Raw genomic sequence first — 57671 nt, 5'->3', positions numbered from 1 at the left:
AGCGGCATTAAGAAGAAAACAATTAAGCCTAGTTTTAGCTGGAAAAATGAAACCTAGTGATGCAACGGAATTAAAAGCGTTGTTTATGGAATAAATTGAGAACCTTCGGGTTCTTTTTTTTATTTTTGTAAAAAATTAAATCAAATGTCATCATTTTATAAATTAAGCATTAAAGAAATCATCAAAGAAACTACAGATGCGGTTTCGATTCTTTTTAATGTTCCAGACGAATTAAAATCATACTACTCTTTTGTTGCCGGTCAATATGTAAACTTAAAAGTTACGTTGGACGGACAAGAAATTAGAAGAGCCTATTCGATTTGTTCTTCTCCAAAAAGTGGCGAATTGCGAATTGCCGTTAAAGCCATCAAAACAGGTTTCTTCTCTAAATTTGCCAATGAAAAATTAGCCGTTGGAAACGTAATCGAAGTAGGAACTCCAGAAGGAAAATTCACCTTTGAACCAAAAGCAGAGCGTCAGAAAAATTATGCTGCGTTTGTAGCTGGAAGCGGAATTACACCTGTTTATTCCATTCTAAAATCGGTTTTAGAAGAAGAACCTAACAGTACTTTTGTATTGGTTTACGGAAATAAATCGGAAAAAGACACGATTTTCCACAACCAATTACACGATTTACAATTGCAATATGTAGGACGTTTATTTGTGCAATATGTATACAGTCAATCTACGGCAGACAATGCTTTGTTTGGCAGAATTGACAAATCGGCTGTGAATTTTGTTTTAAAAAATAAACATGCTGAAATGGAGTTTTCAAAATTCTATTTGTGCGGGCCAGAAGAAATGATTAATCTGGTTTCAGACACTTTAAAAGAAAACAATGTTTCAACTACTGATATAAAATTCGAATTGTTTTCTACCTCATCTTTTGGAGAAACTGCTTCATCAGAAGGATTAGAAGGTCACACTAAAATTTCAATTTTAGTAGATGACGAAGAAACAACTTTCGAAATGAGTCAGAAACAAACTTTATTAGAAGCGGCTTTAAAACAAGGTTTAGATGTTCCCTATTCTTGTCAAGGAGGCATTTGCAGTAGTTGTATTTGCAGAATTACGGAGGGTGCTGCTGACATGAAGAAAAATCAAATTTTAACGGATTCAGAAGTAGCCGAAGGATTAACATTGGCTTGTCAAGCGCATCCAACAACCGCAACAATAAAAATTGATTTTGACGATGTTTAATCGCTAAAAGTCCAAAGAATGAATTCCAATTTTATCTAGGTAAGATTGGAATTTATTTTTTCAATGACCTGAGAAGGCAAAATCGTCCTCATTACCTTATCATAACCTTCCACTTTTTTGTTTCCATAAATAGAGGTTGGTAATAATGGATATTGTGCGCTGTCCGAAGTCAAACAAAAATCATCTGGTTGGTTAAATGGTTTGAAACCTGCAAAAGGATGCGTTGCGCCCCAAAGCGTAATGACTTTCACGCCCAACATAGCAGCAATATGCGCATTTCCTGAATCCATAGAAAGCATAATGTCTAAATTGGAAATCACGTCTAATTCTTGTTTAAATTGTGTTTTTCCAGCTAAAACAACTACATTTTCATGTTGATTTTGCAATTGATTCAACAATTGAATTTCTTTCTCGCCTCCACCAAATAAAAAGATTTTATAACTTTTATTTTGAGCCAAACCATCTATTACTTTTTGCATTAAATCGATTGGATAGACTTTGCTTTCATATTGTGCAAAAGGTGCAATACCAATCCAATTTTGATTTTTTGTTCCTGTGATTGTTAGGATTTCTTCTGATAAAGTAGCTTTTTCAGGAAATTGAGCATTCGACAAATCAATAGAAAATCCAAGTTGCTTGAACGTATCCACATGTCTTTCGATCATTGGTTTTACTTGAGAAAAAACTTTGTTAGTTAAACTAGTCAAGGCTTTCTTTTCTGCTCTTCCTTTATCCGTTGCGGCTACTTTTTTTCCGCTTAACGCGAATAAAGTTCGAACGACTTTGGAACGAAGTACATTATGTAAATCAGCAACAACATCAATTTTTAATTTTCGTAAATCGGAAAATAAACGCACTAAACCAATAAACCCTTTGTGACGTTTATTCAAATCCACACCAAAGAAATTCACATTCGGAATTCCATCAAAAAAAGGTTGAAAAAATGGTCGAGAAACTACCGTGATTTTTACTTCAGGATGCTGTAAAAATAAGGCTCTCAACACAGGAACGATCATTGCGACATCACCCATGGCTGAGAGCCTTATTACCAATATGTGTTTTGGTTTAGACATCAAATGATGACTATTTTTTATTTTGATACAACACCGGATTTAACTCCTCGTCGTTGTACATTTTCATTTGTTTGTACACTTTCATGTATTTGTCACCCGCTTCAATATCTTCAATTAATTGACTGATTGAAGTAAACATATCGTTTTTTTGGTCTAACAAAACATTTAGTTTTTCTTGACATTTTGCTCTGTGCTCTGGCGTAGCTTCTGCACGAGTAGCCTCTTCGTTCATATGGTAAATTTTCAATGCTAAAATCGACAAACGATCAATAGCCCAAGCTGGACTTTCCGTGTTGATTTTTGCATCTGGTTTTACCTGAACATCTTTGTATTTATCCAAGAAATAGCTATCAATATATTCCACCATATCGGTACGAACTTGGTTAGATGCATCAATTTTACGTTTTAAATCCAAAGCCGCAACAGGATCAATATTTGGATCACGAACGATATCTTCATAATGCCATTGTACTGTATCTACCCAATTTTTTGCAAATAACAAATATTCAATAGTTCCTTTTTCAAAAGGATTTACAACTGGTTGATACACATCGTCTACAATGTGATATGTTTTGATACTTTGTTCAAAAATGGGAAATGCAAATTCAGCAAACATAATTATAGCTTTAAAATTGATACAAAAATAGCGATTTTTTGTACTTTTATCCTGAAAATAAAAAATAAATCCAATGCACATTCATTATATTTCAGAGCAAAATAGTATTCTCAATCATTTTTTGGCTCAAATTCGTGATGTTCACATTCAAAAAGACAGCATGCGTTTTAGAAAAAATATTGAGCGTATTGGAGAAATAATGGCATACGAATTAAGTAAAACCCTTGATTATAAGAATATTGATGTACAAACGCCACTTGGCATTAAGCACACCACAACGGTTGCTGAACCTGTAGTTTTATGCTCGATTCTAAGAGCTGGATTAGCTTTGCACCAAGGTTTTATGAACTTTTTTGATGATGCGGAAAATGGATTTGTTTCGGCATACCGCCATCATTATAACAACGATGATCAATTTGAAATTTTGGTAGAATATCAAGCAGCACCCTCTTTTGAAGGAAAAAATTTGATTTTAATTGACCCAATGTTGGCTACAGGACAATCGTTAGTAGCTGTTTTACATAAATTACATTTGGAACATCAACCTAAAGAAATTCACATTGCAGTAGTTATTGCAACACCTGAAGGAATTGAATATTTAGAAAAAAATGTCCCTTCAACTTGTCATTTGTGGGTGGCGGCTTTGGATGAAAAGTTAAACGAACACAATTATATAGTTCCCGGTTTAGGTGATGCTGGTGATTTAGCTTACGGAAGCAAACTATAATTGCATCACAAAGAAGAAAAGGCCAAAAGCCACTAAAGAATATACAACGATTTCTTTGATCCAATTGTTTTCTATTTTTTCGATAAAATTAGCCCCAATAATTGCTAGTGGAGCGAAGCAGAAGGCTAAACTTCCGTTATTCTTATTTGCAGAAAGGACATAAATTCCTACGCCCAAAATAAAGGAAAATAAAATGGTTTTGTGTGAGGATTGCAAATTCAATGCTTTATTTGGAATATCAAAAACATGCAAAACAAAAGCAAACAAACTAATGGATGTAAAAACCGCCAAAGCAATTCGTTGATAAATATTATCAAAATAATAAAAGTCAAAACTTACATACGTTTTACTCATTAATGTACTTAGCAAGCTGTTGTCTAGAAGGCTATTTGCAAGAAAAAATAAAATTGTAACAGCAAATAGAGCAATAAAAGGAATAATCCAGTTTCGGTAATCTTTAGAAACATGAAGAATAACCGCAATAAAAACCAATACAATATAAAAAATGCTCCAAAAATGAAACAATGCGGCTAAGAAAATCCAAAAAGAAGCATCAAAAATTTTTTCTTTTGTAGCGATAAGCGATTTTAATGAAATTAACCTTCTTAATGCCAATAACAACAATAAATTTGAAATAATAATATTCTTGTTTTGAAAAAAGGAGGAGAAAAAAAGTAAAAAAATGAAGAACAATAACAACGCATAATTGTTACTCTTGGTCAATCCATTCTTTAGTGCAATAAAATTTGTAATAAAAATAGAAGCAAAAACCAAAAGAAATAAACCAAGTTCTTCAACATAAAATAACCAAGTAGCACCTGCAGAAGCTGTCATAATGGTCTTCCAAATAAAGAACACTAACGACAAAATTCCGATAAGTAAATAATTAAATGGTCTTGTTTTACTAAAAACACTTGCTATCATGCGAATATTTTATATTTTTGTGGTGTAAATATAATACTTTATCAAAATGAAATCATTTTTTGAAGGAATACAATCACTTTTTGTAGATTTTTTATTCTTACCAATGGATTGGTTAAGAGAACTTGAATTAAGTAACTGGTGGGTTGCAAATAGTATCAACTGGGTATTTATTCTTATCTGTTGTGGTGCAATGACCTATTGGATTAAACAATTGAACATCTTCAAAGCAAATAATGAAGATGTGCAAGATACTACTGCACACTCTTTTTTAAAATAATCTAAGACATTAGTAAGGATTATAAATCCTTACCAATATCTGTTCTAAAATACATCTTATCAAATTGTAGCTTTGCTATACTTTGATAAGATTTTTTTATAGCTTCTTGAAAGTCATTTCCGTAAGAAGTAACAGCAATAACACGTCCTCCATTACTTACAATTTTTCCGTTTTCTAATTTTGTTCCTGCATGAAATGGAATAGAATCGGTAATGTTTTCTAGTCCAAAAATCTCTTTTCCTTTCTCATAATCTTCAGGATAGCCACCTGAAACTACCATAATAGTTGTAGCTGCTCTTTCGTCGATTTCTAAGGTAATTTTCTCTAATTCTTGATGAGCAATTGCTTCAAAAATTTCAACTAAATCACTTTTTAATCTTGGCATAACCACTTCTGTTTCTGGATCACCCATACGAACATTGTATTCGATAACCATTGGCTCACCTTTCACGTTGATTAATCCGATGAAAACAAATCCTTTATATTCAATTCCGTCTTTTTGCAAACCAGCAATTGTTGGTTGAACTATTCGGGTTTCTATTTTTTCTAATAAGACTGCATCCGCAAATGGAACTGGAGATACCGCACCCATTCCGCCTGTATTCAATCCGGTATCGCCTTCCCCGATTCGTTTGTAATCTTTTGCTGTTGGCAATACTTTATATGATTTTCCATCAGTTAAAACAAAACAACTTAGTTCGATGCCATCTAAAAATTCTTCAATGACCACTTTTGAACTCGCTGCTCCAAATTTAGCTTCCACCAACATGTTTCGCAATTCTGTTTTAGCTTCTTCCAAATCCGATAAGATTAAAACGCCTTTTCCGGCCGCTAATCCATCTGCTTTTAAAACGTAAGGTGCTTCTAATGTTTCTAAAAATTGGCATCCTTGCTCCACTGTTTCTCTCGTAAAACTTTCGTATCGAGCTGTCGGAATGTTGTGTTTTACTAAAAACTCTTTTGCAAATTCTTTACTTCCTTCTAATTGTGCTCCCACTTTTGATGGACCTATTACGGGAATATGATTGATTTGGACATCATTTTTAAAGAAATCGTAAATTCCTAACACCAATGGATCTTCTGGTCCTACCACAACCATAGCTACTTTTTCTTGTAAAACAAAAGCTTTAACGGCATCAAAATCATTCGGATTCAAATCCACGTTTTTGGCAATTGATGCTGTTCCTGCGTTTCCAGGGGCAACAAAAAGAGCAGTACATTTTGAAGATTGAAGCATTTTCCAAGCCAGTGCATGTTCACGACCGCCAGAACCAAGTAGTAAAATAGTCATTTTGTGTGTTGTTATGTTGTGTGGCAAAAGTACTATTTCTTAAGAAGAAAGAAAAAAGAAAAAAGAAGAAAGATTATTTTCAGATTTATTACTTTTGGATAAATTCCAACGAATGTTCAATCTGTTTCATCTTTCTTTAAAATTAAGCGGTTTTCCTATTGCGAAGGCTCAAGCTGATTTTGAGAAAATTCTTCAAATTTCGGAAGCAGATTATCCTGATTATCTCGAAAACAAAAAAAGAGAAATAGTCGAATTTCACCTGAAAAATAATCCTTTTTATCAAACTTTAGTTGGAAAAGAAACTTTTGATAATTGGAACGATTTACCTGTTCTCACTAAAAAAGATTTACAAAAACCATTAAAAGATCGACTTTCAAAAGGCTATTCAGAAAATAGTGTTTTCGTAAATAAAACTTCGGGTTCGAGTGGCGATCCGTTTGTTTTTGCGAAAGATAAAGAAGCACATGCAATTACTTGGGCATCGATTATTTATCGTTTTGGATGGTTTGACGTTGACTTCAATTCGTCGTATCAAGCACGATTTTATGGTATTCCGTTGGATTTTATTGGGTATAGAAAAGAACGTTTAAAGGACTTTTTGAGTAAAAGATACCGTTTCCCGATTTTTGATTTATCGGATAACATTTTGGATGGCGTATTAAAACATTTTGAAACCAAAAAGTTTAATTACATTAATGGCTATACGAGTTCAATTGTGCTTTTTGGAAAATATTTACAAGCTCGAAACATCGTTTTAACTGATATTTGTCCAACGCTGAAAGTTTGTATGGTGACTTCTGAAATGTTATTTGAGGAAGATAAAATTTTGTTGGAAAAACATTTGGGAATTCCTGTTGTGAATGAATATGGTGCTTCAGAATTAGACTTAATTGCTTTTCAAAATCCAAATAACGAATGGCAAGTGAATTCAGAAACCTTGTTTGTGGAGATCTTAGACGAAAATAATCAACCCGTTCCGCACGGAACAGAAGGAAAAGTAGTAATTACTTCGTTATACAACAAAGCGCATCCGTTTATTCGTTATGAAATTGGTGATGTAGGAATTTTAGATGAAAAAAGCACATTGAAAAAACCAATCCTAAAAAAATTAATTGGCAGAACCAGTGATGTAGCGCTTTTACCAAGCGGAAAAAAATCTCCTGGGTTAACCTTTTACTATGTAACCAAAAGCATTATTGAAGACGATGGTAATGTAAAAGAATTCATTGTTCGTCAAACAAAACTAGATAGCTTTGAAATTGATTATGTGAGTTCGGTGGAATTAACTTTGAAACAAATTCAAGAAATTGAAAAAGCAATTGCTAAATATTTAGAACCTGGATTGCAGTTTACTTACAACCGAAAAGCCGTTTTGGAACGCACAAAAAGAGGAAAATTGAAGCAATTTCAATCGATGCTTTAATTTCTGTACTTCATAAAACCACGATACATCCAATGCGACATATAGTAAAGGGATTGAAAAATATTTAGTTTTTCAACATTTCTATAAAACTGCCATTGGTATTTAATTAAATCTGATTTTTTTCTAGAAAGCGAATTTTCTCTGATTCTGTAAATTGCTTGTGTTTCTTGAATTCCGTGTGCAAATGGAACTACTTTTAAATAATTCAACCACAACCCCATATCTTGTCTTTTTCGAATGAGTGGCATATACTTTTTACCTAACTTTTGAATCTCGACAAATGCGGTCAAACAGCTAATAGAGTTAGATTTTAAAATATCGGAATAAGAAACTTTATGCGGCACAATAAAATCAGAGTACACAAATTCTAATTGTTCATTGGCTCTTTTGTAAGACGAAAAAACAAACGGAATTCCGGTTTCATCAATGGTTGTAATGCTGTTTTCAATGAAGGTTGGAAACCAGATATCATCGGCATCAATAAATGTCATGTATTTTCCTGAAGCTTTCTCAATTCCGTTATTTCGAGCTACTGCAGGACCAGAATTTTGAGTTAATTTATAAAATTGAATGCGCTTGTCTTTTTCAATGATTGAACGGACAATGTGTTCTGTTTCGTCAAACGAACCATCATCTACAATAATCATTTCCCAATTTTGATGGGTTTGATGTTGCACTGATTGTATCGTTTCAGCAATAAATTTTGCCGAATTAAAAGAAGGTGTAATTATGGAAACTAATGCACTCATTAGTACGCTTTTTTATCGCCTTTTATCGCATTTACTATGGTGGCAAAAATAATTTTAAAATCTAGCAATAATGACCAGTTTTCCAAATAGAAAATATCATATTTTACTCTGTTAATAATGTCTTTTTCCGTTTCTACTTCACCTCTAAATCCGTTTGTTTGGGCTAATCCTGTAATTCCGGGCTTTATAAAATGTCTTACCATAAATTTATCCACACTCTTAGCATACATTTCGGTATGACTAACCATGTGTGGTCTAGGACCAACCACAGACATGTCTCCTAATAACACGTTGAAAAACTGCGGCAGTTCGTCAACACTAGTTTTACGAATAAATCTTCCTACTCGGGTAATTCTAGGGTCATTTTTTTGAACTTGCTCTAAATCTGCAATTGGATTTAAATGCATGGAACGAAATTTATAACAATAAAATTCTTCATAGTTTAACCCATTTCTTTTTTGTTTGAAAAAAATTGGACCTTTAGATTCCAATAAAATTAAAATGGCAATTAACGGTGTTAACCATGAAAGAAAACAAAGAATAATAAACAATGAAAAAACAACATCAAAAACACGCTTTAATCGTTTATTTACTTCTTTATCTAATGGAATGGTTCTTAGAGAAATAATCGGAATATAATCGTAGTATTCTACAGCTAAATTTCTTAAGAAGGTGTTTTTATTATCGGGTAAAAATTTAATTGTTTTTAAATTATTGTCGGCAAAATGAATTAAATTATTAATTTCTCGATTGGTTAGAGTACTTATTGAAGCATAAATTTCATCTATTTTGCATTCTTTAACATAATTTCTACACGCTAATAATTCACTTTTTTTGTTTGCTTTTAAGTCAAAAATATGAACAAGATTATATCCATAATCTGGATTATTTGTAAAAAAATCTTTTAACTCATCTACACTTTTTCCGTTGCCAACTATGATTACATTTCTATAATTTCCCCCGTATAAAAGACGGTATTTTTTAAGTAAAATAAAAATAGAAAATTTCAGTAAACCAACTAAAATAAAAGACCAAAAAATATAAAATCCAACCTCCTCTGTGGTAACATATTTATATTTATAGCCAACGTAGGCAAATGTGATTAAACTTACGTAGAAAAACTGTTTTAATAACTTCCCAAAAATCTCGATGCCCTTACTGTATCGATATACTTCATAATATCCAGAATAATACGATATAATCAACCAAAATAAGGTTAAAATAGAGTGATAGCCAAAATTACTCATAGCAGACCTCATGCACAATAACACTAATAAATTTACAATTAATAAATCTAAAAATATTATTATGGGTCTAATATAAACTGAGTATCTTCCGGTTTTATTTTTCAATTAGTGAATGTATTTTGTAAAATCTTTGTGCTCTTCTTTCAATAATTCTTCTGAAGAAAGCGTCTTAAAATAATCATACGTAATTTTCATGCCTTCGGATCTTGAAACCTTTGCTTCCCAGCCCAAAATCTCTTTTGCCTTTGTTGTATCAGGTTGTCTTTGCATAGGATCATTAATCGGTAGTGGATGATATACTACTTTTTGATTTGTTCCTGTTAGTTTGATGATTTCTTCTGCAAAATCTTTAATTGTAATTTCATCTGGGTTTCCAATATTTACAGGCAAATGGTAATCTGAATGCAATAACCTGAAAATGCCTTCCACTTGATCATCTACATAACAAAACGAACGCGTTTGACTTCCATCGCCAAAAATAGTTAAGTCTTCTCCACGAAGCGCTTGTCCAATAAACGCTGGAATTACACGGCCATCATTGAGTCGCATTCTTGGTCCGTACGTATTAAAAATACGAACAATTCTAGTTTCTACTCCATGAAAAGTATGATACGCCATAGTTATAGATTCTTGAAAGCGCTTTGCCTCATCATAAACTCCACGAGGTCCTATAGTATTAACATTTCCATAATATTCTTCTGTCTGTGGGTGTACCAAAGGATCTCCATACACTTCAGAAGTAGAAGCAATTAATATTCGAGCTTTTTTTACGCGGGCTAAACCTAATAAATTATGTGTTCCTAATGAACCTACTTTCAAAGTTTGAATCGGAATTTTTAAATAATCTATTGGACTTGCAGGTGATGCAAAATGTAATATATAATCTAAATTCCCAGGAACATGAACAAATTTTGTAATGTCATGATGATAAAATTCAAAGTTTTTATCCTTAAAAAGATGTTCTATGTTTTTTAAATCCCCTGTAATTAAATTATCCATACCAATTACAAAATAACCCTCTTTTATAAACCTATCGCAAAGATGGGAGCCAAGAAAACCTGCTGCTCCTGTAATTAATATTCTTTTCATTTTTTATTTTTTTTCTAATTTTAAAACCTTTTCCCCATTAAACAAACAGTATAATAGCATAAAAAACAATACGCCTCTTTGTCTCCACAGAAAAGATTCTGTCAAAAATAAGCTTAACATTAAGACTGCAAAAGCAATATGTATAAAATCTTTTGTCATAAATGCTTTTTTTGTGTTCATGTACAAAATAACAATTAATAATAAAAACCCTATTGCGCCAAGTTCAGCGAAATTTTGCACATATTGGTTATGAAAATTAAACGTGCCGTAACCGGGATATAAATTATATTGCTTTTCTTTTTCTAATAATTTGCTTAGAGATGCATTTAATCCAAAACCCGTCCAAAATATTGGTTCTTCATTTAAAAATTCTGTAAACATTCTAAATTGATATACCCGAAAAGCCGTTCCTGGAAAATAATCTGAAGGATGAAATGTATCTTTCGTCCAAGCATCTGCAATGCTTATGTTGTTTATTCCTTTTTCTTTATTTAAAGCAACATTATGTGAAATGCTTTTATCGGTATTGGTTCTAAATTCAACTAAAAAACGTTCTTTTATTTTTCCAAAAGAAACGACTAAGCCTAATAAAAGCAACATAATTGTTAAATTTCTTAATCGAAGTCTGTTTGCAACTTTAGAGTAGAAAAAAACTTGTATTAAGAGCAATAAAACAACTATTAAAATAATGTTTTTTGAAGATAATAAAATAACAAACACGAAAAGAAAAACTGAAATTATCAGTTCGATTTTTGTTTTGTGCTCTTTGATAAAAAAGTAAAAGAAAGCAATCGCTACATACACTGAAAAATGAATAGCATTTAACAATCTTGGCACTAAACCAGTATCGGTATCATTATCTGGTCCATGATAAAAGAAAACACTGGTATCCTTCGCAATCAAAAATCGAATAAAAGCCCGAATTAGAAAAAACAATACATAAACTAACATTGTATAACTGTATAGTTGTAGTATTTTATCTTTTTGATTTTTAGTAAAAGAGGGAATGAAAGCAAATGAAAGCGGAATTAACAATAAGGCAATCTCTTTTGGTATTGCACTACCCGTTCTTTTTAAGTCAATCGTCCAAAAATAAGACGCACTCATCCATATAAATAAAAGTATGGGTATAAGTAGCGTTGCCGTTAAAAAAAAGGGCTTCTTTCTGCAGTATAAAAGAGAAGTAATAAAAAAAACACCTAATAAAATATTGTTAATCGCCATAGAAATTGGCAAAGTAATCAATAATAATAAAAAAGGAATAAACGCCTTATTTTGCTTATTTTCTTCTAGAAGCTCCTTCCAAACATTGCTTAAAAAGTTGTAAATATTGTTCATTTATTTTCTCCCAATTAAAAGTTGTAGTTATTGCAGCATAGTTATTTTCTACGATTTGCAAGTTATTACTTTTTTTGATTGAATTTAAGATTTTTTTAACCTCTTCTGCAGAGGTAAAATAATAGGCATTTTCTTTAAGAACTCCTTTGTTAAAATCATTATTATGAGCCGCAATTAAAGCTTTAGATGCCATGGCCTCTAACAATGATGGATTCGTGCCTCCAACGGTGTGTCCGTGAAAATAAAGATTAGAAAAATAACGCAAATTATTTAAATAATCTAAATTGTAAACCGCTCCTAAAAATCGAATATTTGAAAAGCTTTTATACTTATCCTTTAAATACGTTCCATACTTAGTGCTGTGATTTCCGATTACTAAAATTGGTGTTTTATCCTCAGCCATGGTAACACCTTCTAATACCATATCTAAATTATTTTCAGGCTCAAAACGCGCTAATATCATGTTGAATTTTTCCTTTTCAACTTGATATTTTTCCAAAATTTCAGGATTCGGATTATTAAAATTATAGGCACCATAAGCAATATAGGTGCTGTTTGTATTGTATTTTTCTTTTAAATATTTTTGAATACCTATAGAATCTGCAATTAAAAAATCACTTTTTTTAACCGCTAATCGTTCTGCTATTTGAAGTGCTTTTTGAACTTTTTTAGAATATTTAGTGCGTTTCCACTCTAAACCATCCATATTTGTAATTACAATAGCGTTTTTGGGATGTAAAGAAAACCATACCGAACTACTTGTGTAACCTAGTTGAAGAATGATGTCAAACCCTCTTTTTCTGGCATCTCTAATGCAATTCAAATCATATATAAACTGCCCAACGGTTCCGATTTTGTTTTCTGGATCGTAGCAATGCACAATATGTACTCCTTTAAATTCTTTTTCTTTGTATGGATGACTATGCGAATTGTATACAAACACCTCGTGCCCTTGTTTTGCGGCATATGTAGCAAAAAATTCTGCAAATTGCTCAAAACCCCCATAATGGTTAGGGATTCCTCGCGTTCCTAAAATTCCAATTTTCATTTGGTTTTCTTTAACAAAGACAAATATAAACTTTTAAAGATATTTTAATGTCAAAAATAACATTAGGCTAAAATTTTTTCAATATTTGAAACATATTTATAAATAGAAAACTCTTCTACTGCACGAACATAGCCCTTTTCGCCCATTTCTAATCTCTTTGCCTCATCATTAACTAATGTTTCTATTGCGTTAACTAAATCAGTAACATTATTTGGTTGAACCAAAAAACCAGTATGTTCATGTATAACTATTTCTGTTAAGCCTCCATGATTTGATGCTATTACAGGTTTTTTTGCTAACATAGCCTCTACAGCTACTAAACCAAATGGTTCTGGTTCTACTGATGGCACGATAGCAATATCAATTGCAGACCAAATCTTATTAATATCAGGTTGAAATGGAACTATTTTTACTTGATTTACAATTTGAAAAGCATCAATTTTAGCGGTCAGTTCTTTTAATATATAGGATTGATTTTCTGTTGTAGAACCCACAAAAATTAATCTTAAATCTGGATACTTTTTTATCAATTTACTAAATGCTTCTAATAATATAAATTGACCTTTCCATTTATTTATTCTACCTACTAGACCTATTACAATTTCATTATTAACGTCAAATATTTCTTTTCTAATGGATACAATTTCATTAACCAAAAGCGGAGATGATGGAACTTCTAGGCCATTTGTAACAACCTCATAGTCAATATTTTTTCGACTTGAAGACTTCCAAAAATCAGCAGTCGCGTTAGAATTGTATATTGTAAAGAAATTGCTTTTAGTATGTAATAAAAAACGAAATGTTTTTGCAACTATTTTAGGTGATTCTATTATCTCATGAACATGCCAAACATGTTTTATTCTGTTTTTTTTTGCAAATAGATAACCCAATAAAACGGCAAGGGTATTAGAATATACTATTTCGAAATTATAGTTTTCATTTATTTTATTTACAATTCTAAAAGCTTGTTTAATTTGCTTTAATAAAGACACCATGTTTTTTGGAGTAAACATTTTTCTATGTAACTTTATAACAGGCGCAATATATACCTCAATGTTTTCTAGTTCTAATGCTTTTTTTAATGGTCCTTCGTTTGGTAAAATAACTACAGGGCAAAATCGCTCCCTATTTATATGCCTAATTAATAACAATAAAGTTTTATCTGAACCATACATTTCGGCTGATTGGTGAATAAAAAGAATATTTTTCATTAGTTCACAATTACATTTTTGTATTAGACTTTAAAGTATTAAAACTCAACAAACCTCCAAGAACAAAAACTACAGCATCTCTTGGAATATAGATTCCACTGATAATTAAGGTTGTGAAAATATAAAACAATCCAATTGAAGAAATTAATCTATTGACTAATATTTGATTCGAATTATTTGTATTAAATCTGTAAATTTTCATATACAGACTGGTCAAAAATACAAAATACAACAACAATCCTAGAATCCCTGTTTTGTATAAAACAAAGATGTAACCATTATGTAATCTAGAAATGTATTTCATTCCTCCCTCTCCTCCAACAGGTGCTTGAAATTTTAAATTCACTAAAGAGCCGAAACCTGTTCCTATAAAATAACTTGTCGGATTTTCTTCCATAAGATAAATGGCTCTTTTTGCCTCATATCCTCGCCAATGATCCCATAATTCTTTATGATTATTTCTGTCGATTTTTGACTTGAAAATTTCTTCTGGAGCAATTTTAATTTTATATAAAAATGCCTCAGCACCTTTGGCGTTTCTGTCTAATTTAACAGAAAATAAATAAGCATATAGTACCAAAATAGAAACTACAGCTATCCCTATAAACTTTAAAGTTTTAACTGTAATTTTTGCATAGCCTAATAAAGAAAATCCCATTACAAAAAACACTACCAACATTGTCCTAGAAAAATAAAGATAAATGGATATCAGTAGAAAAAATAAAACAAGAAAACGAAATACTTTTTTTCTAATTAACCACTCATTCATGTGTTTTTTGGAAAACAACAAAATATAAAAAGCAAAAATTTCAATAAAATTATCCAATCCAAAATCACCTCTAAGCTTATGAATCGAATTGTTTGCAAAATCGCCTAAAATAAAAATGCCAAACAAATGAATAAAGGCTGTTAAACAACCCACAAAAAGGATGGTCTTCAAAAATATTACTAAATCGAACCCTTTTCTAAAAAGAAAATAACTTAATAAAATACCATTAATTGGCTTTAAAAAATAAGTAATGTCTTTAATTATAAAGCTTAAATCGTGCTTCTCATAAAAAAAACCTAGTAACCCAATTATAAAAATAAGTACTAAAGGTGCAATTATTAAAAGCGTTGGTTTGGAAATTTTACATTTTGTGGTTAACAATATCCCGATTAAAAACAAAAACTGCAAAGCAAAATTTATTTTATAAGAAGGCAAATAAATTTCGCACAATAAAACAACTATAAAAAGAGTTATTGGGATATATTTTTTTGGAATCAAAACATCATTTTTTAACTTTCAAATATAACTCAATTAAATAAAATATATTGCTAAAAATTATACATTTACTTTTTAAGGTATATATTTGTAACTATTAAATTTTTTACCTGCAATGAAAAAAGCGTTAATCACTGGAATTAATGGTCAAGATGGTTCGTACTTAGCCGAATTATTATTAGAAAAAGGATATGAAGTTCACGGGATCATTAGAAGGAGTTCTACTTTTAACACAGAGCGTATTGAACATCTATATATAGAATCTTTAATTCAAGATTTACATAAAGATAAAAAAATTCACCTTCATTATGGTGATATGACTGATTCAACGAGTTTAATCCGATTGGTTCAAGAAATTCAACCTGATGAAGTGTATAATCTGGCCGCTCAGTCACACGTCAAAGTGTCGTTTGATATGCCCGAATATACCGCAGAAACTGATGCGGTAGGAACCCTACGTTTGTTAGAAGCAATTCGAATATGCGGGTTAACTCATAAAACTAAAATTTACCAAGCCTCTACTTCAGAGTTATACGGCAAAGTACAAGAAGTTCCCCAAAAAGAAACTACTCCTTTTTATCCTCGCTCTCCATATGGGGTGGCTAAAATATATGCGTTTTGGATTACCAAAAACTATAGAGAATCGTATGGAATTTTTGCGGTTAACGGCATTTTATTCAATCACGAATCTGAACGTAGAGGCGAAACTTTTGTGACCCGAAAAATTACACTTTCTGCCTCTAGAATTAAACACGGTATTCAAGAAAAACTATACTTAGGAAATCTTGATGCGCTTCGTGATTGGGGCTATGCAAAAGATTATGTGGAATGCATGTGGTTAATGCTCCAACAAGAACAACCTGAAGACTATGTAATTGCTACCGGTATTCAATATTCTGTACGTTACTTTTGTGAATTAGCATTCAAAGAAGCTGGTATTGAAATAGAATGGCAAGGAGAAAATGAAAACGAAAGAGGAATTTGTAAAGCTACTGGAAAAGTAATCATCGAAGTAGACCCTAATTACTATAGACCTGCTGAAGTAGAAAGTTTATTGGGTGACCCTACAAAAGCAAAAACACAATTGGGATGGAATCCTAGCAGAACATCTATTGAACAACTTGTAAAAATTATGATGCAACATGATTTAAACTATGTGGTTCGTTTTAAAGATAGAGATTCATTAAAAAAATACGAATAAACAAACCTTTTTTTATGAAATCGCAATTAAAATCAAATTTGCGCAAATAGCAATAAACCTAAAAGCGATAACATTTATGACCCCTAAAAATAAAATTCTACAGATATGAAAATTCTTGTAACTGGTGGCAACGGCATGGTGGGAAAAAACATTTTGGAACATCCAAAAGCAATTCAACATGTCTTATTATCGCCTTCAAGTACTGAATTGAATTTGCGTGATTATAAAATCGTTGATGCATATTTAAAAAAACACCAACCCGATTTTATTATTCATTCTGCTGGATTAGTTGGTGGCATTCAAGCCAATATGGCAAGACCAGTAGATTTTTTGGTCTATAACTTAGACATGGGAAGAAACATCATCATGGCTGCAAAAGAAAATGGCGTTAAAGCCTTGATGAACATGGCCAGCTCGTGTATGTATCCAAGAGAAGCACAAAATCCCTTGCAAGAAGAATTAATCTTAAAAGGCGAATTAGAACCTACAAATGAAGGATATGCTATTGCAAAAGTAGTTGCCACGCGTTTGTGTGAATACATTGTAAAAGAAAATCCAAAACTACAATACAAAACCGTTATTCCATGTAATTTATATGGAAAATATGATAAGTTTTCGCCAGAACATTCACATATGGTGCCGGCTGTGATTAAAAAAATTTATGAAGCCAAACAAAATAAGGCGAATGAAATTGATATTTGGGGTGATGGTTTAGCCCGAAGAGAATTTATGTACACGGGCGATTTGGCTGACTTTGTGTTTTATGCGATTGAAAAATTTGACCAAATGCCACAAAATATAAATGTGGGATTAGGATTTGATTACACCATTAACGAATATTATCAAACCATTGCCAACGTAATTGGATTTGAAGGAAAATTTGTTCACGATTTGTCAAAACCAATTGGAATGAAACAAAAATTAATTGATGATGAAAAACTAAAACAATTTGGTTGGCACCATCAAACCTCACTAGAAGACGGAATTAAAAAAACAGTTGAATACTTTAAAACATCGGTTTTACATGATTAAATATCCATTAGCATCCTCAACTTGGGATGAAAAAGAAATAGAAGCCATCAATGGTGTTATCGCAAAAGATATGTACACCATGGGCGAAGGCGTAAAACAATTTGAAGACGATTTTGCAAAATTTGTCAATTCAAAATACGCAGTTATGGTAAACTCTGGCTCATCGGCAAATCTAATTGCAGTGGCAGCTATGTTTTATACTAAAAATCCAAAATTAAAAAGAGGTGATGAAGTAATTGTACCTGCCGTTTCTTGGTCAACCACTTATTATCCTTTGTATCAATATGGTTTAAAATTAAAATTTGTGGATGTTGATTTACACACACTAAATTTTGATTTAGAACAATTGAAATCAGCCGTTACTGAGAACACTAAAATGATTTTGGCCGTAAACCTTTTGGGAAACCCAAATAATTTTGATGCAATCAACGAAATCATTGGTACAAGAAACATTATCTTAATGGAAGATAATTGCGAATCCATGGGCGCTGAATTTAAAGGAAAACAAACAGGAACTTTTGGCTTAGTAGGCACATTTTCGACTTTCTTCTCACACCATATGGCGACTATGGAAGGCGGATTAATTGTAACTGATGATGAAGAAATGTATCATGTTATGGTATGTTTAAGAGCACACGGATGGACACGCCATTTGCCTAAAGAAAATAAAATTTCTAACAAAAGTGATAATTGGTTTGAAGAATCATTCCGCTTTTTATTGCCTGGATATAATGTGCGCCCTGTTGAAATGAGTGGCGTAATTGGTGTAGAACAATTGAAAAAATTACCTTCTTTTTTAGACCAAAGAAGAAAAAATGCGGAATTGTTTGTTTCTTTATTTAAAGATAACAAAGATTTTTACATTCAAAAAGATATTGACAACAGCAGTTGGTTTGGATTTAGCTTTATCATTAAACCCGAATCTAAACTAAACCGTTCAGATATTGTAAAAGCATTAGAAGAAAATCACATCGATTGTCGTCCAATCGTTACAGGCGATTTCACTAAAAATGAAGTATTGAAATACTTCGATTGTGAAATTTTTGGCGAAATGAAAAATGCACAATATTTAGACAAAAATGGTTTCTTTGTAGGTAATCACCAAATTGACTTAACGGAAGAAATTAAGCATTTACACCGTGTTTTAACTTCATTGTAATTAAATTTTAAAATCCATGAAACAATTTACTTTGGTCAAAACCAATTTTAATCACCATGTTTCTATGGATTTATATTATGAATTTGAAGACAGAATACTAAATAAACCCCATTGGGAAATAAAAACAGGAGTGGGAAGCATTCAAGCGCGAGTGCTTCGTCAACTCCTAAAATTTATTCCGCCAATTCAACTTCCAATCAGAAAACATAAAAACTATGTGGTAATTGGTTATCAAAAAGAAAAATTTTTTCCTTTTTTTCATTTCAAAGCCGATTTAAAAGTCCTTTGGATGTACGATGCCTGGGAACCTCTGTTTGATGAGATTGAAAAAACAATTAGAGCTTATAAAATCAATATGGTTTTTACAGCAAGTAAACAATCTGCTGATTATTTCAATACGTTAAACATTCCTAATTTTCAATCGCATTGGATTCCAGAAGGAATTGATGTAGATCAATATCAGTTTATACCTTACCAAGAAAGAACAACAGATGTGTTGCAATTAGGCAGAAAATGGAATGAATACCACGAAAAAATTAAGACTATTGAAAAAGATATAGTATATCAATACGAAAAAAAGGCAGGTGAAATCATTTTTCCAACACGTGAAGATTTTTTATTTGGTTTAGCAAATTCTAAAATTTCCATCTGCGTGCCTTCCGATATTACACATCCCGAAAGAACCGGGAAAATTTCTACCATTACCAATCGTTATTTACAATCGATGGCTTCCAAATGCTTACTATTGGGGAAAATTCCACACGATATGGTGCATTTGTTTGATTATAATCCCATTATTGAAATAGACGACAACAACCCAATAGCACAAATTGAAGCTATTTTAAGTAACTTTGATACTTATATCCCACTCATCGAAAAAAATTATGAAACCATAAAAAGCTTTCATAACTGGGACAATAGAGTTACTCAAATTGAAAATTTTATCCTCAATTTTAAATAAAAAACCTTGCAAAAATCAAAACTCTTTTTTAATTCAATTGCTGCTATTGGACAAGTGCTAATTGTGGGAATTGTTTATTTGGTTTTGTATCGTTATTTATTAGTTACTTTAGGAATCGAATTATTAGGCGTTTGGTCATTAATTATCGCGTCTACTTCTTTAGCATTGATTGCTAATTTTGGTATAAGTACCAGCATTATAAAGTTTGTAGCCACCTATTATGCAAGAAATGATTTTGATCGTTTAAGAAAACTCATTTTTACAGCAGCTGTTTTCATAATTGGCACCTATTCTATTATTTCAGTGGTTATTTTAATTGCTGGAACATATGTGTTGCCTCATTTTATAGAAGCTAAATACCTTCCAATTGCATTAGAAATACTTCCTTTTTCACTACTTAGTTTAATAATTAATGCATTGGGTGGTGTAATTAGTAGTTGTTTAGATGGAATTCAAAAAAACTACATTAAGAGTTATATTGTAAGTTTTTCATCCATTGTATTGTTTGCATTGAGTGTATTGTTAACCCCAAAATTCGGCTTAAAAGGATTGATTTTTGCGCAAATATTTCAAGCCATCATTGTTTTAGTTGCCTCGATTTACTATTTATCAAAATCCATAAAAAGCATTTTTACATTACAATGGAATTGGTCAAAATCTTTATTTAAAGAAATTATTAATTATGGCATAAAAATGCAAGCCTTATCATTTATGCAAATGTCATTTGAACCTATTACAAAAGCCTTATTGAGTAAATATGGTGGGTTAGCAATGGTAGGTTACTATGAAATGGCGAGTCGATTAGTAACGCAATTGAGAAGTTTAATTGTGAGTGCCAATCAAGTAATTATTCCTGTAGTGGCAGAAGCTAAAGAAACAAAAGAAACGTATGTAAAAGAACTGTATATTAAAACATTTTCAATAGTGCTGTTATTTGATATTGTTTTGATTACCGGAATTATTATTACTGCTCCTATAATATCTTTCTTTTGGATTGGAAAAATTGTGCCTTTTTTCTTGTTTGCCGTAGTTTTAAACAGCATTGTAGCATTTGTCAACATCTGTAGTAATCCGGCTTATTTTAGTTACTTAGGCGAAGGCAAATTGAATTGGTTGATTTATTCATACATTGCTATAACACTATTAAACCCCATTTTAAGCTACTTTTTAGGTATAGAATTTAACGGTTATGGTGTAGTAGTTGGTTGGAATATCGCTTTTCTTATTGGTTCATTACTGGTTCTTTTTTCATACCATCAAAAAAATCATATTTCATTGAAAAGTTTGCTTTCGTTACATGACCTATGGTTTATCTTTTTAGCTTCATTGACAAGCATTTTTGGTTATTATAGTATAATTAGTTGGTTTGATTCTAAGCTAAATTATTTATTTATCTGTATTTTTGTTATATGCCTTGTGTGGTTTGTATTTTCTTTTTTAAAAAACAAACATTTAAAAAATATATATCAAAAAGCAACACAATTATTTACAAAAAATAAATGAGTACTACTTTACCTTTTTTCAGCATTATTACCGCTTCTTACAATAGTGAAAAAACAATTTCCGATACCATAACATCGGTTCTAAATCTTGATTTTAAAGATTTTGAATACATAATCATAGACGGTAATTCATCTGATGGCACCACAGAAATTATAAAATCATTTCAACCAAAATTTAAGGAAAAAGGAGTCGATTATAAATTTATCTCTGAAAAAGACAATGGAATTTACGATGCCTGGAACAAAGGAATTCAATTAAGTTCAGGTCAATGGATTAGTTTTTTGGGATCGGATGATATGTATATTAAAGATGCTCTAATTAATTATTCAAACGAGATAAATAAAAGCGATGGTAAAACCAATTATATCTCATCAAAAGTTGAAATTATTGATGAAAAACATCAGTTCATAAGAGTAATTGGGAAACCATTTAAATGGGAAGATGTAGTTAGAAATATGAATATTGCGCAAGTGGGATCCTTTCATAAAAGAATATTATTTGAAAAAGTAGGAAACTTCAGTACAGCATATAAAATTGTAGGCGATTTGGATTTCTATATCCGTTGTAAAGATTATATTCAACCCACTTTTTTTGAAAGCATCACAGCTAAAATGCAAAATGGAGGTGTTAGTAACCAAATTTATAAGGCACTTAAAGAAGCGCTAATTGTCAAACTTAAATATGGATACAATTCTGCTTTAGTGAATTATTTTGATTTCTATTTTTCACTACTAAAATGTTATATGAAACAGATTATAAAAAAATAAGGAGCTAAAATTAGCTCCTTATTTTTTTATAATTCCAAAATTATTTCTTGTATAAATTCTCAATCTCTTTCTTTAAATCAGGTGTTGCAAAAAAGATAGGGTCGTACATAACAGTTTCATCAATTACAATATTTGCTGAAGAAGTTGCGGCGTCAAATACAATTTGTGGATTTGGAGAAAAATATTTAATAAATTCACCGCCGTTCTTTGTTGCAAATGATTTTCCCATGTAATCCATTTGAAAACTGTTGATTTTAATACTCTTCTGATCTTTGTTTGATCCTAAATCAAATCTCAAATTCATTGGCATAACATCTTTTGGTAATTCAAAAACGATGTCTTGCGCAGTATTATTCCCCTTTGTTTCAATAATTACAACTTGTTCAGGTAAATAAACATCTTTGCCATCTTCATTGTAATAAATGTTAAAAATATCATCCTTCAAAATCAAAGCATTTATTTTAACTGTAAAAGGTGAATCTTTACTTACAACAGATTCGGGAGTAGTACTGTTTTCCTCTGTTTTTTTATTTTCACATGAAACAAAAGATAAGCTTAAAACTAAAATTGTAAAAACTATTGTTCTCATATTGTTTTTTTATTTTGTGCAAATATATTAATTATGATTTAATTTTCAATTATTTTATCTGTCATTATCAATCCTTCCTTTCCTGTTTTCTTATTTGTTAAAAAAGCACCTATTATATATTTACCTTTTTCAAAACTTGAAAAGTCTATTTGAGATGAAAAACCAGAATTATCCATATTAAATTTACCATTAAATTTTGTCACATCATTTCTAAATATTTTTTCTGTTTGAACTCTAATTACTGTATTATCAGGCTTTATAACAACCAAACTGATTTGTGTGTCAATCGCATCTTGCTCAGGAAAACACGCCCAACCAGAAATCTTAACTTTATTATCAACGTTCTCGAATATTTCAATATTAATTGTAAAATTATCTCCATTTGTCTGCTTTAATTTACCATACTTACTCACATCTAAAGTTAAAGGTGCATCTTTTAATAGAATAAAATGTTTAACCCAAGCATCATGAGCTTCAAAATTATTTTCAACATAGAAATTTTTGTTTAGAAAATCCTGCATTCCTTCAGAAACTGAATAAGGTCTTCCGTGGGCATCTACATACCAAAAAGGTTTTATCTTTGCCGGATTCTGACTCATTTCTAACAAATAAGCTTCTAAAGAGTTTCCTATTATTTCGTGTTGAATCTTATCATTTTGTAAAAAATAAACAAAATAAGGACTCAAACTAGATACTATAGGCTCTGTTTTTTTACTGTTTTGAATAATAAAATTTGAAGCTTCACGAAATTGAGTTTTAGTTACTTTATTGTAATAATCTTTAACAAAGAAAAGATCTGATAATGATATTATTATAAATAAAATCAAAATACCTTTTCTTACTATTTCATTTTTAAAGCTTAAAAGTCCAACAGACATCATAATGATGATGGGCGGAATTAATCCTATAAAGTATCTACTAATTATCATAGGTAAAGACAAATGAGACCTAATTAAAGCAATAAGGATAACTATAACAATCCATGGAATTAATATTAAAAAACTAAAAATATTTTTATTTGATGTAATAGATTCTAAGCTAATTGATGATTTATTTTGTTTAACTAAACCTAATACATAGATAAAAAGTAAAGAAGTAATAATCAATAATAGTATTTCTGAATTTCCAAAAAACTCTTTAAAAATAATTGTGTAAGCATCTGAAGTAGGCTTAGGAATCCAGATTTCTTTTATTTCACTTGACTTTTTAAGTAGTTTTAATGAAGGGAGAAACATGATTGAAGTAATAAATAGGGAGAGAAAAGAAAACTTAAAAAAAGATTTCATTTGCTCCTTATTACAAACTATAAAAAAGCCTAATAGAATAAAATAAATTGAAAGTAAAGTTAATAGTCCGAAAAAGTGACTGTTTATCATTAATCCAGCAGAAAAACCTAGCCACAAAGCCCATTTTAAGTTTCTTTCTTTTAAAAACTTAGCTAAAAAAAAGAATGATAATGTTGTTGTAAAAAACAATAACGCATACATTCTACCTTCTTGAGAATAATAAATATGATAACTATTTATTCCTAAAAAAACTACTGAATAAATAGCCGCTTTTTTGTTATATAGCTCTTTAGCTAGAAAATAAAGCGTAATTAATCCTCCCAATCCAACTAAAAAAGAAAAAAATCTCAAGACAAAACTTGTGTAGCCAAATATTTTGAAAAAAAGCTGAACTAGAACAAAATATAAAGGTGGATGTGGCTCTGCTGTTAACAAAGAACTATAAAGCTCTGAAAATGAAAAATTAGGGTTTGCTTCACTTAACGAATGAATTTCATCTAGCCAAACACTTTGAAAATCTAATTTGAAGATTCTTAAAAATGCCGAAACTACTAAAATTATTACGAGCCATTTATTATTTTTTAGTGTATTAATCAAATTCATATTCTAATTTTTTTTCCAATTATACAAAATAGATACCCCAAAAGGGAATTTAATTTTTTTATTAATTATACCACTCTCAAAATACATAATTTTATAAAGAATAGTATTTAAAACACCTGGCTTAAAAGCCTCAAAATCACTTCCAGAGCCTTTTCTTTTTTGACCTAATTTTAATAAATTACTAACTTTTCTAAAAAAATAAATAGGCAAAAAGAGTAGTGAATTAAAATAAGTGTCAAATACTTTATTTCCATTATTATCTGAATCAAAAAGTTGATTTATTTCATTGATTTTATATCTTTTGTAATGATGATTAATAACATCATGATGACTCCACAAGCTCATAAAAGCGGGAACGGTTATTAATACCAGAGCGTCTTTCTTTGTTACTCGTTTTAACTCATTAACTGCTAATTGATCATCTTCAACATGTTCAATAACATCAAAAGCACATACTAAATCAAAAGAATTATCACTAAAAGATAATTCTGTAATTGAACCATTGATAATTTCTAATCCTGTTTTTTCAGAAGCAAATTCACAACAGAATTTATCATATTCTATTGAAGTAACTTTGCCAAACTTAGATAAATATTCAGAACTTCTTCCTGGACCACAACCTACGTTAAGTATTTTTAAATCTGTGGAAGGTAGTTTTCCTTGCTTAATTAACTGATGAATATAATTAGTTAATATTCCCTCTCTTGCAACAAACCACCAATGATTTCTTTCAAGTTCATAGTATTCTTTATAATAATCGTGCTGCATTCTTTATTTATTAATTTCTTTTCCTTCTTGAATAACTAAATCAACTATAAAAAGAGGTCTATTTCTAACTTGATTATAAATTCTTAAAACATATTCTCCAATTAACCCTAACGATATTAACTGTACACCCGAAAAAAGTATAATTGCTAATATTGTTGCGCTAAATCCTTGAGGAACATCATTATAATAAATTTTTCTATAGATATTATATCCAAAATAAATCAATGAAAAAATAACCGTTAAAAAACCAAGTCTTGTAATAATTTTTACTGGAAAATCACTAAAGTTAAAAATGCCATTAAATGCTAATTCAAACAATTTTGACCAACTGTATTTGGTTTCACCTGCGTGTCGTTCATCTCTATCGTATTCGTATGCTATTTGTTTGTAGCCAACCCATGCTCTCATGCCTCTTAAATATCTACTTTGCTCAGGCATACTATTAATTGCATCTACAACTCTTCGGCTCAACATCGAGAAATCTCCACTATCTATAGGAATATTAAAATTTGAAACTTTTTTTTGTAATCTGTAATAACTTGAATAAGCCATTTTTTTTATGAAACTTTCCTTCCGATTTCTTCTAACGGCATAAATTACATCATAACCACTTTTTAATAAATCATAAAATTGATTAACTAACTCGGGTGGGTCTTGTAAGTCTCCATCAATAATCATAGTACCTTTTTTTCCTCTTACATAATGTAATCCTGCTGTAACGGCTAATTGATGTCCGTGGTTTCTGGATAATAATACTCCTGTAAATCGAGTATCTTCTTTGCAAACTTTTTGGATTAATACGTCTGTTGTATCACTACTTCCGTCGTTAACCAAAATTACTTCACAAGAAAAATTAGTTGTGTTAATTACGGATGTTAAACGTTGAATCAGTTTATCAAAAACATCCTCTTCGTTATACAGTGGAACTACAATTGAAATATCTATTTCTTTAAAATTACTCATTTTTGAATTTTTTTAATGTAAAAACAAAATCTAATAAATTACTCTTCCTCTAAATACTTCTTCCACATCTATAATTGGCGGCACGTTTTCTAAAACAACGTTACCCGTTGCAAAAATAGTTCCTTCTATTTTTTGAACAGGATAAACCATCATATCGTTTGACCCTCTATGATATACTTTTATATTTTCAACTTGTAAATTTTCTCCATAAAAACGCCCGTTACCAAAATAAAAATTTAATAACATTTCATTACAATGACCGTTAATATAAAAATTAGAAACATTATTACTTTCAACTACAAATTGTCCGTTATCAATAGCCAAATGAAAATCTCCGGTTCCAGCACCATCTCCATCGTCTCCAATAGAAAATAAACGAATAATCGGGGAATGTAATACGCCTTCTGATCGTATTTTTTGTTCGGTTTTACAATGCAATTCTAATTCTTGAATTAATGGTAAAATCGTTCCGTCTGGAATGGTTACAAACACAGTAGTTTGCCCATAATCGCGCGCAATATTACACGTTGAATGGTCTTGTACAATCAACATTTTTCCGTTGCGTTTAATATCTAAATCATCAATAATATGGTCTGATGTAGTTATTTTTACTTCATAATTTGGACCTTCTTTAACCACTAATCCAACACCATCATAAACTTTTATTGTGCTAAAACTGTCTAATGGAAAAGTCCTTGTAATTTGATTGCCGTTTCCTTTAAAACAGTCTTCAGAAATACCACAACTTGTTGCCAAAATTAGGAAACATACTGGAATTATATATAAAATAATTTTTCTCATACTAGAATCGTATTCCTACTGTTGCTTCAATAGCTTCGGCTCTTCCTACATGCGTTTTTAAACCTACACCTGTGAATAAATTTTTATAAAGATAATATTTTATCCCAACTCTTTGATAGTAATCAATTTCATAATCAAACGGCTTATAAACATAATAGCCAACTTGTGTTTCGATTGATAATTTACTGATAAATAATTCGTGCCCCACAAACAATCCAACTCGCTTGTAATCGGTATCTGGATGAGTATACGATTCATGACCTACTGGAAATGCAACCGAAACAAATTTGATATAATCTTGTAAATAACGCGAAAAGAAAACATCTGTACCCAATTGTAACGCACTTTTTCTTCCTATTCGTTTATCAGCATATAAACCAATATGATAAAATTGACGTTGGCCCAAATGCGGAACTGGCCCTTCTGATATTCCCGTTCTAAAAGCTAAATTATACTTTATTTTTTCTTTATATGACGTTTTTGAAGGCAACGAATCTACAATATAGTCTTGCTCTTTCTCAAAATTATAATTTAAACCCACATTAAATGTAAAGGTATTAATTCCTTTATTTGGTGCTTTAAATCTTCCATTAGAAAAATGAGTGAGCATAAAACCTGCTTGTAAACCAATTTTTTCAATAATATTTTCCTTTTTATATTGTAATAAAAAATAATTATTATCCATTATTTTAGTCCCAAAAGCATTGTTTTTATTGTTAGTTACTTTATCATAAGGCGAAGAAGTAAGACCTATTCCTTGAGAAATTCGAAACATCAAATGCCTTTTGAAAAAATAAAAATTATAATGCAAACCCACAGCATGATTAACCCCTAAATATTGATTTTTAAAATCTAAGTAATGGTAAGAAACTCCATAATCAGGATAATTATAAACTTGCTGCCATTCTTTTTTACCAAATGTTTTCCAATTGTAACTGATCAAAAAACCATCCGGATGACCTGTAATTAAGTGGCTAATATCGTTTGAATGTTTGTAAACAGTTCCTCTAAAAAGTTGGACATCAAAATAAGTAGCCGCTTTTTCTTGAGAAAAGGAAAAAAAGAAGCAAAAACAAAAAAATAGTAGTATTTTTTTCATGAACTTACAGTTGATTTAAACATTCAGCCAAACTAGTCTGCCACTCTTTAATTGCAATATTAAAGGTGTGCTTTATCTTGGATTTATCCAAAACACTATACGCAGGTCTTTTTGCCGGAGTTGGGTAGGCCAACGTTGGAATCGGTTTTAAATCTATTGAAATTGCTTTTTGAAGAAATATTTCATTAGCAAAATCATACCACGAGCAATAGCCTTCGTTGCTAAAATTGTAAATCCCATAATTAGATGCTGAAACAAGTTCAGCATTATAATAGTCTACTATTTTAATTAAGGCTTCCGCTAAATCAATAGCGTTTGTTGGTGTGCCTATTTGATCAGAAACAACAGAAAGTTGGTCTCTTTCGGCAGCCAATCGCAACATGGTTTTTAAGAAATTCGTCCCGTATTGCGAATATACCCATGAAGTTCTAATGATATAATGCTTTTCCCAATTTGCTTGAATTGCTTGTTCTCCTTGCAATTTTGTTAAACCATAAACTCCTGTTGGGTTTGGAAGGTCTGTTTCTAAATACGGCCTGTTTAAAGTGCCATCAAAAATAAAATCTGTAGAAATATGTATTAAAATAGTGTCATTTTCTTTACATACTTTTGCTAAATTTTCAGCTCCAACAGCATTAATTAAATGGGCTTTTTCAGGTTCGCTTTCTGCTTTATCTACTGCTGTATAAGCTGCTGCGTTGATGCAAAAACTTGGTCGATAGGTTGAAAAAACCAACTGACAATGCTCTAAACTTGTAATATCTAATGCTGAAGAGGGACAAAACACAAAATCTATTCCAAGATAGGTTCCTGAAATAGATTGAAGGGCTTGTCCTAACTGTCCGTTGGCACCTGTTACAAGTATTACCATACTTTTTTAGCGTTTTCTAAATTAGGCAATACTTTGTCTTTATCAGAAATAATTAATGCTTCAAAAGGAACGTTCCAATTGATATTTAGGGTTTCATCGTTAAACTTTAAACCCCCTTCGCTTTCTTTATTATAATAATTATCACATTTATAAAAAAAAGTTGCTGAAGAACTCAATACTAAAAATCCGTGTGCAAAACCTCTGGGTACAAAAAATTGAGTTTGGTTTTCAGCTGATAATACCACCGCTTCATATTGACCATAAGTTGGTGATTCTGGTCGTAAATCAACTGCTACATCTAAAACTTCTCCATGAAGCACGCGTACTAACTTAGCTTGCGCATGCTCGCCACATTGGTAATGCAAACCTCGCAAAACACCTTTAGTTGAAAACGATTGATTGTCTTGAACAAAAGTTACCTCTTGTCCAATTCCTGCCTGAAAAGTTTTTTCGTTAAAACTTTCCATGAAGTAGCCACGCTCATCTGTTATTATTTTTGGTTCCAGGATAAAACATCCTTTAAGTTTTGTTTCTATAAATTTCATAAAATAATGTGTCAATAAGACGATATGTCAATAAGCCAATTTTAACTGCATTAGCTCATTGAATATTGTTAATTGGCTATTTAAACTAAGCTCATTAAATGTTTACCATAACCACTTTTTAATAGCGGTACTGCTAATTTTTTCAATTGGTTAGCATCAATAAAACCCATTTTGTAAGCCGCTTCTTCAATAGCTCCAATTTTTAATCCTTGACGCTCTTCAATAACCTCAACAAATTGTCCAGCTTGCATTAATGACTGAAAAGTTCCAGTATCCAACCAAGCAGTTCCTCTATCTAAAATACTAACTTGAAGTTTACCTCTGCTCAAATATTCTTTATTCACATCTGTGATTTCTAATTCACCACGATGACTTGGTTTAATGTTAGCTGCTATAGACAAAACCTCGTTGTCATAAAAATAAATTCCTGGCACTGCATAATTAGATTTTGGCTGTTCTGGTTTTTCTTCTATTGAGAGTACTTTTCCTTGAGCATCAAAATCTACTACTCCATATCGTTCTGGGTCATGCACATGATACGCATAAATAATTCCACCATCAGGATTATTATTTGCTTGAAGCAACTCGGCTAAACCGGTTCCATAAAAAATATTATCCCCCAAAATTAAAGCCACTTTATCATTCCCCACAAACTCTTTTCCAATGATAAAAGCTTCAGCTAAACCATTTGGATTCTCTTGAACCGCGTATTCAAATTTACATCCCAATGATTTTCCATCACCTAATAATTGTCGAAACAACGGCAAGTCATGAGGTGTTGAAATAATTAAAATCTCATTGATTCCAGCCCACATCAAAGTAGATAATGGGTAATAAATCATAGGTTTGTCATATATAGGCATCAATTGCTTACTAACCGCTAATGTTATCGGATGCAAACGTGTTCCTGAACCTCCTGCTAATATAATTCCTTTCATAATCTTTTAGTGTAGATGCGCCATAGATACGCTATAGATACTCCATACATAAAGCATGGTTATGGTACCCTTAATTAAACTTTTTCAAATACCATTCAACCGTTTTTATAATTCCTGTTTCAAAATTTTCAACTGCTTTCCAACCTAATTCTGTCTCAATTTTAGTGGCATCAATGGCATAGCGTAAATCATGACCAGGTCTGTCTTTTACAAAAGTAATTTGGTCTTGATATGTTCCTGTAGATTTTGGTTGTAATGTATTCAAAATTGTACAAACAGTATCAACAATATACAAATTGTTTCGCTCGTTTCTTCCGCCAATATTGTAGGTTTCTCCAGCTTTTCCTTTTTTAAACGCCAACTCAATTCCTTTGCAATGATCTAAAACATACAACCAATCGCGTACGTTCTTTCCATCGCCATAAACAGGAATATTTTCGCCCAAAATGGCTTTACGAATAATCGTTGGAATTAATTTTTCATCGTGTTGTTTTGGGCCATAATTGTTAGAACAATTTGTAGTTACTACATTCATTCCATACGTATGAAAATAACTTCTCACAATCATATCTGAACCAGCTTTTGAAGCAGAATATGGGCTATTTGGTGCATATGGAGTAGTTTCTTCAAACAAACCTGTTTCGCCTAATGTTCCATACACCTCATCTGTAGAAACATGATGAAAACGCGAATTTTCAAAACCTGTGTTATATTGATTGGGTGCCAACATCCAAAGTTTTCTGGCGGTATCTAATAAATTAAACGTTCCTAAAACATTGGTTTTTATAAATGCTTCCGGACCCGATATTGAATTATCAACATGACTTTCTGCAGCAAAGTGAATAACATCGTGAAATTGAAATTTTTGAAACAATGCTTCTATAAAATTTCTATCGCAAATATCACCTTGTATAAAAGTATATCTTGGGTGATTTTCAACTTCCGAAACGTTTTCTAAATTTCCAGCATACGTTAATAAATCCAAATTTACCAAATGATACTCTGGATTATTTTCGATAAAATAGGGAACAAAATTAGCGCCTATAAATCCTGCGCCTCCAGTGACAAGTATTTTTTTCATTATGAATTAACTCTAACTAATTGCTTCTTGTAAAGTAAAATAAACCCATAAAATGCTAAATAAATAAACACAAAAAGAAATGGTAAAATTAATTTCATTTTATTGTTTGTTCCTTGATTATTAACATTATTTAAAGAGATATTTTGAACCTTAATAATGTCCTCATATTCATGTAAATTAACTTTTAAATTCTGAGACTCTTTTATTAATTCGTCTTTCTTGTTAATCAATTCACTTACCCCATTTTTTTCAGAAATTGAAATACTACTTCCTGATGAACTATTGCTCGTTAATTTAATAATCAAACCATCAATTTGATGAATTAAAGAATCATTAAATTGTATTTTTTCACGAAGGTTTTCTTGAAAAATTTTCTGTTGTTTTTTATAAAAAGTATTTTCTTGCAAATAATTTACAATTGGATCTACAATTTCTTTCTGATTGATTTGCTCTTCCGTTTTAAAGGTAATGTTGTGAAAATAGAAATTTTTACTGGTGATATCATTTTTTATAATTTCATCAATGTTTCCATCCTCTGCCATTAATTTAATTAACTCAAAATTTTGTTCGTTGTTTCTCATGTTGACAAAACCAAAAATTCCGTTAATCGCTTTGATTTCAATTTTTCCTATTTTATCATAATTAACCACTCCAATACTCTTGAAAAATTGGTCGTCTTTTTCAATAATTCTTGAATTTAAAAAGTCAATTTTTTTGTACAAATATTCATTACTTCCAAAATTAGGAATTACTGTAATATCTTGCGTATAATTAGGAGTTCTATCGGCATAAAAACCTAAAAAAACGCCCAAAACAAACAATATTACAATTACAATAATTTTCTTTTTTATAAAGAAAATGAAATCAAAAATTGTATTTAAAATACTGTTCAATAATTTTTTAATTCCAGCACCTATTTGTCCTAAATCTATTTCTTGGTCTTGAGAATTTGTACTCATTTATGCTTATTTTACGTTAAAGATTTGTTCTAATATTTTAATCGTGATTAAATACGTTGGTTTTACACCCGTAGTTCCCAATCCGCCTGAAGCTAATGTACTTCCTGTTTCTAATGGATTATCTGATGCATAATAAGCGTATCGAACCTTTACATTTGGATTAATACTTTTTCTAATTTTTGATGCCGATTGAATGGCTTTTTGATAATATGCGCCTTCCATTTCTAACCCAATGGCTTCCCAAGTAGACTCGTGAAAAAACTTCAACAAATCTCTATTTTGCAATGATGTTCCCAATACGGTAATCATTGGTCCTTCAAAAACCGGAATATCATTTCCTTTTAACATTGCTGCTTTTAATTCGTTTTCAAAGAAATAATTATCAGCCGTTCCTTCATTCACGTGTGCTGTTGGAATCATGATATCACCTTTCCCTCCTTCTAAAATTCCTGCTTTCCCCATAATAGAAACCGATTCTACATTTAAAAACAATTTGTTTTTGGCAATTTTATACGGTTTCAATAATTCATCAATCGTTTCATAAGCTTGTTCACCAAACGCATAATCCATTACAATTAAAACCGGTTTATTATCGCCCAAATTAGCTTTGGCAAAGGCAGATTTTTTAATATCAATTTTTGCCGTATCAAATATTTGAACGTCAATGTTGGTTCCAGATGTATCTGGTAACGAAATCATTCCTTGTTGTAACGCTAAATCTTCTACTTTCTTGCGTAGTTCTTTATTATTTGAACTACTTAAATCTTCAAATATTTGAAAATCAGCAGCATCTTTATATTTTTTTCCTAAAACAGGTTCGGCAAAAATAGAATTCATTACGCTGTGCATATTCGCACTAATAACGTGAATTGGTCGCTCAATCAAATTGTTTTTTACCAAAACTTCTTTAATGTTGTTGGCCCAAATTTCGCCATAAATATGATGTCCTAACCTTTCTCTCAAAATTGGACTAAAAGTTATGGTACGTTTATTATTATCAACCACTTCTTCAATAGCTAATTTTCCTAACCAATATACAATGTGAAGAAAACGTTCTGGAGTTTCTGTAGTTCCAAAATCTTCGTAAATTGCTTTTACTTCTGCAAAAGTTCTACCTAAAATATTTGAAGCGTGCGAAATTGCTTTTTCTCTATCAACTAAAGTAAGTTTTTTGTTTTGTAAAACTACTTGTTCTAATTTTTCCCAATCGCGAGTAAATCTTCCTTCTTCATCGATTAAAACACGGTCTTTAATTTTATGTGATTCGATAAAAATAAAGGTTAAATGGGTTAAAATATCATAGATGTCTGAACGGCCGCGGGTAATTTCGATGTTCATTTGCTCATCGTCAATACGGTAGCAATTTCTTCTTCTTTTTGGTGGAACGATTGCTTTAAAGTGTGAATTTGAATACCCTTCATCTGAAGTTAAATTGATGTATCTGCATTGTTCAATTCCTACTGGCAAACGTTCAATTACATACAACAATCCATTTAATTCTACTTTTTCTTCGGCAATTGAGCCATAAATTTCTGGTCGAAGCGCTAATAATGCTTCTCTTAAAGTTTCTCCAGAAACACCCATTGGTTTATAGAAACCTCTGTTGAATAAATGTCTCATGGTAATGTACAGTCGCTCAATAGCTGCTGAGGACTCTTGCGCTCTAGAACGCGAAATGTTTTTAATGTCTTTCATTAATATTTTGTTTATCTAACCTACAAAGGTACAATTTTTATTTTTTAGTTGGATAAAATCAGGTTTATTGATGGTTCGTTTAATAGTAATTTTCCTTGTAAATCTGCTTCTTGTTTGTGCCATTTTCCATAAGAATACGTATAAAAAAAGTCTCTTTCTACAAAATTATACAATACATAAGGCTGATATTTTGTTCCCGTTTTGTTGCTTTCAATGAATAACTTTTCATAGGCAACAAAGAGTCCTTTTTCAGGAAAAACCATATCGTAATGCGACACATCAAATTTATGTCTTAGCACTCCTTTTTTTAAAGTAACCACAAAATCTTTATGTACTAATTCTTTTCCAGGTGCACCATTTTCATCCACACTATAAAAATGTATTTTAATAGTGGCGCTATCTATTCTACTGTCTGTAAAAATGGTTACTTCTTTTATAAATTTAGTTTTGGAATACGTCGACTGATATGGGAAAAACTTAGCTTCTACTTTTGGCCCATTGTCAAACGATTGAAAAATAGCATTTTTGATATTTCCAATTTCTGTTTTCTTGGTCTGTTTTTTATTAAGAACTATAATTTCATCGAGTTCGTATGCTGTTGGTTTTAAATTAACTGAAGTGATTTCAGACCCCTTAATTGTTTTTTTTTCGTATCCCAAGACTGAAAAAACAATGTTTTTTTGTTTGGAAGCATCTAAGAAAAAACTACCATTTGCTTCAGATGTAGTTCCAACTGTTTCATTTTCTACCCAAATGTTCACAAATGGAATGGGTTCGCCAGAAATACTGTCTTTGACTACGCCTTTGATTTGAGCAGAAAGGGAACATGAGATTAAGTATAATAAAAATATGTATTTCATTAGTTGGTTAAAATTAGGTTTATGGCTGGAATAGGTATTCTGTAAGTTTCTTTGAATTTTTCTTTATAAGCCTTATTAAAATATAACCATTTGCCTGATCTATAAGTGTAATGCTCCACAAAATCATTATAAAAATACATGATATGAGGAGAATAATTCGTTACTTTAAACCCCTTTTTAGGTTTTTGACTATGAACTTCTTGTTCAAATTTATTTTGCTCAATTATTAAACTTTCAAATCCAACAATTATTCCATTTTCAGGAATTTGAATTGTAAACTTTGAAACATCTACAATTGTTTTCTTTTTTCCTTTTTTTACTGTAACTAAAATGTCTTCATCTACTAAATCCTTTCCTGGCATTCCTTCTGTATTTACTTCAAAAATTCTTACTCTAAAAACTCCGTTATCTACTTCGCTATTCGTAAAAAATTTTAAACTTTTAATGAACTTACTATTGCCCCTTATCTGATTAAATTCAAATTTTCTTGCATGAATCCATGGTGTGGTTTGAGGTTCTGGCAAATAATTAGGCTTATTTACATCTCCAATTTCTATTTCTTCCTTAAATCTAGGTTGCTCAACCACCACCTCATTCAATTCATAAGCAATTGGTTTTAAAAATATAACTTCATTTGTTGATGCCCCCTTTTTTGATTCATAACCCAAAGCTGAAAAAACCAATACTTTCTCTTCTTTTATAGCCAATGAAAAAGTTCCATCTATTTCTGATGTAGTTCCAACTGTTTCATTCTCCACCCAAATATTCACATACGGAATCGGCTCGCTAGAAAGACTGTCTTTGACTACGCCTTTGATTTGAGCAGAAAGGGAAAAAGAAATAAAAAATAAAACTAAAAACTTATTCATTAAAATATATTATTAGAAACTCTGTCAAGCTGAAACAAGTTCAGCTTCTCTTTTTAGATTCTGACCCGAGCTTGCGAACTGACGAAGTAAACAAGTTCAGAATGACAAAACAGTTATTTATTACTTGTGAAAAAACCCGCAATGGTTCTATCGTTGCTTAATCGTGGTAACTTATTTTGTCCACCTAATTTGCCAATGGATTTCATATACTCTTGAAAACCATTTTTTGGAACACTCGTAATTACTATAGTTCGCAACACATTACCAACAATCAAATCGTCATAATACACGTTTTGTTTGCGCATGGCAGCGTCTATTTTTAGTGCAAATTGTTCTAAATTGGTTGGTTCATTTTCAAATTCAATGAACCATTCGTGATACGGTAATCCTGAGTTTGGTGTAATTTGTGGCGCAACTGTAAATTCATTTACACGAACATCAGTTCCTTCCATTGCTTCTTTTAATGCTGATTCTACTTCTTTTCCAATAACATGTTCGCCAAAAGCGGAAATATAATGTTTAATACGACCTGAAACTATAATTCTATATGGTTTTAAACAAGTAAACTGAACTGTGTCGCCAATATTATAAGCCCAAAGTCCAGCATTAGTAGAAATAATTAAAACGTAATTAACACCTAATTCAACTTCTCCAATGGTGTAGCGTTTTGGGTTTTCGGTAAAAAATTCGTCTGCTTTTATGAATTCGTAGAAAATTCCAGCATTTAATAGCAATAGCATTCCCTTTTCCTTCTGTGAATCTTGGTAAGCAAAAAAGCCTTCAGAAGCTGGAAATAACTCAATAGAATCGACTTTTCTTCCAATTAAATTTTCAAATTTCGCACGATATGGTTCGTAATTTACGCCGCCATAAATGAACAAATTAAAGTTTTTGAAGATTTCGCCAACAGGTTTATTTGCTTTTGCTGCTAGTTTCTCAAAATACATTTGCACCCAAGACGGAATACCTGAAATCACCGACATATCTTCATTGATGGTTTCTTCAACAATAGCATTGACTTTCGTTTCCCAATCTTCAATGCAATTGGTTTCCCAACTTGGCATTCGGTTTTTTTGTAAATATTTCGGAACAAAATGCGCTACAATTCCTGATAATCTTCCCAATTTGACACCGTTTTTTTCTTCTAAAAGCGGGCTTCCTTGCAAGAAAATCATTTTACCTTTTACAAATTCTGCGTTTCCAGTTTCGTGTATGTAACTCAAAATAGCGTTTCGAGCTGCTTGAATATGAAATGGCATCGATTCTTTTGTCAATGGAATATATTTAGCACCTGAAGTAGTTCCAGACGTTTTAGCAAAATACAATGGTTTTCCTTTCCAAAGTACATTTTCTTCGCCTTTTACTACTTTATCAACATAGTGTTTTAACCCTTCGTAATCGCGAACAGGAACTTTTTGAGCAAAATCCGAGAACGTTTTTATAGATGAAAAATGGTGGTCTTTGCCAAAATGCGTTTGAGTCGCTTCTTTGATTAATTCTTGAAACACTTTTTGTTGGGTTTCAACAGGATTATTAGCCCATTTTTGGGTTTTCGCATGAATTCTTTTAGCAAATAATTTTGCTGCAAAAGCTTTTACTGACATGTTAATTGAAATTGATAAACTGTGTTGGATCAATTGGAAAACCATCTTTCCATAATTCAAAATGAAGTGTTGCACCCGAATTTTGGACAGCATTGGCATTTCCGGCAAGAGCAATAACTTCACCAGATCTCACAATGTTTCCTTGTGATTTTGTCACCGAAGCTGCGTTTTTATACACCGACAAAATATCATCTTTATGACGAATAATCACCACATAACCCGAACTTGGTGTCCAATCAGAAAAAATGATAGTTCCTGCTCCAACCGATTTTATAGGTGTATTATTAGTTAAAGCAATTTTAACGGCTAAATGTTTATTGGCAACATTATATTTTTGCAAAATAGCACCTTGGGCAGGCGGAAACAATACAAAACTAACTTTAGGTTTTGAGCTTTCAAATACATTGTATTTGTCTTCTTTAATAACTTGGTTTCGTAATTCTTCTTCTTTTTCTGTTGGTGAAAGCGCCGATACATCAATTTCGGAAATATCTAAAGCTTTGATAGAATCTTTGTTCAACTTCGCATATTCTAAATCGCCCGTTAATACTTTTTTAATAGAAGCAATATATGCATTGTTTATTTTTACCGACTTTTCCAGAGAATCTGATTTTATTGCCATTTCCAATGCATCTTGTTTTAATTTTGATGAAGCATAACCAGGTATATATTCGCGTAAAGGTGTAAAAGCAATGATATAAGTAGTTACAAAAATGATTAAAATGGCACCGATAGTTCCCACAACAAAGACATTCATTAAGTTTAATTTTAATGAAAACGTTTCTTCAAAAGTATCTTCGTTAAGAATAACCAGTCTTCTTTTGTTGTAAAGCTTTTTTAGAAGTAGTTGCCTTTTTAGCTTTTTGTTAGCCATTTTTGAACCCATTTATATCACAAATATACTAAATACAACGGGTTTGTAAATTGGAATAGTATAATAAATCGTTAAAAAATAATCATTTGTTAATTTCTTTATATCTTTGTACTTTAAATTTTAGAAAAAATGAATGCATTAGCTATATTTTTAGGCGTTATTGGAATGCCTCAAATAATTCTTGTGGTTGTTATTATTTTACTTCTTTTTGGAGGAAAAAAAATTCCAGAATTAATGAAAGGAATTGGTAACGGAATTAAAGAATTTAAAAACGCAGCCAAAGACGATCAACCAGCAAATTCTAAAAAAGAAGAAGAAACTAAAGAATAATTTTCTTTAAATTCAAATATTTAAAATCCCAAATTCCAACTTTAATTAGCTGGAATTTGGGATTTTATTTTGATAACCCTCAAAAAAATTATAAAATCATCGTCAACTGAATGCGTTTTCTAGCTTCGTCAACTTCAACGACTTTTACTTGCACGTGTTGGTGCATTTTTACAACTTCGTTTACATCAGAAACATAGCCTTCTTTAAGTTGGGAAATGTGCACCAAACCACTTTCTTTGATACCCACATCAACGAAACAACCAAAAGCAGTGATGTTATTGACAATTCCAGGTAAAATCATTCCTACTCTTATGTCTTTTATGGTTTTTACATTTGGGTCAAATTCAAAAATTTTAGCGGCTTTTCTTGGGTCTAAACCTGGTTTTTCTAACTCTTTTAAAATGTCTTTCAACGTTAAAATCCCGATTTCTGCTGTAATGTAATTTTCTGGTTTAATTTGTGCGATTTTTTCTTTGTTGGCAATTAATTCGGTGGTTTTGATGCCTAAATCTTTTGCCATTTTTTCCACAATAGGGTACGCTTCGGGATGTACTGCCGAATTATCTAACGGATTTTTCCCGTCACGAATTCTAATAAAAGCTGCCGCTTGTTGGTAGGCTTTTTCGCCTAATCTTGGTACTTTTTTCAGTTGTTTTCTGTCTTCAAACGGACCATTTTCTGAACGATAAGCTACGATATTTTCCGCCATTTTTTCGCCAATTCCAGAAACATAACTCAACAACGATTTACTGGCTGTATTAATATTAATTCCCACTGAATTCACGCAACTCATTACAGTGCTATCCAATGCAGATTGCAATTTGGTTTGATCTACATCGTGTTGATATTGTCCAACTCCGATTGATTTTGGGTCGATTTTTACCAATTCTGCCAATGGATCGGAAAGTCGTCTTCCTATCGAAACCGAACCACGAACCGTTACATCATAATTTGAGAATTCTTCACGCGCAATTTTACTTGCAGAATACACCGATGCGCCCGCTTCTGAAACCACAAAAACCTGAACAGGTTTGTCAAAAGCAATTTTTTTAATAAAAAATTCCGTTTCACGAGAAGCGGTTCCATTTCCAATAGAAATCGCTTCAATATTATACGCATTCACCATCGAACGGATTTTTTTCATCGCCATAGCTGTATCATTTTGTGGCGCGTGTGGATAAATAGTTTCGTTGTTTAACAAATCTCCTTTTTCATCCAAGCAAACCACCTTACAACCTGTTCTATATCCTGGGTCAATGGCTAAAATTCGTTTTTCTCCTAAAGGTGGTGCTAACAACAATTGGCGTAAATTTTCTGAAAATACATCAATTGCTTTAATGTCCGCTTTGGCTTTTGCTTCTTGTAACGTTTCATTAGAAATAGCAGGTTCTAACAAGCGTTTGTAACTGTCTTTAATGGCTAATTCTAAATGTTCTGTTGCCTCAGAATTTTTATTTTTGATGATGTTTTCTTCGATAAAATCTAAGGCTTCTTCTTTTTCAATCGCTACATTTAGTTTGACAAAACCTTCAGCTTCGGCACGCAACATCGCTAATAAACGATGTGATGGTGCTTTTGAAATAGGTTCGTTCCAATCAAAATATTGATTGAATTTTTGAGCCGCTTCGTCATCCTTTTTAGTTTTAACCACTTTGGTTGTGATTTCTGCTTTTCGTTGAAATAGGCGACGTAAACTTTTACGAATAAAGATGTTTTCGTTAATCCATTCGGCAATAATATCGCGAGCGCCTTGTAAGGCTTCGTCTTCGTTTTTAACGTTTGCATTCAGATATTTTGAAGCTAAAAACTCAATATCATCATTTTTTTGACTCATGATAATTTTTGCTAATGGCTCTAGTCCGTTTTCGCGAGCCACATCGGCTTTGGTTTTTTTCTTCTTTTTGTAGGGTAAATAAAAATCTTCCAATTCTTGTAAATCAAAACTATTTTCAATTTTCGATTTCAATTCAGGGGAAAGAGCCTTTTGCTCTTCAATCGATTTTAAAATACTTTCTTTTCGCTTGATGATTTCATCAAATTGCTTATTTAATTTTGAAATCGCTTCAATTTGCACCTCATCTAAATTTCCAGTTTGATCTTTACGGTAACGCGAAATAAAGGGAATCGTACAATCTTCCGAAAGTAATTTTATAGTAGCTTCAATGCTTTTTGGAGCAATGTTGGTTTGGTTTTGAATGAATTGAATGTTAGTCATAGTAAATAAAAATTGAACTGCTAAAATACTATCTTTGAATAAAATTATATTCCTTATGGAACCAATATTATTTTATTTATTGATTATAAATTTAATAACTCTTTTTGTTTGGGGTTATGACAAAAAAATGGCCAGAAAAAATGGTAACCGTATTCCGGAAATTCGTTTGTTGTGGTTCATTTTTTTAGGAGGATTATTTGGCGGTATTATTGGAATGTTGATTTTTAGACATAAAATTTCAAAGTGCCCTTTTTTACTAAAATTTTTCGTAGTTGCAATACTTCAATTAATTATTTTGCGCTTTATTCTGAGAATTCTATGGAACTAATTGTAATTTCTAATCTTGAACAATAAAATCTTTTGGGTCTTCTTTTTTAAATTCGGGTTGAATAGTAATGTGATTGATACCAAATTTTTGAAATAATACCAATTCTATTCGATGTAATACTTCATCAAATTGCGATAAAGTGAAATCTTCTGGACAATCTAAATGGGCTTCTAAATGAATTTCTTCTTCGTTCAAATGCCAAACATGAATGTGATGTAATTTTCCTGCTCCGGAAATTTTGTGTACTTCTCTAACTATCTCTTTAATATCTATATGTTCTGGTGTAAAGAGCATTAACATTTTTGTGGCTTTTATAATCAAATCATATCCCACTATAATTAAATAAATAGCTATTAAAATAGTCATAACACTATCTACCCAAAACCAGCCATAAAATTTCATTAGTAATCCACCAACCAATACAGCTACAGAAGCCATCATATCAGTTAGCAGATGCAAATAAGCCGATTTCATATTTAAATTATGATCTGCATCTTTTTTTAATAAAACAACAGATAGTCCGTTTACTAAAATTCCCAAAGCTGCAAGCCAAATTACTAAATTTGATTCGATTTCATGTGGATTAAAAAAGCGTTCAGCGGCACCATAAATTAAAATAAAAGCAACAATAATTAAAGTAGCCGCATTAACAAAAGCTGCAATTAATTCGGCTCTTTTTAAGCCAAATGTTTGATCTATAGATGCTTTTCTGCGGGATAGTTTATGAGCTACTAAACTAAAAACAAGAGAAAGTACATCTGAAAAATTATGCAAAGCATCTGAAATCAATGCTAAACTTCCTGAAATTATACCGCCCACAATTTGTGCTACTGTAATCAATAAATTTAATAAAATAGAAAAAACTAAATTATTAGATTTAACCTCGTGCTTAATAATGTGAACGTGATTGTTTCCCATGAATTCTATAAATTCTTATTTACAAGCTATTTTTTTTACACGATTTGCATGTCTTCCACCTTCAAAAGGAGTATTTAAAAAAGTATCTACCATTTCAATAGCTTGTTGAATAGAAGTATAGCGAGCAGGAATACTTAAAATATTAGCATCATTATGTTGGCGTGCTAGAGCGGCAATCTCTTTAGTCCAACATAAAGCAGCTCGAATATCTTGGTGTTTATTCACTGTCATAGCAATTCCATTTCCTGATCCGCAAATAACAATTCCAAAATCGGCTTTTTTTGATTCAACGTCATACGCAACTGGATGACCAAAATCAGGGTAATCTACACTATCAAATGTATCTGTGCCGTGATTATATATTGTATGTCCTTTTTCTTCTAAAAACTGAACGATTGCTTTTTTGTAGTCTGGACCAGCGTGGTCGTTTCCAATTGAAATTTTCATGATGTGTTGTGTTGTTAAATATATTTTACAAAAGTAATCAATTGTTGTTTTATATTAAATTTGCTATGGATATAAATAGTAAATAAATGAAATTTCAGGCAAAAATTAAGTATTTCGACGAAAACAATTTAGGACACGGGCCGTATATAGAAATTCCTGAAGATGTTTATCAAGAATTATTAAAAATCACAACCGATAAACGTGTAAAATGTACCTTAAATAATACAATTACTGTTAGTAGAGCAATGGCTCCAAAAGGAAGCTTTCATTACCTTTTATTAAATAAAGAGATTTTAAAAGAAAGCAATATAAATGTAGGTGAAAATATAGTAGTAGAGCTTCAACCCGATGTATCTAAATATGGAATGCCTATTTCGGAAGAAATGGAAGAGGTTTTATACAACGATCCTGATGGAAGTATTTTATTTCACAAACTAACTCCTGGAGCGCAACGAACACTAATTCATGTAATTAATCGATTTAAAAGTTCTAACTTAAAAATAGAACGCAGTTTTGTGATTTTAGAACACCTTAAAAAGACAAAAGGAAAAATAGATTTTGAACTCTTAAAAGAAGATTTTAAAAACCAACGAAACAATATGAAATTTTAATCTATTTCATTAAAAATCAACAAAGTATTCACTTTTCCACAGTGATTTTTATCAAATGTTAATTCTTTTTTATAAATCGTTGATAATCAGTTAACTTTAAATTAACAACTTATGTTAACAACTTTGGATAGAAAATTAGAAGTTTTTTTTGGTTGTATGAAAATAAATTGTAATCCAAAACCGTAATTGAAATTCCTAATTTAGTTTCACGATTTTTTAGAAAAGTTATCAATAGAAAAAAATTAGTTTTCAACAGAAAATCAAAAATGAAGTTATTTACAAAACAACTATAAAACCAACTATGAACAGATGTTGATAAGTTAATTCTATAATTCAAATTTTAACTAATTTTCAATTCATTAGAAGATTACTAAATTGTTAATTTCTTTGTATAACTAACAATAACTTTTAAAAATCACTTCTGTAAAAAAACTTATTCCACATATTAACACACTATAATAACCATCATAAATTTAAATTTAATTAAAAATATTTTTTGTTGTATTTAATAAATGTTGAAAACTTTGAAATTATAAAAAATAGAAAATAAAAAAAGCTGCTCATTTCTGGCAGCTTTAAATTGAATTAGATTATGAATTTATCTTTCTTTTTTTTCTTTAAAATATTTTTAACTTCCTCTACGTAATTTTCATCCACTTTTAAACTAATATTTCCTAAACTCATACTTGATAAAGGATCAACCGAAACTACAGTTTCATCCTGAATTATGTATGGAATTTTTTTTCGCTCCAAAACACTTCTTAGAGTTAAAGTTTCTCGTTGATGGTTAAAAATCGCTACTACTACAAAATCATTCATGTCTTTTACATTTTTCGTTAGTTAACAAATATACGAAAAGTTATTTTTTCATTAAAACTAAGCTCAAATTATAGTAAACTAATTACTATTTCGTAACTTTCAGCATTAATTAGAAATGATACAATGAGTAAGAAACCAAAAAAATTAGGAAATAAACCAAAAGATTTTACTGCACAAATATTTAAAATACTTTCAAAAGAACCTTCTAAATCTTTTAACTATAAACAAATCGCTGCTGTTTTAGAGCTTTCAGATACGAAAAGCCGCAACGAAATTATTAGAGATTTAAAAATTTTAAAAGCTCAAGACAAAATTCATGAAACTGAAATTGGAAAATATCAAATTATTTCCAAAGCAGAATATTATGAAGGAGTTATCGATATGACTTCTCGTAAAAATGGCTATTTTGTTTGTGATGAATTAGAAGATGATGTTTTTGTTCCTTTTATTAATTTAAATCATGCCTTAGATGGCGATAAAGTAAAAGCATATATTTATAATCGAAGAAGTTCTCGTAAGCCAGAAGCAGAAGTTTTAGAAATTTTAGAACGTAAAAAAACAGAATTTGTTGGCGTGATTGATATTCAGAAAAATTTTGCTTTTGTTACTACTGCAAATGCTAAAATGTATACTGATATTTTTATTCCGAAAAATAAAATTAATGATGCTGAACATGGAGATGTTGTTTTAGTAACTTTAGAAGACTGGCCTAAAAAAGCCGATTCTCCTTTTGGTTCTGTGATAAAAGTTTTAGGAAAACCAGGAGAACACAATACAGAAATTCATGCAATTTTAGCCGAATATGGTTTACCGTATGATTTTCCTATTGAAGTGGAAGCGTATGCAAATAAAATAGATACTTCAATAACAGAAGAAGAAATTAAAAAACGTCGCGATATGCGTGATGTTTTAACATTTACAATTGACCCAAAAGATGCTAAAGATTTTGATGATGCGTTATCGTTTCAAATCTTAGAGAATGGAAATTATGAAATAGGAGTTCATATTGCTGATGTTTCACATTATTTGCAAGAAGGAACCATTTTAGATGATGAAGCTTATAATAGAGCAACTTCGGTGTATTTGGTAGATAGAGTAGTTCCAATGCTTCCTGAAGTATTATCTAATTTTGCTTGTTCGCTTCGACCACATGAAGAAAAATATACTTTTTCAGCCGTTTTTCAATTAAATAATAAAGCGGAAGTAGTTGATTCATGGTTTGGTAGAACAGTAACCTATTCAGATCAACGATTTGCGTATGAAGAAGCACAAAATATTATCGAAACGAAATCAGACGTTATTCCTGCCGAAATTTCATTAACTGGAAAAGAATATAGTGTTCCTAAACCAATAGTTGAAGCCACTTTAAAAATGGATGAATTAGCTAAAATTCTACGAAGAAAAAGAATGGCAGCCGGAGCAATTTCATTTGATAAAGTAGAAGTAAAATTTCATTTGAATGAAGCAGCTGAACCTGTTGGAGTTTATTTCAAACAAAGCAAAGATGCCAATCATTTAATTGAAGAATTCATGCTTTTAGCAAATAGAAAAGTAGCGGAATTCATTGGAAAACAAAAGAAAACCTTTATTTACAGAATTCACGATGAACCTAATGAAGATAAATTAATCAATCTTCAAGCTGTGATTGCTAAGTTTGGGTATTCAATTAATTTCCGATCTAAAAAAGACATCTCGAGTTCGTTAAATAATTTATTAGAAGAAGTTCAAGGTAAAAAAGAACAAAATTTAGTTGATACATTAACAATTAGAAGTATGAGTAAGGCGGCTTATTCAACTGAAAACATTGGTCACTACGGATTAGCTTTTGATTATTATAGTCATTTTACCTCGCCAATTCGTCGTTATCCAGATGTTATGGCACACCGTTTGTTACAACATTACATAGACGGCGGAAAAAGTGTAAGTGAAGAAGATTATGAAGAAAAATGTGTGCATTCTTCACAAATGGAAGGTTTAGCGGCTCAAGCCGAACGCGATTCTGTGAAATACATGCAAGTAAAATACATGCAAGATCACAAAGATGAAGAGTTTTTAGGTGTAATTTCTGGTGTAACCGAATGGGGAATTTATGTAGAAATCATTGAAAACAAATGCGAAGGAATGGTTAGAATTCGTGAAATTAGAGATGATTATTACACATTTGATGACAAACAATATGCTCTAGTGGGTGAAGTTTCTAAAAACATTTTACAATTAGGAGACGAAATTTACGTTAAAGTAAAAAACGCCGATTTAGTGAAGAAACAATTGGATTTTCATTATTTAAGAAAGAGAGAGTAATTTTAAGTGATTAGTTTCCTACAAGATTTATAGTATTGTAGGTATAAAAAAAAAAAGAAAATGAAGAAAATAGTTTATAGTTTATTACTAATTAGTTCGATAGGTTTTGCCCAAACCGAAAAAAACGTTGGTGATTTTACCAAAATAACTGCATTTGATAAGATTGATGTCAACTTAGTAGCTTCATCAGAAAATAAAATTATTTTAAAAGGAGCAAATTCGCAAGAAGTAGAATTGGTAAATAAAAATGGCGAATTAAAAATCAGAATGCCTTTGACAAAAATGTTAAGTGGTGACGCTGTTTCGGCTACCGTTTATTACAAAAAATTAGAAGCTGTTGAAGCGAATGAAGGAAGTAGAGTTTCTTCAAAAGATGAAATTTCTGCGATTAATTTTGATATCATTTGTAAAGAAGGTTCAGAAATTAAACTTACTAATTTACAAGCAGATAGATTACAAGTTCGCGTTTCACAAGGAAGTATTGTAACCACCCAAGGAACAGTAAAAAACCAAGATATTTTATCGAATTCTGGTGGAAAATATGATGGTCAAGATTGTAAAACAGAACAAACAGTAGTTACGGTAAACGCTGGCGGTATGGCTCACGTGCATGCTACAGATTTAGTAGATGCTAAAACAAGAGCTGGTGGTGAAATTATAATCTATGGAAAACCAAAACAAATCAACGAAAAGAAAATAGCTGGAGGAACGATAGAACAAGCGAAGTAAAGTTAGTCACAGTTTTCGGTCACAGTTTTCAGTTTTTTTTTGTATTTTCGTACTATTAACAATTTTTAGTTGCAATACTGCGACTGAGAACCGAGACTGAGACTAAAATTTGCATTTACACGATATACTTACCGCAATTCCTTGGGGACTTTTGTTAGCTTTTTCAATTGGTCCTGGTTTTTTTGTTTTACTTGAAACCAGTATTACCAAAGGCTTTAGAGCTGCTTTTACTTTTGATTTAGGAATTGTTTTTAGCGATATTATCTTTATTTTGATAGCTTATTTAAGCACCAATCAACTTTTAGAACAATTAAAAGATAATCCAACACTTTTTGTTATTGGTGGGATTATCATGTTGGCTTACGGATTAATTTCGTTTATTCAACTCAAAAGAAATTTCAAAAAACAAACAGAAATTGAACAAGATGACGATAATATACCTAAGAAAAATTATTTTGCTTTGTTTTTCAAAGGTTTTTTATTGAATTTTATCAATATTGGTGTTTTAGGTTTTTGGATGATGATAATCATTACATACGGACCTCAAATGGAAATGAATACTTCACGAATTTCTGTTTTTTTCGCTTCAATTTTAGTTTTTTATTTGGCTTTCGATGTTGCAAAAATATTATTAGCAAAACAATTGAAGCACAAATTAATTCCAGCAAATATTTACAAAATCAAACGAGTGATTAGTATGGTAATTTTAATTTTCGGTTTGTTTTTTATCCTCCAAGGTTTCTTCCCAAAAGAAAAAGAAATGATAACGAATAAGTTGTTACCAAATACAACAGTTTCTGAATAATATTTTTCAATGTTTGTATCCTGAACTCGTTTCAGGATCTAATTTTTAAACCTATGAAATACATTTTATTCCTTTTATTTTCTTTATCAATTTACGCTCAAGATACTATTCCAGCTGCAAGAAGTGTTGTTTCTTTAGATAAAATGAACGTAGTCTATCGTGGTGTTGAAAATTCTATTTCTATTGCGGTTAACAATGCTAGATCGTATGTTATTTATGGCAATGGTGTTTCCAAAAAAAAGGATGGAAAATATGTTCTTCGTCCAGGTTCTGGTAATGAAACCACAGTATTTGTTGAAATAGAATATTTTGATGGTTCAAAAGTTATTGAAGAACATGTTTTTAGAATTAAAGGATTGCCTGCACCAATCGGAACTTTAAATGGAGAATATAGTACTAAAGGGAATTTAATTTTTACTTTAGAAGAAACGAGAGAGGCTAAAATTGGTATCAAATACATTGATCTTTTGTTTGATGTAAAATTTGAAGTTACTCAATTTTCTATAAAAATTCCAAGATTTGATACTATAACAATTGAGGGTAATGTTATTACTGATGAAGTTGTAGAACTATTAAAAAAAGTTAAGAAAAATGATTTTATCTTAATAAGAGATATAAAAACAAATTATATGTTTGGTGATGGTTTACATAAATCAATAAGACCAATTATTTTCAAATTTTCCAATAAAAACCCCTAGTTTCTTAGAAGGTTTTATAGACTTAGTCCGGATTCGAAATATCTTTTAATTAATTTTTTCTAAAAATTATTCCATAAAAAAACCTCCTAATTTCTTAGAAGGTTTTAGAGGCATCGTCCGGATTCGAACCGGAGTAGACGGTTTTGCAGACCGCTGCCTAGCCGCTCGGCCACGACGCCCTTACTTGAACGGACTGCAAATTTACATTTTATTTCTACTTATCCAAAATATTAAGTAAATATTAAGCTATAATTTCTATTTGTAAATATTATTATAATACTTTTGATTCACTAAATATTTACAATAAAAAATGAGAAAAATCTATTATTTAAAGCCTGTTTTTAATTTTATTTTAATTGGATTACTTATTTTAACATTAAATAGAATTTTTTTATTTACAATCTTTAACGAAAGAGTTATCGAAACTGAAAATTATTTTCAATTATTTAGTATTGGACTGCGTTTTGATTTAATTCTGCTTTGCTATATAAGTTTTCTTCCATTTGTTCTTATTACTTTTTTACCAAATCGTTTTTTAAATAGAACAAGCAAGTTCTTCAATATATATTTCATTTTCTTTTTGTTCCTAATTCTATTGACAGAGTTAGCAACATTAGACTTTATTAATCAATATGACACGCGTCCTAATCGTTTGTTTTTAGATTATTTAATTTATCCCAAAGAAGTTGTTGGAACACTATTTAAAAGTTATTTACCGTCTTTGATAATTACTACTATTTTATTAGGAGTTGCATTGTTTTATGCTTTCAAATTTGGAAAAAAGGCATTTAATCCAATTGAAAGTAATTATAAAACTAAATTAATTTTATTTCCTGTAGTAGCTTTTTTGTTATTCTTTGGTTCAAGAGGAAGTTTAACATCAAAACGCCCAATTAATGCGAGTAACGCCATTTTTTGTTCTGATCAAATGACAAATTCATTAGGGTTAAATTCATTCTATACTGTGGCTTTTGCAGCGTATTCAATGAAGAATGAAGGCGATGTTAAAAAGTATGGTAAAATGGATGAATTAGAAGCGTACACTCGTGTAAAAAAATATATGGATGTAACTGAATTTATTCCAGGAGAAGTTCCTTTTTTACATATTCAAAAGCCTGAAGTTACTCAACCTAAATATAATGTAGTTATTCTATTAGAAGAAAGTTTAGGAGCAGAATATGTTGGTAGTTTACACGGTTTAAAACTTACACCTGAATTTGATGAATTAACTAAAGAAGGTGTATTATTTACCAAATTATATTGTACCGGAACTCGAAGTGTAAGAGGTATTGAAGCAGTAACTTCTGGGTTTTTACCCAACCCTTCTGAAAGTATTGTAAAATTAAGTGGTTCACAACAAGGATTTTTTACGTTGGCTGATGCTTTTAGTCGTCAAAATTATGATACGAGTTTCATTTATGGTGGAATGGCAAATTTTGATAATATGGCTTCATTTTTTAATGGAAATGGCTTCAAAAATATTATCGATGAAACTGATTTTGATTCCGATGGAAAAAAACATGCTATGAAAGGAACTTGGGGATATTCGGATGAAGATTTAGCGGTTAAAGCCAATGAATATTTTAAAAGTTTAGGCAATAAATCGTTCTTTTCCTTGATGTTTTCAACTTCAAATCATGAGCCTTTTGAGTTTCCTGATGGAAGAATTCAACTTTTCGATAAAAAGAAAAATACAGTAAATAACGCCATGAAGTATGCCGATTTTTCCATTGGTAAATTCTTTGAATTAGCAAAAAAAGAAGCCTATTACAAAAACACTATTTTTGTAGTCATAGCCGATCATAATACCAGAACGTATGGTAAAAATTTAGTTCCAGTGAACAAATTTCATATTCCTGCTTTAATCATTGCACCAAATGTTGAGAGAGGAATTACCTATGATAATTTGGCAAGTCAAATGGATATACCATCAACTATTTTAGCGTTATCTGGAATTACCACCAAATCACCAATGGCAGGAAGAAATTTGCTAAAATTACCAAAAGGAACTAAAGGAAGAACCATAATGTTGTTTCATGAAACATACGCTTTTAGAGTTGAAGATGATATTGTAATTTTAAATCCCAATGCAAAACCACTACAATTTAAAGTAAAAAGCGATACAGAATTAATTCCTGTAACCCTAAATAAAGAATTAGCAAAAGATGCTTTAGCACATATTGTGGCTTCAAGTAATTTATATAAGAAAAGAGCTTATAGAATTGATTAAAAGAAGTTTTATTGTCATGCTGAACTCGTTTGAGCATCTCAAAATTAGATAATGATATTATAAATTGAAATAAATTCAGATTGACACGTTTTTTAATTTCTAAACTCTTCCATTTCAATAGTAACGGCTTCCACATCACCTCCAATTGGCGGATTTAGTTTTGAAACTGCTAATTTTATTCGAGAAATTGACGGAATTTCAGCAAAACATCTGGTAATAATGCGTTGGGCAACATGTTCTAATAATTTAGAGCGAATCGCCATTTCTTCCACTACAATTTTATTCAACAACACATAATCAACGGTATCAGCCAATTCATCTGTTTGAGAAGATTTGCGCAAATCGGTTTTAATTTCTAAATCTACACTATAATCTGACCCAATTTTTCCTTCTTCTATCAAACAACCATGATAAGAGAATGTTCTGATATTTTGTAATTTAATAGTTCCCATTTTTTCTTTTATTATATACCAAATTTACCAATTTTTAGCCATTTTTAAGGTATTAAACCATGAAACTTTATATATCTTTGCATAAATTTTTGATACTATGTCAACAGAAGAAAAATCATTGAATTTTATAGAACAAATCATTGAAGAAGATTTAAAAAATGGTTTGTCAGCAGATAAATTACGTTTTCGCTTTCCACCCGAACCAAATGGCTATTTACACGTGGGTCATGCCAGTGCAATTTGCTTAAATTTTGGTTTAGGAATCGATTACAAAGCACCAGTAAACCTTCGTTTCGACGATACCAATCCATCTAAAGAAGAGCAAGAATATGTGGATGCGATTAAACGCGATGTAGAATGGCTTGGTTTTAAATGGGATAAAGAATGTTATGCTTCTGATTATTTTCAACAATTGTATGATTGGGCGGTGGAATTAATCAAAAAAGATAAAGCGTATGTAGACAGCCAAACTTCGGAAGAAATGGCGCAACAAAAAGGAACTCCTACGCAAGCAGGAACCGATTCTCCTTACAGAAATCGTTCTATCGAAGAAAATTTAGACTTATTTACACGCATGAAAAACGGAGAGTTCGAAAAAGGAACTCACGTTTTACGTGCTAAAATTTCGATGGGCGCTAACAATATGTTGATGCGTGATCCTATTATTTACCGTATCATGCACGCACATCACCATAGAACAGGAAATGATTGGTGTATTTATCCAATGTACGACTGGGCACATGGTGAAAGTGATTATTTAGAGCAAATTTCGCATTCATTTTGTACGTTAGAATTCTTGCCTCACCGTGAATTATATGATTGGTTTTTAAATCAAATTTATGACCCAACAAAGGTGCGCCCAAAACAAAGAGAATTTGCGCGTAGAAATTTATCACATACGGTTGTTTCTAAACGTAAATTATTGCAATTAGTTGAAGAAAAGCATGTTACAGGCTGGGATGATCCACGAATGAGTACGATTTCTGGAATGAGAAGACGTGGTTATACGCCAAATGCTATCGTAAATTTTGCTAATACAATCGGAATTGCAAAACGCGATAATTTGATTGATGTTTCGCTTTTAGAATTTTGTGTTCGTGAAGATTTGAACAAAATTGCACCTCGTGTAATGGCGGTTTTAGATCCAGTGAAATTAGTAATTACAAATTATCCTGAAAATCAAGAAGAGTGGTTAGAAGCTGAAAATAATCCGGAAGAAGAAGTAATGACCTTTAGAAAAGTGCCCTTTTCTAAAGAATTATATATCGAAAGAGAAGATTTTCAAGAAGAAGCTCACAAGAAATTTTTCCGATTAACTTTAGGAACTGAAGTGCGTTTGAAAAATGCGTATATCATTAAAGGTGAATCAGTTATAAAAGATGAAAACGGCAATATTACCGAAATTCATGCTACTTATGATGTAGATTCTAAATCAGGAAGTGGTACAGAAGCCAGCCAAAGAAAAGTAAAAGGAACCATTCATTGGGTTTCGATTCCTCATGCAAAAGAAGCAGAAGTTCGTGTGTATGATCGATTATTTACCAATGAAAGTCCAGATAAAGACAAAGAAGTTGATTTTAAAGAATTCATCAATCCAAATTCATTAAAAGTAATTACGGGTTATGTTGAACCAAGTTTAGTTACTTCAAAAGAATTAGATCATTTTCAATTTCAACGTTTAGGTTATTTTTGTGTGGATAGAGATTCAACCGCTGAAAAATTAGTTTTCAACAAAACAGTTGGACTTAGAGATACTTGGGCAAAAATTTCAGAACAATAAAAAAGCATTAAGATTTTTGTATTAAGACATTAAACCTACAAGGTATTTTTCCTTGTAGGTTTTTTTATTTAATATAAGTTATACTAATCAATAATTTTTATTTTATAATATTTCATTATCATTATAAAAATCTATCAAAAATTTAATTTTAATAATTAAAAACTTAAAAAAGTGGCTTTCATAAATAAATTGTAAGAAAAAAACTTTTTTAGCCAATGTGTTTTTACATCTTCATGTAAAAAATGGTCTGAAATTGGCTTATTTCAATTTTTGATTCTTTTTACCTTGATTTTTGAATTTTAACTCCGGTAAATTATTTTTTCATCATTTACTTTTTGTGAAAGATAAAAAGAGATTAATGCAAAATTTCAAGTTGTCTTAATTTTGATTCAAAAACGATTAAGCTTCATCTTTTGTTGTACGAACAAGATTGATTCCTGAAATAAAAAATACAAGACCTAAAATTCCATACGTTGCTAGCATTTTAATATTTTCTGTAGTTCCGCCAGTATTTACAAATAGATAAGCGGCATAGATAAGTCCAACAATTCCAAGTATAGTAAGTACGGCGCCAAAGATTCTTTTGAGATTCATATGATATTATTTATTAATTTTTGAAATAGTTATACTTGTATGCTGGTAAGTTTGCTTAAAAGCCCAAAAGCCTTCAGTACCCAAATAACCACAACAATTAAAACAATAATGTTGACTATTTTTTTGATTTTACCATCCATAGGAATGTAATTGTTTACTAACCAAAGCAGGAAACCAACTATTATAAGAACGATTAAAATATTAATTAATGGCATAATTTTTTTGATTTGTTAAATACCTACAAAGGTTAATTATTTATATGTCAATTTATTACATAATTTTACTATTATCTTATATATTTCCCACCTGTTAACATTTATTAAAACGTTCAGTTTTAGAAATAAAAAAACCACCAATTAAAAATTGATGGTTTTTGTTTTGACATGTTGAATTTAGTTCAACACCTATTTATACTTCTTCAGATTCTTCAGTTCCAAATTCGTCTTTTTGATGTTTCTTAGAAACTTTTTTGATGTTTCCTTTTTTCATCATTTCACCCACTTGGTTTGATGCACTAAAGGAAGCTACCATATTGTTTAACATATCACTTCCAGCTTGAGGTGAATTTGGTAATAAAATTAAATTACTATTTGCATCTGCACCAATTGCTTGTAAAGTGTCATAATGTTGTGTTACAACAATTAAAGCCGATGCTTCTTGAGAATTAATTCCCACTTTGTTCAACACATCTACAGATTCTACTAAACCACGAGCAATTTCTCTTCTTTGGTCAGCAATACCTTGACCTTGAAGTCTTTTACTTTCTGCTTCAGCTTTTGCTTTGGCAACAATTCTGATTCTTCCAGCTTCTGCTTCGTATTCTGCTGCTGTTTTTTCACGGTCAGCTGCGTTAATACGGTTCATCGCATTTTTAACTTGAATATCTGGATCAATATCCGTGATTAACGTATTGATAATGTCATATCCATAAGTAGTCATTGCTTCGTTTAACTCACGTTTTACTGCTACTGCGATATCATCTTTACGCTCAAAAACGTCGTCTAGTTTTAATTTTGGAACTTCAGCACGCACTACATCAAATACATAAGACGTAATCTGATCGTGTGGATATTCTAATTTATAAAACGCTTCGTATGCTTTTTCTTGTAACACTTTAAACTGAACCGAAACTTTCATTTTAACGAATACGTTATCTTTAGTTTTGGTTTCGATGATAACATCTAATTGTTGAATTCTTAAGTTTACTTTTCCTGCAATTCTATCCACAATTGGAATTTTTAAATGTAATCCCGAATTACGAATACTGTGAAATTTTCCAAAACGTTCCACAACCGCAACAATTTGTTGTTTTACGGTAAAAAAAGAAGAAAAAAGAACAATTAATCCAACGAAAATAATTGGAAACATAATAAACTCCATAATGTTTAGTTTTTAGATTTATAGTTATACGCTTTTTAAAGTAAAAAGTTACAAAAACAATTTTACAAACCCTATTTTTGCCTCCTAAAAATATATAAATGAAGAAATTAGTTGTTATATTCTTAATGATTTCTAGTGTTGTAATCGCACAACGCGGTAATAAAGACAGTAACCGAATAGGAATTGGTGCGGGTTTAACCCAATTAAATATTTATACGGATAATTTTACCATAACTCCAGAAAGTGGTTGGATTGGTGGTTTAAGTGTTAGAGGAAATTATTATAACAACTGGCAAATGAGTTTTGGGATGTTTTTTACCGATAGTAATTTCTCGATTCCAACACAAAAAGGATTGTTACAGACACAAACAAATTTTAAAATGTCGGCGGTTCAAATTTATATTGTTCCAAGTTATGTGGCAATTGAAGACCATTTGAATTTAGAATTTGGTCCAGTTTTACAAGTCAACGGAAAACTAGGACTTGATAAAGACGACGAAACCAATTTATTGTTAGACCAACCCGGTTTAATGGCCAAAGACATTGTAGATGTTTCAAAAATCAACGCTAATTTCTACGTTGGAATCAACGGCGGAATCAAAAATGTAAGGGCAAGAATTGGCTATCAATATGGAGTAACCAACTTCTTCGGAAACCTTAAAAACAATGACAACGTAAAATTACTTGGCGAAAAAATGAAAGGAAATATTGGTTTGATTAGTGGTCAGATTACGATTTATCTTTAATAAAAAAGCCCTGAATTATCAGGGCTTTTCTTTTATAAACTAGCAATCGCTTTTTCTATTCTTTTTACTGTTTCTTCTTTTCCTATCATTTCGATAATGTCGAATAAATGTGGGCCTTTTAGTGCGCCTACTAAACTCAATCGTAACGGTTGCATTACTTTCCCCATTCCAATTTCGTTAGCTGTCATCCATTCTTTTAACAACGTTTCGATAGTAACTGAAGTAAAATCTTCAATCTTGTTTAATTCCGAAATTACTTGATGCATTAAACCTGGTGTTTCCTCTTTCCAGTTTTTAGCTGCTTTTTCGTCGTAAGTTGTTGGCGCTTCAAAGAAATAATCGGCTAAATCCCAAAATTCATTTACAAAATGCGCTCTTTCTTTTATTAAAGAAACAACTTTTGTTAAATCAAGAGAAGTTGAGATTCCTTTTTTATCTAAAATAGTTTTAAAGCTTTCTGCTAAACTCGCATCACTTTGCTTTTGTAAATACTGATGATTGAACCATTTGTTTTTCTCAGGGTCAAACTTCGCTCCTGCTTTGTGAATTCGGTTCAAATCAAATTTTTCTACCAATTCTTCTAAGGAGAAAATCTCTTGTTCGGTACCGTCATTCCAACCTAATAAAGCTAAAAAGTTGATCACCGCTTCAGGGAAAAATCCGTTTTCTCTATAACCTGATGAAACACCTTCATCCGTTTTCCATTCTAAAGGAAATACTGGGAATCCCATTTTATCGCCATCACGTTTTGATAATTTTCCGTTTCCAATTGGTTTTAAAATCAATGGTAAATGTGCAAATTCTGGTGCGTTCCAACCAAAAGCTTTGTATAATAAAACATGCAATGGCATCGATGGCAACCATTCTTCACCACGAATCACATGCGAAGTTTCCATTAAATGGTCATCCACAATATTTGCTAAATGATAGGTTGGCATTCCATCCGATTTGAATAATACTTTATCGTCTAATAAATTCGTATCAAATTTAATATCGCCACGAATGATGTCTTTTAATTCTAAAATTTCATTCACAGGTGTTTTAAAACGGATGACATAGTGTTCTCCATTTGCAATTCGTTCCGCCACTTTTTCACGTGAAACCGTCAACGAGTTATCCAATTGTTCTCTAACCGAATGATTGTAAATAAACGTGTTTCCATTTGCTTCTGCTTCTTTTCGCATTAGATCTAAACTATCTGCCGTATCAAAAGCATAATACGCCCAACCTGAATTAATCAATTGGTCCGCATATTGTTGGTACATCGCTTTACGTTCGCTTTGACGATAAGGTCCAAATTTTTCGTTTTTCCCTACGGTTTCTTCTGGTGCAATTCCTAACCATTCTAAAGCTTCAAAAATATAGGCTTCTGCTCCTGGAACAAAACGGGTTTGATCGGTATCTTCAATACGTAAATAGAAAGTACCACCATGTTTTTTGGCAAATAAATAATTGAATAAAGCGGTACGAACACCACCAATATGCAAAGGTCCTGTTGGACTTGGTGCAAATCTTACTCTTACTGACATTTCATTAAATTTTGTGCAAAGATACGATTACAATTTAGAAGTAAGAATTTAGTATTTAGAAATTCTTATGGTTATTAACAATCCTATTCTACAAATGTTAAGTTTCACTAAAAACCTATTGACTAATCACACAAGATGTTGTATTTTTATCGGTTATAAACAGTATATCAACAATTTTGGAAGCAAAAGGCATCATTTTCGATAAACTCGAAGCGTTTATTAAAAAGTTTTACACCAACGAACTGATAAAAGGG

General features: G+C 31.0%; 58 protein-coding genes and 1 tRNA gene (2 of these 59 cut by a window edge). 22 read left to right on the top strand and 37 right to left on the bottom strand.

Annotated features, from left to right (window positions below; all coding sequences use genetic code 11):
* Both OLM52_RS11300 and OLM52_RS11295 read left to right on the top strand, forming a co-directional pair.
* A protein-coding gene (locus OLM52_RS11300; RefSeq protein WP_264548616.1) for an acyl-CoA thioesterase crosses the window boundary here: on the top strand, positions 1–94 show its 3' portion. The gene continues 419 nt to the left of window position 1, outside the view; the window shows 94 of its 513 coding nt (coding positions 420–513); its start codon lies off the left edge, out of view; its stop codon occupies positions 92–94.
* Between the two features lie 50 nt (positions 95–144).
* The gene (locus OLM52_RS11295; protein WP_264548615.1) at positions 145–1200 is read left to right on the top strand and encodes a ferredoxin--NADP reductase; all 1056 of its coding nucleotides are present in this window, start codon (positions 145–147) and stop codon (positions 1198–1200) included.
* 35 nt (positions 1201–1235) lie between these two features.
* Here the strand turns inward: OLM52_RS11295 and OLM52_RS11290 are convergent, their stop codons facing one another.
* Complete coding sequence (locus OLM52_RS11290; RefSeq protein WP_264548614.1) at positions 1236–2273, bottom strand: glycosyltransferase family 9 protein; 1038 nt, start codon at positions 2271–2273, stop codon at positions 1236–1238.
* A 10-nt stretch (positions 2274–2283) separates the two neighbouring features.
* Entirely contained in the window at positions 2284–2889 is a 606-nt protein-coding gene (locus OLM52_RS11285) for a DUF4254 domain-containing protein (protein ID WP_264548613.1), read from the bottom strand.
* Positions 2890–2962: 73 nt separating this feature from the next.
* Here OLM52_RS11285 and upp point away from each other — a divergent pair, with 73 nt between their 5' ends.
* Entirely contained in the window at positions 2963–3616 is a 654-nt protein-coding gene (gene upp / locus OLM52_RS11280) for a uracil phosphoribosyltransferase (protein WP_264548612.1), read from the top strand.
* On the opposite strand, the gene OLM52_RS11275 is transcribed toward upp, so the two are convergent.
* Positions 3611–4540: a DUF6427 family protein gene (locus OLM52_RS11275; RefSeq protein WP_264548611.1), complete on the bottom strand. Its 930-nt coding sequence runs from the start codon at positions 4538–4540 to the stop codon at positions 3611–3613. The two genes, upp and OLM52_RS11275, sit on opposite strands and share 6 nt — an antisense overlap.
* Before the next feature lie 46 nt (positions 4541–4586).
* Between OLM52_RS11275 and OLM52_RS11270 the strand changes: the two genes are divergently transcribed.
* Positions 4587–4817: a DUF6341 family protein gene (locus tag OLM52_RS11270; protein ID WP_264548610.1), complete on the top strand. Its 231-nt coding sequence runs from the start codon at positions 4587–4589 to the stop codon at positions 4815–4817.
* A gap of 19 nt (positions 4818–4836) precedes the next feature.
* Here the strand turns inward: OLM52_RS11270 and purD are convergent, their stop codons facing one another.
* Complete coding sequence (gene purD / locus OLM52_RS11265) at positions 4837–6108, bottom strand: phosphoribosylamine--glycine ligase (protein ID WP_264548609.1); 1272 nt, start codon at positions 6106–6108, stop codon at positions 4837–4839.
* A 112-nt stretch (positions 6109–6220) separates the two neighbouring features.
* Here purD and OLM52_RS11260 point away from each other — a divergent pair, with 112 nt between their 5' ends.
* Positions 6221–7531, top strand: coding sequence for a phenylacetate--CoA ligase family protein (locus tag OLM52_RS11260; protein WP_264548608.1), 1311 nt, complete (start codon positions 6221–6223; stop codon positions 7529–7531).
* Here the strand turns inward: OLM52_RS11260 and OLM52_RS11255 are convergent.
* From OLM52_RS11255 to OLM52_RS11225, 7 genes are all read right to left on the bottom strand, one after another.
* Positions 7528–8280, bottom strand: coding sequence for a glycosyltransferase family 2 protein (locus tag OLM52_RS11255; protein ID WP_264548607.1), 753 nt, complete (start codon positions 8278–8280; stop codon positions 7528–7530). The two genes, OLM52_RS11260 and OLM52_RS11255, sit on opposite strands and share 4 nt — an antisense overlap.
* Entirely contained in the window at positions 8280–9632 is a 1353-nt protein-coding gene (locus OLM52_RS11250) for an undecaprenyl-phosphate glucose phosphotransferase (RefSeq protein WP_264548606.1), read from the bottom strand. The genes OLM52_RS11255 and OLM52_RS11250 overlap by 1 nt, the downstream gene beginning before the upstream one ends.
* A complete protein-coding gene (locus OLM52_RS11245) occupies positions 9633–10616 on the bottom strand; it encodes a UDP-glucuronic acid decarboxylase family protein (RefSeq protein WP_264548605.1) in 984 nt (327 codons plus the stop codon).
* 3 nt (positions 10617–10619) lie between these two features.
* On the bottom strand, positions 10620–11954 hold the full coding sequence (locus OLM52_RS11240) for an O-antigen ligase family protein (RefSeq protein WP_264548604.1): 1335 nt from the start codon (positions 11952–11954) through the stop codon (positions 10620–10622).
* Positions 11896–13002, bottom strand: a complete 1107-nt coding sequence (locus OLM52_RS11235; RefSeq protein ID WP_264548603.1) for a DUF1972 domain-containing protein — start codon at positions 13000–13002, stop codon at positions 11896–11898. Before OLM52_RS11235 ends, OLM52_RS11240 begins: the two co-directional genes overlap by 59 nt.
* 62 nt (positions 13003–13064) lie before the next feature.
* Positions 13065–14213, bottom strand: coding sequence for a glycosyltransferase family 4 protein (locus tag OLM52_RS11230; RefSeq protein WP_264548602.1), 1149 nt, complete (start codon positions 14211–14213; stop codon positions 13065–13067).
* A 10-nt stretch (positions 14214–14223) separates the two neighbouring features.
* Positions 14224–14982 carry an O-antigen ligase family protein gene (locus OLM52_RS11225; RefSeq protein WP_264550543.1) on the bottom strand — a complete coding sequence of 253 codons (759 nt, stop codon included), beginning with the start codon at positions 14980–14982 and terminating at the stop codon, positions 14224–14226.
* A 610-nt stretch (positions 14983–15592) separates the two neighbouring features.
* Between OLM52_RS11225 and gmd the strand changes: the two genes are divergently transcribed.
* The 6 genes from gmd to OLM52_RS11195 all read left to right on the top strand — a co-directional run bounded on the left by gmd (position 15593) and on the right by OLM52_RS11195 (position 22100).
* On the top strand, positions 15593–16678 hold the full coding sequence (gmd, locus tag OLM52_RS11220) for a GDP-mannose 4,6-dehydratase (protein WP_264548601.1): 1086 nt from the start codon (positions 15593–15595) through the stop codon (positions 16676–16678).
* 105 nt (positions 16679–16783) lie between these two features.
* On the top strand, positions 16784–17710 hold the full coding sequence (locus OLM52_RS11215; protein WP_264548600.1) for a GDP-L-fucose synthase family protein: 927 nt from the start codon (positions 16784–16786) through the stop codon (positions 17708–17710).
* Entirely contained in the window at positions 17703–18869 is a 1167-nt protein-coding gene (locus OLM52_RS11210) for a DegT/DnrJ/EryC1/StrS family aminotransferase (protein ID WP_264548599.1), read from the top strand. Before OLM52_RS11215 ends, OLM52_RS11210 begins: the two co-directional genes overlap by 8 nt.
* Positions 18870–18885: 16 nt before the next feature.
* Positions 18886–19830: a hypothetical protein gene (locus tag OLM52_RS11205; protein WP_264548598.1), complete on the top strand. Its 945-nt coding sequence runs from the start codon at positions 18886–18888 to the stop codon at positions 19828–19830.
* A 6-nt stretch (positions 19831–19836) separates the two neighbouring features.
* A complete protein-coding gene (locus OLM52_RS11200; RefSeq protein ID WP_264548597.1) occupies positions 19837–21333 on the top strand; it encodes a polysaccharide biosynthesis C-terminal domain-containing protein in 1497 nt (498 codons plus the stop codon).
* The gene (locus OLM52_RS11195) at positions 21330–22100 is read left to right on the top strand and encodes a glycosyltransferase family 2 protein (RefSeq protein ID WP_264548596.1); all 771 of its coding nucleotides are present in this window, start codon (positions 21330–21332) and stop codon (positions 22098–22100) included. Before OLM52_RS11200 ends, OLM52_RS11195 begins: the two co-directional genes overlap by 4 nt.
* 40 nt (positions 22101–22140) lie before the next feature.
* On the opposite strand, the gene OLM52_RS11190 is transcribed toward OLM52_RS11195, so the two are convergent.
* The 16 genes from OLM52_RS11190 to OLM52_RS11115 all read right to left on the bottom strand — a co-directional run bounded on the left by OLM52_RS11190 (position 22141) and on the right by OLM52_RS11115 (position 38505).
* Entirely contained in the window at positions 22141–22689 is a 549-nt protein-coding gene (locus tag OLM52_RS11190; protein ID WP_264548595.1) for a hypothetical protein, read from the bottom strand.
* A gap of 38 nt (positions 22690–22727) precedes the next feature.
* Positions 22728–24578, bottom strand: coding sequence for a glycosyltransferase family 39 protein (locus OLM52_RS11185; RefSeq protein WP_264548594.1), 1851 nt, complete (start codon positions 24576–24578; stop codon positions 22728–22730).
* 3 nt (positions 24579–24581) lie between these two features.
* Positions 24582–25346: a class I SAM-dependent methyltransferase gene (locus OLM52_RS11180; protein ID WP_264548593.1), complete on the bottom strand. Its 765-nt coding sequence runs from the start codon at positions 25344–25346 to the stop codon at positions 24582–24584.
* Positions 25347–25349: 3 nt separating this feature from the next.
* Entirely contained in the window at positions 25350–26309 is a 960-nt protein-coding gene (locus tag OLM52_RS11175) for a glycosyltransferase family 2 protein (RefSeq protein WP_264548592.1), read from the bottom strand.
* A gap of 30 nt (positions 26310–26339) precedes the next feature.
* Positions 26340–27110: a DUF2807 domain-containing protein gene (locus OLM52_RS11170; RefSeq protein ID WP_264548591.1), complete on the bottom strand. Its 771-nt coding sequence runs from the start codon at positions 27108–27110 to the stop codon at positions 26340–26342.
* A gap of 1 nt (position 27111) precedes the next feature.
* A complete protein-coding gene (locus OLM52_RS11165; RefSeq protein ID WP_264548590.1) occupies positions 27112–28209 on the bottom strand; it encodes an acyloxyacyl hydrolase in 1098 nt (365 codons plus the stop codon).
* Between the two features lie 4 nt (positions 28210–28213).
* A complete protein-coding gene (gene rfbD / locus OLM52_RS11160) occupies positions 28214–29080 on the bottom strand; it encodes a dTDP-4-dehydrorhamnose reductase (protein ID WP_264548589.1) in 867 nt (288 codons plus the stop codon).
* On the bottom strand, positions 29074–29625 hold the full coding sequence (gene rfbC / locus OLM52_RS11155; protein WP_264548588.1) for a dTDP-4-dehydrorhamnose 3,5-epimerase: 552 nt from the start codon (positions 29623–29625) through the stop codon (positions 29074–29076). Before rfbC ends, rfbD begins: the two co-directional genes overlap by 7 nt.
* A gap of 80 nt (positions 29626–29705) precedes the next feature.
* Positions 29706–30563, bottom strand: a complete 858-nt coding sequence (gene rfbA, locus OLM52_RS11150) for a glucose-1-phosphate thymidylyltransferase RfbA (RefSeq protein ID WP_264548587.1) — start codon at positions 30561–30563, stop codon at positions 29706–29708.
* 70 nt (positions 30564–30633) lie between these two features.
* Entirely contained in the window at positions 30634–31644 is a 1011-nt protein-coding gene (gene rfbB / locus OLM52_RS11145) for a dTDP-glucose 4,6-dehydratase (RefSeq protein WP_264548586.1), read from the bottom strand.
* Positions 31644–32603 (bottom strand): hypothetical protein, encoded by a 960-nt coding sequence (locus tag OLM52_RS11140; RefSeq protein ID WP_264548585.1) that lies wholly within the window; start codon positions 32601–32603, stop codon positions 31644–31646. The genes rfbB and OLM52_RS11140 overlap by 1 nt, the downstream gene beginning before the upstream one ends.
* A gap of 6 nt (positions 32604–32609) precedes the next feature.
* Positions 32610–34298: a DUF6909 family protein gene (locus OLM52_RS11135; RefSeq protein WP_264548584.1), complete on the bottom strand. Its 1689-nt coding sequence runs from the start codon at positions 34296–34298 to the stop codon at positions 32610–32612.
* A gap of 44 nt (positions 34299–34342) precedes the next feature.
* Positions 34343–35158, bottom strand: coding sequence for a carboxypeptidase-like regulatory domain-containing protein (locus OLM52_RS11130; protein ID WP_264548583.1), 816 nt, complete (start codon positions 35156–35158; stop codon positions 34343–34345).
* Entirely contained in the window at positions 35158–36027 is an 870-nt protein-coding gene (locus OLM52_RS11125) for a carboxypeptidase-like regulatory domain-containing protein (RefSeq protein ID WP_264548582.1), read from the bottom strand. The genes OLM52_RS11130 and OLM52_RS11125 overlap by 1 nt, the downstream gene beginning before the upstream one ends.
* Positions 36028–36140: 113 nt before the next feature.
* The gene (locus OLM52_RS11120; protein WP_264548581.1) at positions 36141–37631 is read right to left on the bottom strand and encodes a GH3 auxin-responsive promoter family protein; all 1491 of its coding nucleotides are present in this window, start codon (positions 37629–37631) and stop codon (positions 36141–36143) included.
* 1 nt (position 37632) lies between these two features.
* Positions 37633–38505, bottom strand: coding sequence for a murein hydrolase activator EnvC family protein (locus OLM52_RS11115; protein ID WP_264548580.1), 873 nt, complete (start codon positions 38503–38505; stop codon positions 37633–37635).
* 129 nt (positions 38506–38634) lie between these two features.
* Here OLM52_RS11115 and tatA point away from each other — a divergent pair, with 129 nt between their 5' ends.
* Positions 38635–38835 (top strand): twin-arginine translocase TatA/TatE family subunit, encoded by a 201-nt coding sequence (tatA, locus tag OLM52_RS11110; protein ID WP_264548579.1) that lies wholly within the window; start codon positions 38635–38637, stop codon positions 38833–38835.
* A gap of 88 nt (positions 38836–38923) precedes the next feature.
* Here tatA and OLM52_RS11105 read toward each other — a convergent pair whose 3' ends face one another.
* Positions 38924–41050 (bottom strand): Tex family protein, encoded by a 2127-nt coding sequence (locus OLM52_RS11105; protein WP_264548578.1) that lies wholly within the window; start codon positions 41048–41050, stop codon positions 38924–38926.
* 55 nt (positions 41051–41105) lie between these two features.
* Here OLM52_RS11105 and OLM52_RS11100 point away from each other — a divergent pair, with 55 nt between their 5' ends.
* Positions 41106–41378, top strand: a complete 273-nt coding sequence (locus tag OLM52_RS11100) for a DUF1294 domain-containing protein (protein WP_264548577.1) — start codon at positions 41106–41108, stop codon at positions 41376–41378.
* Positions 41379–41387: 9 nt separating this feature from the next.
* Here OLM52_RS11100 and OLM52_RS11095 read toward each other — a convergent pair whose 3' ends face one another.
* Positions 41388–42296: a cation diffusion facilitator family transporter gene (locus OLM52_RS11095; RefSeq protein ID WP_264548576.1), complete on the bottom strand. Its 909-nt coding sequence runs from the start codon at positions 42294–42296 to the stop codon at positions 41388–41390.
* A 15-nt stretch (positions 42297–42311) separates the two neighbouring features.
* Positions 42312–42743, bottom strand: coding sequence for a ribose 5-phosphate isomerase B (gene rpiB / locus OLM52_RS11090; protein ID WP_264548575.1), 432 nt, complete (start codon positions 42741–42743; stop codon positions 42312–42314).
* Positions 42744–42829: 86 nt separating this feature from the next.
* On the opposite strand from rpiB, the gene OLM52_RS11085 reads away from it, so the two are divergent.
* Entirely contained in the window at positions 42830–43354 is a 525-nt protein-coding gene (locus OLM52_RS11085) for a DUF1905 domain-containing protein (RefSeq protein WP_264548574.1), read from the top strand.
* A 585-nt stretch (positions 43355–43939) separates the two neighbouring features.
* Here the strand turns inward: OLM52_RS11085 and OLM52_RS11080 are convergent.
* Entirely contained in the window at positions 43940–44173 is a 234-nt protein-coding gene (locus tag OLM52_RS11080; protein ID WP_264548573.1) for a DUF2007 domain-containing protein, read from the bottom strand.
* 123 nt (positions 44174–44296) lie between these two features.
* Here OLM52_RS11080 and rnr point away from each other — a divergent pair, with 123 nt between their 5' ends.
* The 4 genes from rnr to OLM52_RS11060 all read left to right on the top strand — a co-directional run bounded on the left by rnr (position 44297) and on the right by OLM52_RS11060 (position 48706).
* Positions 44297–46474, top strand: a complete 2178-nt coding sequence (rnr, locus tag OLM52_RS11075) for a ribonuclease R (RefSeq protein ID WP_264548572.1) — start codon at positions 44297–44299, stop codon at positions 46472–46474.
* Positions 46475–46534: 60 nt separating this feature from the next.
* Positions 46535–47203 carry a head GIN domain-containing protein gene (locus OLM52_RS11070; protein WP_264548571.1) on the top strand — a complete coding sequence of 223 codons (669 nt, stop codon included), beginning with the start codon at positions 46535–46537 and terminating at the stop codon, positions 47201–47203.
* Positions 47204–47312: 109 nt separating this feature from the next.
* Positions 47313–48008, top strand: coding sequence for a LysE family translocator (locus OLM52_RS11065; RefSeq protein ID WP_264548570.1), 696 nt, complete (start codon positions 47313–47315; stop codon positions 48006–48008).
* 53 nt (positions 48009–48061) lie between these two features.
* A complete protein-coding gene (locus tag OLM52_RS11060; RefSeq protein WP_264548569.1) occupies positions 48062–48706 on the top strand; it encodes a GldM family protein in 645 nt (214 codons plus the stop codon).
* 108 nt (positions 48707–48814) lie between these two features.
* Here the strand turns inward: OLM52_RS11060 and OLM52_RS11055 are convergent.
* Positions 48815–48885, bottom strand: a tRNA-Cys gene (locus tag OLM52_RS11055).
* 131 nt (positions 48886–49016) lie between these two features.
* Between OLM52_RS11055 and OLM52_RS11050 the strand changes: the two genes are divergently transcribed.
* A complete protein-coding gene (locus tag OLM52_RS11050) occupies positions 49017–50936 on the top strand; it encodes an LTA synthase family protein (RefSeq protein WP_264548568.1) in 1920 nt (639 codons plus the stop codon).
* A 92-nt stretch (positions 50937–51028) separates the two neighbouring features.
* Here the strand turns inward: OLM52_RS11050 and folB are convergent, their stop codons facing one another.
* On the bottom strand, positions 51029–51388 hold the full coding sequence (folB, locus tag OLM52_RS11045; protein WP_153200039.1) for a dihydroneopterin aldolase: 360 nt from the start codon (positions 51386–51388) through the stop codon (positions 51029–51031).
* A 97-nt stretch (positions 51389–51485) separates the two neighbouring features.
* Here folB and OLM52_RS11040 point away from each other — a divergent pair, with 97 nt between their 5' ends.
* Positions 51486–53168 carry a glutamine--tRNA ligase/YqeY domain fusion protein gene (locus tag OLM52_RS11040; protein ID WP_264548567.1) on the top strand — a complete coding sequence of 561 codons (1683 nt, stop codon included), beginning with the start codon at positions 51486–51488 and terminating at the stop codon, positions 53166–53168.
* Between the two features lie 399 nt (positions 53169–53567).
* On the opposite strand, the gene OLM52_RS11035 is transcribed toward OLM52_RS11040, so the two are convergent.
* The 3 genes from OLM52_RS11035 to OLM52_RS11030 all read right to left on the bottom strand — a co-directional run bounded on the left by OLM52_RS11035 (position 53568) and on the right by OLM52_RS11030 (position 55142).
* Positions 53568–53762, bottom strand: a complete 195-nt coding sequence (locus tag OLM52_RS11035) for a hypothetical protein (RefSeq protein WP_264548566.1) — start codon at positions 53760–53762, stop codon at positions 53568–53570.
* 29 nt (positions 53763–53791) lie between these two features.
* Positions 53792–53977 carry a Thivi_2564 family membrane protein gene (locus OLM52_RS14315; protein WP_319800210.1) on the bottom strand — a complete coding sequence of 62 codons (186 nt, stop codon included), beginning with the start codon at positions 53975–53977 and terminating at the stop codon, positions 53792–53794.
* 193 nt (positions 53978–54170) lie between these two features.
* The gene (locus tag OLM52_RS11030) at positions 54171–55142 is read right to left on the bottom strand and encodes an SPFH domain-containing protein (protein ID WP_264548565.1); all 972 of its coding nucleotides are present in this window, start codon (positions 55140–55142) and stop codon (positions 54171–54173) included.
* A 98-nt stretch (positions 55143–55240) separates the two neighbouring features.
* On the opposite strand from OLM52_RS11030, the gene OLM52_RS11025 reads away from it, so the two are divergent.
* A complete protein-coding gene (locus OLM52_RS11025) occupies positions 55241–55888 on the top strand; it encodes a PorT family protein (RefSeq protein WP_264548564.1) in 648 nt (215 codons plus the stop codon).
* A 32-nt stretch (positions 55889–55920) separates the two neighbouring features.
* Here OLM52_RS11025 and gltX read toward each other — a convergent pair whose 3' ends face one another.
* The gene (gene gltX / locus OLM52_RS11020) at positions 55921–57417 is read right to left on the bottom strand and encodes a glutamate--tRNA ligase (protein ID WP_264548563.1); all 1497 of its coding nucleotides are present in this window, start codon (positions 57415–57417) and stop codon (positions 55921–55923) included.
* Between the two features lie 176 nt (positions 57418–57593).
* Between gltX and OLM52_RS11015 the strand changes: the two genes are divergently transcribed.
* Positions 57594–57671, top strand: partial view of a DUF4175 family protein gene (locus OLM52_RS11015; protein WP_264548562.1) — the beginning only. 3252 nt of this gene lie beyond the right edge of the window; the window shows 78 of its 3330 coding nt (coding positions 1–78); it begins with the start codon at positions 57594–57596; its stop codon lies beyond the right edge, outside the window.

This window comes from Flavobacterium sp. N2820 (assembly GCF_025947285.1).
Taxonomy (GTDB): domain Bacteria; phylum Bacteroidota; class Bacteroidia; order Flavobacteriales; family Flavobacteriaceae; genus Flavobacterium.
The sequence above is the reverse complement of the archived record's forward strand: the minus strand, read 5'-3'. Positions and strand labels throughout refer to the sequence as shown.

Excerpts from the sequence above, each read along its gene's own strand:
- OLM52_RS11295 (WP_264548615.1), top strand. The coding sequence starts at position 145 with ATGTCATCATTTTATAAATTAAGCATTAAAGAAATCATCAAAGAAACT.
- OLM52_RS11290 (WP_264548614.1), bottom strand. The coding sequence starts at position 2,273 with ATGTCTAAACCAAAACACATATTGGTAATAAGGCTCTCAGCCATGGGT.
- OLM52_RS11285 (WP_264548613.1), bottom strand. The coding sequence starts at position 2,889 with ATGTTTGCTGAATTTGCATTTCCCATTTTTGAACAAAGTATCAAAACA.
- upp (WP_264548612.1), top strand. The coding sequence starts at position 2,963 with ATGCACATTCATTATATTTCAGAGCAAAATAGTATTCTCAATCATTTT.
- OLM52_RS11275 (WP_264548611.1), bottom strand. The coding sequence starts at position 4,540 with ATGATAGCAAGTGTTTTTAGTAAAACAAGACCATTTAATTATTTACTT.
- OLM52_RS11270 (WP_264548610.1), top strand. The coding sequence starts at position 4,587 with ATGAAATCATTTTTTGAAGGAATACAATCACTTTTTGTAGATTTTTTA.
- purD (WP_264548609.1), bottom strand. The coding sequence starts at position 6,108 with ATGACTATTTTACTACTTGGTTCTGGCGGTCGTGAACATGCACTGGCT.
- OLM52_RS11260 (WP_264548608.1), top strand. The coding sequence starts at position 6,221 with ATGTTCAATCTGTTTCATCTTTCTTTAAAATTAAGCGGTTTTCCTATT.
- OLM52_RS11255 (WP_264548607.1), bottom strand. The coding sequence starts at position 8,280 with ATGAGTGCATTAGTTTCCATAATTACACCTTCTTTTAATTCGGCAAAA.
- OLM52_RS11245 (WP_264548605.1), bottom strand. The coding sequence starts at position 10,616 with ATGAAAAGAATATTAATTACAGGAGCAGCAGGTTTTCTTGGCTCCCAT.
- OLM52_RS11240 (WP_264548604.1), bottom strand. The coding sequence starts at position 11,954 with ATGAACAATATTTACAACTTTTTAAGCAATGTTTGGAAGGAGCTTCTA.
- OLM52_RS11235 (WP_264548603.1), bottom strand. The coding sequence starts at position 13,002 with ATGAAAATTGGAATTTTAGGAACGCGAGGAATCCCTAACCATTATGGG.
- OLM52_RS11230 (WP_264548602.1), bottom strand. The coding sequence starts at position 14,213 with ATGAAAAATATTCTTTTTATTCACCAATCAGCCGAAATGTATGGTTCA.
- OLM52_RS11225 (WP_264550543.1), bottom strand. The coding sequence starts at position 14,982 with ATGAATGAGTGGTTAATTAGAAAAAAAGTATTTCGTTTTCTTGTTTTA.
- gmd (WP_264548601.1), top strand. The coding sequence starts at position 15,593 with ATGAAAAAAGCGTTAATCACTGGAATTAATGGTCAAGATGGTTCGTAC.
- OLM52_RS11215 (WP_264548600.1), top strand. The coding sequence starts at position 16,784 with ATGAAAATTCTTGTAACTGGTGGCAACGGCATGGTGGGAAAAAACATT.
- OLM52_RS11210 (WP_264548599.1), top strand. The coding sequence starts at position 17,703 with ATGATTAAATATCCATTAGCATCCTCAACTTGGGATGAAAAAGAAATA.
- OLM52_RS11205 (WP_264548598.1), top strand. The coding sequence starts at position 18,886 with ATGAAACAATTTACTTTGGTCAAAACCAATTTTAATCACCATGTTTCT.
- OLM52_RS11195 (WP_264548596.1), top strand. The coding sequence starts at position 21,330 with ATGAGTACTACTTTACCTTTTTTCAGCATTATTACCGCTTCTTACAAT.
- OLM52_RS11190 (WP_264548595.1), bottom strand. The coding sequence starts at position 22,689 with ATGAGAACAATAGTTTTTACAATTTTAGTTTTAAGCTTATCTTTTGTT.
- OLM52_RS11185 (WP_264548594.1), bottom strand. The coding sequence starts at position 24,578 with ATGAATTTGATTAATACACTAAAAAATAATAAATGGCTCGTAATAATT.
- OLM52_RS11180 (WP_264548593.1), bottom strand. The coding sequence starts at position 25,346 with ATGCAGCACGATTATTATAAAGAATACTATGAACTTGAAAGAAATCAT.
- OLM52_RS11175 (WP_264548592.1), bottom strand. The coding sequence starts at position 26,309 with ATGAGTAATTTTAAAGAAATAGATATTTCAATTGTAGTTCCACTGTAT.
- OLM52_RS11170 (WP_264548591.1), bottom strand. The coding sequence starts at position 27,110 with ATGAGAAAAATTATTTTATATATAATTCCAGTATGTTTCCTAATTTTG.
- OLM52_RS11165 (WP_264548590.1), bottom strand. The coding sequence starts at position 28,209 with ATGAAAAAAATACTACTATTTTTTTGTTTTTGCTTCTTTTTTTCCTTT.
- rfbD (WP_264548589.1), bottom strand. The coding sequence starts at position 29,080 with ATGGTAATACTTGTAACAGGTGCCAACGGACAGTTAGGACAAGCCCTT.
- rfbC (WP_264548588.1), bottom strand. The coding sequence starts at position 29,625 with ATGAAATTTATAGAAACAAAACTTAAAGGATGTTTTATCCTGGAACCA.
- rfbA (WP_264548587.1), bottom strand. The coding sequence starts at position 30,563 with ATGAAAGGAATTATATTAGCAGGAGGTTCAGGAACACGTTTGCATCCG.
- rfbB (WP_264548586.1), bottom strand. The coding sequence starts at position 31,644 with ATGAAAAAAATACTTGTCACTGGAGGCGCAGGATTTATAGGCGCTAAT.
- OLM52_RS11140 (WP_264548585.1), bottom strand. The coding sequence starts at position 32,603 with ATGAGTACAAATTCTCAAGACCAAGAAATAGATTTAGGACAAATAGGT.
- OLM52_RS11135 (WP_264548584.1), bottom strand. The coding sequence starts at position 34,298 with ATGAAAGACATTAAAAACATTTCGCGTTCTAGAGCGCAAGAGTCCTCA.
- OLM52_RS11130 (WP_264548583.1), bottom strand. The coding sequence starts at position 35,158 with ATGAAATACATATTTTTATTATACTTAATCTCATGTTCCCTTTCTGCT.
- OLM52_RS11125 (WP_264548582.1), bottom strand. The coding sequence starts at position 36,027 with ATGAATAAGTTTTTAGTTTTATTTTTTATTTCTTTTTCCCTTTCTGCT.
- OLM52_RS11120 (WP_264548581.1), bottom strand. The coding sequence starts at position 37,631 with ATGTCAGTAAAAGCTTTTGCAGCAAAATTATTTGCTAAAAGAATTCAT.
- OLM52_RS11115 (WP_264548580.1), bottom strand. The coding sequence starts at position 38,505 with ATGGCTAACAAAAAGCTAAAAAGGCAACTACTTCTAAAAAAGCTTTAC.
- tatA (WP_264548579.1), top strand. The coding sequence starts at position 38,635 with ATGAATGCATTAGCTATATTTTTAGGCGTTATTGGAATGCCTCAAATA.
- OLM52_RS11105 (WP_264548578.1), bottom strand. The coding sequence starts at position 41,050 with ATGACTAACATTCAATTCATTCAAAACCAAACCAACATTGCTCCAAAA.
- OLM52_RS11100 (WP_264548577.1), top strand. The coding sequence starts at position 41,106 with ATGGAACCAATATTATTTTATTTATTGATTATAAATTTAATAACTCTT.
- OLM52_RS11095 (WP_264548576.1), bottom strand. The coding sequence starts at position 42,296 with ATGGGAAACAATCACGTTCACATTATTAAGCACGAGGTTAAATCTAAT.
- rpiB (WP_264548575.1), bottom strand. The coding sequence starts at position 42,743 with ATGAAAATTTCAATTGGAAACGACCACGCTGGTCCAGACTACAAAAAA.
- OLM52_RS11085 (WP_264548574.1), top strand. The coding sequence starts at position 42,830 with ATGAAATTTCAGGCAAAAATTAAGTATTTCGACGAAAACAATTTAGGA.
- OLM52_RS11080 (WP_264548573.1), bottom strand. The coding sequence starts at position 44,173 with ATGAATGATTTTGTAGTAGTAGCGATTTTTAACCATCAACGAGAAACT.
- rnr (WP_264548572.1), top strand. The coding sequence starts at position 44,297 with ATGAGTAAGAAACCAAAAAAATTAGGAAATAAACCAAAAGATTTTACT.
- OLM52_RS11070 (WP_264548571.1), top strand. The coding sequence starts at position 46,535 with ATGAAGAAAATAGTTTATAGTTTATTACTAATTAGTTCGATAGGTTTT.
- OLM52_RS11060 (WP_264548569.1), top strand. The coding sequence starts at position 48,062 with ATGAAATACATTTTATTCCTTTTATTTTCTTTATCAATTTACGCTCAA.
- OLM52_RS11050 (WP_264548568.1), top strand. The coding sequence starts at position 49,017 with ATGAGAAAAATCTATTATTTAAAGCCTGTTTTTAATTTTATTTTAATT.
- folB (WP_153200039.1), bottom strand. The coding sequence starts at position 51,388 with ATGGGAACTATTAAATTACAAAATATCAGAACATTCTCTTATCATGGT.
- OLM52_RS11040 (WP_264548567.1), top strand. The coding sequence starts at position 51,486 with ATGTCAACAGAAGAAAAATCATTGAATTTTATAGAACAAATCATTGAA.
- OLM52_RS11035 (WP_264548566.1), bottom strand. The coding sequence starts at position 53,762 with ATGAATCTCAAAAGAATCTTTGGCGCCGTACTTACTATACTTGGAATT.
- OLM52_RS14315 (WP_319800210.1), bottom strand. The coding sequence starts at position 53,977 with ATGCCATTAATTAATATTTTAATCGTTCTTATAATAGTTGGTTTCCTG.
- OLM52_RS11030 (WP_264548565.1), bottom strand. The coding sequence starts at position 55,142 with ATGGAGTTTATTATGTTTCCAATTATTTTCGTTGGATTAATTGTTCTT.
- OLM52_RS11025 (WP_264548564.1), top strand. The coding sequence starts at position 55,241 with ATGAAGAAATTAGTTGTTATATTCTTAATGATTTCTAGTGTTGTAATC.
- gltX (WP_264548563.1), bottom strand. The coding sequence starts at position 57,417 with ATGTCAGTAAGAGTAAGATTTGCACCAAGTCCAACAGGACCTTTGCAT.